The organism is Rubripirellula tenax, from assembly GCF_007860125.1.
Taxonomy (GTDB): Bacteria; Planctomycetota; Planctomycetia; order Pirellulales; family Pirellulaceae; genus Rubripirellula; species Rubripirellula tenax.
In genome coordinates this window covers 288,356-346,026 of the sequence record NZ_SJPW01000003.1, presented here as the reverse complement: position 1 = coordinate 346,026, position 57,671 = coordinate 288,356, and the positions used below count along the sequence as shown (strand labels likewise).

Sequence of the window (57,671 nt, the reverse complement as noted above, 5' to 3'; positions counted from 1 at the left end):
GTTCCGAAGGTCCCGATTTGGCAAACCATTTCGCTGCCGTATCGCTCCTTGACGTAATCGATCACCTCGATTCGACGTTCTTTTTCGAAGTCGATGTCGATATCTGGCGGTTCGGTACGACTTTCGTCTAAGAACCGTTCGAACAGCAAGTCGTATCGCAACGGGCAAACGTGCGACATGTAAAGCGCGTAACAAACGATTGCACCGACACCGCTGCCCCGGGCCGTCGCCGAGATTCCGACGGATCGAGCGTGGTTGACGAAGTCCCAAACGATCAAGAAGTAAGTCGGATAGCCCAGCTTTTTGATCACATCGAGTTCGCGATCCAGCCTCGCCATCACCTCGTCGGATAGCTTTCCGTCGATGATCCGGTCGTTGTCATCTTCGTAACGTTCGAGCAAGCCTTTGATGCACAGTTCACGCAAGTAATCGAGCGGTGTTGCCTCGTTAGGGCATTCGAAGTTGGGGAAGAAGTATTTGTTGAACTCGATATTGATGTCGACCGAATCGGCGATTTCTTGGCTTCGCGCGCAGGCGTCTTCTAAGCCCGGAAAACTCTGGTACATCTGGTCGGGGCTGCGTAAGAAGAACTGGTCGTTCTCCATCTTCATCCGTGACGTATCCGTTCGGAAGCGTCCCGTGTTGATGCACAGCATGATGTCTTGGGCTTCGCTGTCCTCTTGATTGACGTAGTGACAATCGCTGGTCGCGACCAAGGGGATGCCCATGCGCTTGGACATCTCGACGGCGCCTTCCAATTGCAACCGCTGGATGTCGATGCCGTTGTTCATGATTTCGATGAAGTAACGATCGCCGAAGACGCCTTGGAACCAACCGGCGACGTCACGTGCTTCGCGTTCGACATCGGCGGTGTCGATGCCCTTCATCACGGCGCGGCTGAATTCGCTGCTGACGCATCCCGATAAACAAACGATCCCTTCGTTGTATCGCTCGAGAATTTCTTTGTCGATTCGCGGCTTGAAGTAAAACCCTTCCAACGATGCGGCGCTGGCCAATTTGATCAGGTTCTTGTAGCCGGTGTGATTCTTGGCCAACAGCGTCAAGTGGTAGCTGGCATCCTTGCTGCTGCTGGCGCCACCTTTTTCGAATCGCGATCCGGGCGCGATGTAGGCTTCGTATCCGATGATCGGATTGATCTGGGCGGCTTTGGCCTTGCGGTAAAATTCGAGCGCACCGTGCAGGTTGCCATGGTCGGTCAACGCCAGTGCATTCATCCCATGATCGACCGCCCGGTTGACCAAGCGGCCGATGTCACCGGCACCATCCAACAGCGAATAGTGGCTGTGGCAATGGAGGTGGACGAACGGCTTGATCGGCTGCTTTTCAGCCGATTCGGTGACCAAATCACTCATGGGAACATCCTTGCGCGAGCACGGAAAACACGGGGGCGAAGCGATTGGTTTAGCTTACCCCAGTGCCACCGGAAGGTCATCCCGCATTGACGCATCGCCGAAAGCGACTACTTCACGCTGCCAGCCGTCATGCCCGGCCAGTCGTCGGTGCGAAACGGTGTCATCGGCAGACCGGAGCTGCTTTGCATGTTGGCGACCGGGTTGTCGGCCCACGCGAATCGGACCGCCACAGGTGCTTCGACCGAATCGGCAGTGACTTCGATGGTATCCTTGCCGACAATCTTGGCGTTGGCAGGCACGAATTTTTTGTCCTCACCGGCAATCGTGAAACCAATCGGTTTGTTGACGTCGAAGGTATCCAGTCCGCCACCGACGTGATCGAATTTCACGACCGCTTTGTTGCCTTCGATTGTCACCGATCGGAAGGTCGGACTTTGGTAAGGAATGTTGTAGCCGTAAAGGTTCGCCAGTGGCCAACGCGCCAATCGCTTGGCAACGTCTTGTTTGTTTTTGGGGTGAATGTCCGATGCTTCGCCCAAGTCGGTGATGACGGCTTGGCCGGTGGCAGGCAGTCGCGACATTGTCATGGTTTGCGCTTCGCGAAGTTCTGCCCAATCGCTATCGCCGGGTTCGGCGGACTCTTGGCGGTAGTCCGCAAGTTGGACCCAGTAGAACGGAAAGTCGCCTTGGCCCCAATCGTCGCGCCACGTTTGAATCATCAATGGAAACAAATCACGATACTGATAGGCGCGAGAAGCATTGGTTTCCCCTTGGTACCAGATCGCACCACGGATCGTGTAGCCGATGATCGGGTTCAGAACACCGTTGTAAAGATTGGCCGGTCGATGTTGTCCGGTCAACGCGTCCTTGGGTGCAGCAGGCTGGCGACCCTTCTTGCCGTTCTCTTTCCATTTTGCAACGCGGTCTTTCCACTTGGCGACTTCCGCTTCATGGTCGTAAGTCTTGGCAAGCGTGTCCCATCGCTCGAGCAGTTCGCCATACTTGCCATCCGATTCCAGCACATCGCGCGGCACCCAAGCTTCGGCCGCCGAGCCGCCCCAAGCGTTGTCGATCAAGCCGACGGGAACGTCGAGCGTTTGATGCAGTTGGCGGCCAAAGAAATAGCCGACGGCGGAGAACTCTTTGACGCTCTCAGGCGTGCAATCTTCCCATTTTCCGTTGAAGTCATTTTGCGGTTCCTGTGTGCCGACCTGAGGCACCGAAATCAGTCGCAGGTTCGGGTACTTTGCCGTCAGCGATTCCAGATCGGGGTCGTTGGACCGACTAACGGTGAATCCCATGTTGGATTGGCCCGAGCAAACCCAGACCTCGCCGACCAAAACGTTTTTGAAAACGCGTCGCTCGTCGGCTTCGATCACCATCTCGTGGGGGCCGCCGGCGGGTAGCGCGTCGAGTTTCAAATCGAAGCGTCCCATTGCGTCGGCGGTGGCTTCGGCCGAATGGCCAGCGATCGTCGCAGCAACCGCCGTGCCCGGTGACGTCCATCCCCAGACGTGGATCGGCATGTCGCGTTGGATCACCATCGAGTCGCCAAAAATTGGCGAAAATTTCAATTCGGCATGGGCAACCATCGGCAGCAAAAACGTCATGACGGCCAGCGTCATCAAGCGGTGTATCATCGGATCGTTCGTCAGGTGGGGGATGGGCAGGGGGACTTAGCAGCGGGTTTCACTCCGGTGGCTGGACATCATAATGGGGCGGCGTCGGCGGATGTTGTTCGGCGGTTCGCCCTTTCGAGGTCACACCAGCTAGAATACTGTGACGCCGTCAGCCACGCGATGACGAGACGCTTTTCTTCACGCTTCGCAGAGTTCGAGTTCAATGTCTCTCCACAGCCAACGAACATCTCGACTTACTTTCGCAATCCTGATCCTTATCGCCGCTGCAACGCAAACGGCATCGGCCGATTGGCGTGACGATATCGGGTATACACAGTTGACGAATGAACTTGGCGTCGCAACGCCGACCGGCGCGGGTGTTGCCGTTTCGATGGCCGAAGCACCGGACGCTTCGGCAAGATATCTGCCCAACACGTCTGGAACGAATTTCACCGGCAAGACAGTGACGAATGAAACAGCCTCATCAACGGGCTTCAACTCGCACGCGTCGGGCGTGGCCGGCCTGTTTTTTGGAAACACGACCAGTGTTGCCCCTGGGGTAACCAGTGTCGCCGCTTTTGAAGCCAACAGTTGGATAAACGATGCACTCGGTTTAACAACCACAACGGCGCCCGTGGCTCACCCGTATTCGGTTCAAAACCACAGTTGGATTGCAAACGGAACGACGGCCGAGATTCCCGAAGTGATTGATGCAGCCAAGCGAGTGGACTATCTAGCCAATCGCGACAACGTACTGATCATCGGCGGCGCGAATAACGGTTCGACATCCAGTGTGCCACATCTATTGGCGCACTCTTACAACGCGATCAATGTCGGTATTACTAACGTCGAGCGTACCGTGGGCAATCATTCGCAGGGAAACACAACATTGGCCGGCTATGGGCCCGGTCGTCCTCGCCCCGACATCGTCGCACAGGCTGGCGTTACTAGCAGTTCAACCCCGATGGTGTCCTCTGCCGCGGCACTGCTGTACGAGGTTGCCGGTTCGTCGAATGCGAACAACGTCGAAGCGATGCGCGCGGTGTTGATGGCCGGAGCAACGAAAGATCAGTTCGCTGATTGGGACCGCACAGCAACGCGGCCGATCGACGAAACGTTTGGTGCCGGTGAACTGAACGTCTACAACAGTTACAAAATCTTGGAAGGTGGCGAGTACAACGGTACCGTGATCGCGCCCACCAGTTCAGTTGGCCTGTTCGGATACGACTTCAATGAACCGGTGTCGATGTCGTCCAGTTTTTTGTATCAGTTCGACGTGCCTAGCGGCCAAGTCATGGATGAACTGTCCATCTTCTTGCAGTGGAGCATGGACGTCGTCAATGCCAGCACTATACCAATGGAATTCATCCCCAGCACGGACCCGTTGCTTGGTGGTGGATTGGCGAATTTGGATTTGCACTTTTACGACTCGAACAATTCGTTGGTGGATCAATCGATCAGCAGCGTTGATAACTTTGAACACATCTACCTGACCGGTTTGAGCGCGGGCACCTACACGTTGGAAGTCAGCGGTGATCGGGCGACCGAGTACGGTTTGGCTTGGCGAAGCAGTGTTTCGGCGGTGGCGGTTCCCGAACCATCGACGTTCGTCACCTTGGCCATTTTCGGTGGCGGTTTGGCATTGCGGTTTCGCCGCCGCTACCATGGTCGCCGGGCATAGTCGATTGTCGCTGGTGCGACGATCTTTCGATTGATTCGCGTACCGGTGGATAGATTTGATGCGATTGATTTATGGCGTTTTCTGCGGACTGGTTCTGACAATCGCCTTCGCCAATCGCACGGATGCCGCCCGTCCGAACATCTTGATCGCGATTGCCGACGATCAGTCATTTCCGCACGCGTCGGCTTACGGCGATGCCGCGGTTCAAACTCCGGCATTCGATCGGATCGCCAAGGCCGGCGTTCTATTCAGCCAAGCATTCACGCCCGCGCCAGGATGCAGTCCCATGCGGGCTGCGTTTTTGACCGGGCGTGAAATTTGGCAGATTCGAGAAGCTGGCACCCACGCCAGTTCGTTTCCAACCGATCTGCCCGTTTTTACCAATCAGCTTGCCACCGCCGGGTACCACGTTGGCATGACCGGTAAAGGTTGGGGACCAGGGAAAGCGATCGGATGGCCGCAAAACCCGGCGGGAAAGGCGTACACGGCTAAAAAGTCGAAGTCGCCCAAGGGCGTCTCGGAAGTCGACTACGCGGCGAACTTCGACGACTTCTTGGATGGCCGATCCGACGACCAACCGTTCTGCTTTTGGTTCGGCAGCCACGAACCCCATCGCGGCTACGATCCCGGCATTGGTGCGAGAAACGGAATCGATCCCGCCAAGATTACTGTGCCCGGTTTCTTGCCCGATGACGAGATCGTTCGCAACGACATCGCCGACTACCTTTACGAAATCCAGTGGTTTGATCAGCACCTTGGTCGCATGGTCGATCGGTTATCGGCCACGGGAGAACTCGAGAACACCTTGGTGATCGTGACAAGCGATAACGGCATGCCGTTTCCTCGCGCGAAGGCGAACCTGTATGAATACGGCATCCACATGCCGCTGGCGATCAGTTGGCCGGCGGTTGTTCCGCCGGGCCAAGTCAATGACGACTTGGTCAGCTTGATCGATGTCACTCGCACGATTTTTACCGCCACCGAAGTCGAACCGATCGACGGTGCTTCGATGCCCGGTCACAGTCTGGTGGAGCGAATGCGAGACAAATTGGGTTCGGTCGAGTGGCCGCGGTCGGCGGCCTACAGCGGGCGAGAACGTCATTCGTCGTCACGCTACAACACGCTCGGGTACCCATGCCGGAGTATCCGCACACAATCGCACTTGTACATCCGCAACTATGCGCCAAAGCGTTGGCCGGCCGGCCCCGGCCAAGTTTACGCAAGGGCGGCCTACGACGACGCGGGTCGATTGGTGTCGTCAATGCTGGGGCCTCGGCACGGCGGATATCACGATATCGATTCGGGACCGACGCTAACGGCAATGATTGAGCAGGTCGATGCACCGGAGTACGCAGGATTTCTGGAATTGGCAACGGCAAAACGCCCGGACGAAGAACTGTTCGACATTCGTATTGATCCAAGCTGTTTGAACAATCTGGCTGGCAGGGCCGAAGCGGATGCGGTGCGAAAGGACTTGGCGGCGCGGTTGGCTAACTACTTGACCAAGACCGGTGACCTGCGACAAACCGATCCGTCGCTGGCCGAAGTTTGGGAAACCTATCCGCGGCACAGTGCGCTACGATGGTTTCCCGTTCCCGATTGGGCTGTCGAATCACCACCCCCGGTGCTGCCGTGGCTGGACGCTCGTCGCCCCGGTGTACGGTCGGCCAAATGATCGACGAATCACACCATTTGTCCGAACATGATCGCCGTTGCGGTCATCAATCGGTGCCAGTCGTGGACCAAATCGGCGACCTGAAAAGTGCCTGCGTCGGATCGGCCTTCCCCGCGGATGCTGACGTTGATTTCGGTATCCATCGTCAATAGCGATTCGATCGCAAGGTGGGCCCGGCGGTCGTCTTCGCTGAGCGTCGGTTCGCCGTAAATCCAAACGTGGACGTCCATGACGTGATCGACCAATTTGGTCGCGGCTTCGAATGCGTTTTCGGCGCTGATGATGATCGACCGCGAACCGGATTGAGCGTAAAACTTCGGCATCGTAAAACCTTCCGTGTTTGTGAGATGATGGAGTCGCCGGGGCGGTTGCAAATGCTTGCCCTCGACAGAAATCATCATCGGGGCGACGATTGACACGTCTGGTCCGGGCTCCCAAAACCCTCGCTACATCACCGATTTCGCTGGAGAATCGTCGCTTTGAAGATCTGGATCGATGCCGACGCGGCTCCCACGGAAGTGAAAGAGATCGTTTTTCGGGCTTCCAAGCGGTTGGGGATCGAAACGATTTTGGTCGCCAATCGGCCCGTGGTCGCGCCGCCGGGTTACGCAAACGTCCGTTCGATTACGGTTCGCGAAGGCGCCGATGAGGCGGATCGTTACATTGCAATGACCGCGAAGTCGGGCGACTTGGCAATCACGGCCGACGTGCCTTTGGCGGGCCAGTTGGTCGATGGAGGCCTTTTCGTGATCGATCCACGCGGCGATGAGTACTCGGCCGATTCGATCGCGTCGCGGTTGTCGATGCGAAACTTTATGGACGATTTGCGCGGCGAAGGAATGACGGTGGGTTACACCGCGCCCTACAGCGAAACGGACAAAAAGGCTTTTGCGTCGACCTTCGACCGTTTGTTGACCCGCGCGATTCGCAAATCTGAACAGGCGAAGCCGACCGAATGAACGACAAAGCGGAACCCGCCAAACCTGATAATGATGCGATCGACGACCGAATGGCGACTGCGTTTCACGAAGCCGGTCATGCCGTCATGGCGGTGCTGTTGGGACGGTCGATTCAAAAGGTGACGATCGAACCGGCCAAGATGATGGCGGGGGAGAAGCGCCTGGGGTCGTGCCAACTGCAAAAGAAACGCGCGAAGTCTTCCAATGATTGGCTGGAAGACGAAGTCTTGATTTTGTTCGCCGGGATGGTCGCCGAATCGCACTTCACCGGTAAATATTGCGTCGCCGGTGCTTCGGCCGACCTGCGCTCGATCGGCCGGTTGATCCGGTCGCGTCCCGGCAGCGCTCGGCAACTCGAACGAATCGAGCGACGATTTCTTGACAAGACTGAACACATTCTGCGAGATGATGGACACGCGGCGGCGATTCAGTTGGTCGCGACCGAATTGATCGCAAAGACCACCATCAGCGGCCGCGCCGTCCGTCACTTCATCGACCAAGCGATCCAGCAAAACTCCCGATAGACCCGAATAGTTTCATGGCAACCAAGACATCCAACGACCTTTCCCTTGCTCAAGTCACTCGTGAGATTGCAACCGAAATCAATGCTGGGGAGCACCAAGTCGCCGCTGCGATCGAGTTGTTGCAAGACGGCAATACGATTCCGTTCATCGCCCGATATCGCAAGGAAGCCACCGGCGGGTTGGATGAGGTAGCGCTGCGTGCGATCGAGGACGGACTCGAAAAGGCGATCGCGTTGGCCGCGCGTAAGGCGACTGTGTTGAAAACGATCGAAAGCCAGGGACAGTTGACGGATGCACTTCGTAAAAAGATCGAAGCCTGCAATGACCTGGCCACGTTGGAAGCGATCTATCTGCCGTTCAAACCAAAACGAAGAACCCGTGCGACGATCGCTCGCGAACGCGGACTTGAACCGTTGGCGTATCTGATGCTGGCGCAGAAACGAATCGGAAAAAGCAAGAAAGACATTGTGGCTCCGTTCATCGACGCATCCAAAGAAGTTCCCGACGCCGACGCGGCCATCCAGGGTGCGATGGATATTGTTGCCGAACTGTGGTCGGAAGACGCCGAAATTCTTACTTGGATGAACGACCAAGCGACGAAATTCGGCCGGATCACGTCCACCACCAAACGTGGGAAAAAAGAAGCTGCCGCTGAGAAGTATGACTCGTACACGGACCACAACGAGTCGGCTTCGCGGATCCCGTCGCACCGATTGTTGGCGATGCTTCGCGGCGAGGCCGAAGGCTTGCTGAAGGTCGGCGTTGCACTGGATGACGAAGAAACCGTCCGACGAATCAAACCGAAGTTGATCCACAACCGCGATTTCGAGTTTTACGACGCCCTTTCAGCGGCAGCCGAAGACTGCTACCAGCGTTTGTTGATGCCCGCGACCGAATCAACGCTGATGCAATCGTTGAAAGAAAAAGCCGATGAAGAAGCGATCAACGTGTTCGGGAAGAACTTGCGAGAGTTGTTGATGGCGGCCCCGGCAGGGCCTCGCGTCACGATCGGGATCGACCCCGGTTTTCGAACCGGATGCAAGGTTGCGTTGATCGACGCGACTGGCAAGTACTTGACCAACGCGACGATCTACCCGACCGCGCCAAAGAACGATACGGTCGGCGCGGCGAAGGTATTGCTAGGCTTGATCCAGAAGTTCAACGTCGAATTGATCGCGATCGGCAACGGAACGGCATCACGAGAAACCGATGCGTTCGTTGGCGAACTGATCAAGAAGGAAAAATTGGACGTCACCAAAGTCATGGTCAGCGAAGCCGGTGCGTCGATCTATTCGGCCAGCGAACTAGCCGGGAAAGAGTTTCCCGATTTGGATATCACCGTCCGCGGCGCCATCAGCATTGCCCGGCGTTTGCAAGATCCGTTGGCCGAGTTGGTCAAGTCGGATCCCAAGTCGATCGGCGTCGGCCAATACCAGCACGATGTGAATCAAACCAAGCTGCGCAAGTGCTTGGATCGAACGGTCGAGTCGTGCGTCAACCAAGTCGGCGTGGACTTGAACATGGCCAGCGTCCCGTTGTTGTCGCACGTCGCTGGCATTGGTCCGAAGTTGGCCGAAAACATCGTCGAGTATCGTAACGCGAACGGACGCTTTGGAAGTCGATCGGAGTTGACCAAGGTTGCAAAGCTTGGAAAAAAGGCGTTCGAACAGGCGGCCGGTTTCCTGCGGATTCGCGGTGGCGATCAACCACTGGACGAATCGGCCGTTCACCCGGAATGTTATTCGGTCGTTTCGGCGATGGCCAAGCGACTAGGGACGGATCCGAAGTCGTTGGTCGGGAATGCAACGCTAAGCCAAAAACTTCGGCCCGAAGAATTCGCCGGCGACCGATTCGGAGTACCGACCATCACCGACATCATCGGCGAACTGGCCAAGCCCGGTCGTGACCCGCGAAGTGAATTTCGCGCGGTTAAGTTCGACGACAAGGTCAACGACATGAAGGACTTGAAAGAGGGCATGGTGTTGGAAGGTGTCATCACCAACGTGACCCACTTCGGCGCCTTCATTAACTTGGGAGTCCACCAGGACGGCTTGATTCACATTTCGCAGCTTGCCGACAAATACGTTGCCGACCCCAGCGAAGTGGTCGCAGTCGGCGACGTCGTGAAAGTGAAGGTGATGGAAGTCGACATGAATCGCAAGCGGATCGCTGTAACGCGTAAGTTCTGATTCCCAGAACGGAGCACCAAGAAAAAGGGAAAGCCACTTGCGAGTATTTCGATTCGACGGCTGCTCTTAATCCGCTTGGCATTCGTTTGTCCCCATTCGCTTGACATCCAAGACCTCCGCAATTCACACACGCGGGCCAATGCTCCTGCGGAGTCCAGGTAGGGTGCGTGCTCGTCACGCACCAGCAAGGCGTGACGGTGCTTGGCAAGCACACACCCACCTTGGCACGTAAGTTTGTAAAACCCCTTCCTTTACACGCTCTCATATCATCAAAGAGGCCTGACCCGAATGCCGCGTAGTTGAAGACTAGCGACCACTTGGGCCAACGATTGGTTAGAACTTGACGGCACGGCTGGGCTCTCGTTTTGGTGAACTGGGTTTAGAAGTTCAGTCCATCAGAGCGGAGCTTGGTCGTGTTTGAAAGCTTGGCTGGCACGAATAGTGCTTGGCCAGTTTTGCTGTTACTACCCCTCCCGATAGCAAAGCTGGCCGGGAACCGCATGTAGTGATTTACGGCTTAACCACGCGGCATTCGGGACGGGGGTAATAAAGACACCGAACACTACCCCCGTCCCATTATTCTCCTCGTCCCATTATTCTTCTCCGGTGATCGTGTTCTACAGCGACAACGGCGGCCTAGCCCAACGGTACGGTAAGGCAACTGGCTTCACCAAAAACCCCCCTTTGCGACGCGGCAAGGGATCCGCTTACGAGGGCGGCCTGCGGGAACCAGCGATCGTCCATTGGCCAGGCGTCACCACTCCCGGCACCGTCTGTGATACTCCGATCATCACGATGGATTTGTTTTCCACGTTTCAAGAAATGGCCGGTGTCCAGTCGGACTCTAACGCGGCGTCGGATGGCACAAGTCTGGTCACGTTGCTGCGGACACAGACGGCCAAGATCGATCGAGACCTGTTTTGGCACTACCCACATTATCATGCGGGCGGTGACGGCCCCTACAGCGTGATCCGCTCGGGCGAGTTTCGGCTGATTGAATTCCACGAAGACAAACGCGTCGAACTGTACAACCTCGCCAAAGACATTAGCGAGCAACATGACCTGGCGGCATCGCAGCCCGAAAAAGCCGGGCAACTGCAAACCAAGTTGCACCAATGGCAAAAAACGGTGGGAGCGCAATTCCCCACCGCCAATCCGAAATATTCCGACGCTCGAGAAACCGACGTCGGAGGGCGAAATTGATTGAAACCGTGCCGAATCGTTGCGTTTGCCGACCGGCGATCAATTTCGATACCCGTTAAGACTAGGTTTCGCTGATCTTCGTCGCCACGGCCATTTCAGTGAGCCACTGGTCGATTCGCTCGGCCGAACTTTCAGGCGATTCGGACTGCGCGGGAACAGTTTCTGATTCCCCTATGGCCAATGTGGAAGTTGACTGCGAAGAAGAAACTTGAGATTGCCATGGCAGCAAACTGAGTGAATAGGACTCGAGAGGTTCTCTCCGCAAGACGAAGTCTGACCCTAGCGGCGGCTCCACGACAATTTGATTGAACGTGTCCGTCGACTGCTGAACTTCGCCCGGTACATCATCGCGGGAGTTCATCCTGGATAGTTGGTTGATTACGCGTAGTGCATCAACCGAGGTAACGCTACCGTCACTGTTTTGGTCGTAGAAGTTGCCTGGGAATGGGGCGTCAGTAACGGGGCTGTTTAACACGCCTGATGTTGCGATCGAATAGGCTCTGCGGCCGAGTTCGTTGATGATCAGCAAAGCATCGCTTGCCGTCACATCACCGCTGTTATTGATGTCGGAAGGCACCAATAAGTTGTGCCAGCCCGATGACGTGTTGCTCCGCACCCTCTCGCCCGTGATCTGGTTGACGGTCACTTGCATATCCTGTCCATCGAAATTCTCCGGTGCATCCATTCGCCAGTTTGCAACATCCGAGAACACGAACTGATCGATTCCCAAATCGCCTAGGATGGTGATCGCCTTATCGACGGGCGACATAGTAGAGACTGCTCGGGCATCGAGTGTCAGCACGTTTGGTCGGTCGTCTCGCAAATCGATTCGCGAGAAGTTCTCGACCGATAGAGATTCTTGTTTCGTCAGGTCAAGCGACGCGACGTCGACCAAAAGTGTGTTCTCGCCAGGCCCGCCGCTGACCTCCAGAACGGCTGTATCGGAAAGATGCGCCGTCTTCAGTTCGATCGTGTCGTCCCCAGGGGTGCCGACGGTTCGCAGTCGTGTTAGCGTCTCGATTGCCGACTGAAAGACAACCTGATCGGCAGATCGGACCACGATGTCGCCCGATTCGATGGCGATCGAGGACGTGGCATTCGGCAGGGTGACAATCGACGGGTCCACATATTCGACAGCACCGATGTCGGCTCTAACATTGAACGTCCGAGTGAACGCAGCACCACGTTGGTCATGCATTTGCCCGGCTAGCAACCCGTTGTCTCCTGCATCGATCGCCGGACTGTTCGGCAGCAGGTCGTGCGTCAACGTCAGACCGCCGTTGTCTTGCAAAGGACCAAGCAGTGGATCGATCAGTGCCGCGGGCGTTCCGATCAGATTACCGTTGGCGTCGGCGGTTTCCGAGGCCGTGAGACTCGTGCCTTCATTGTCACCGATGATGCTTGACTTCAAATCAAACGGGGACTCTGGCGTGATCGGCAATTCCAAGTCGGAGTTGATCCGCGCGGTGTTGCCCGCGATGATCGAATTATGGATTTTCAGATTCCGGTCATACACATCCTCGGGTGTCGCTAGACCTCCGCCAGTCCCGGAAGCAGTATTTCCGGTGACGGTGCTGCCCATGATCGATACTGACGTTGGACCGAACCACAGCCCGCCACCGTCCGAGTCTGTTCCATCCGCTCGATTGTTTGACAAGGTGCTGCCGAATAGCGTCACTTTGCCATACGAAGCGATCCCGCCGCCACTTGAACCGTTGCCCGTCGTTCGATTCCCCGACAATGTGCTGCCCGTCAGCGTCACACTGCTGCCGAACGAATAGATTCCGCCGCCCCACGAATCAGCGCCGCTTGTACTGTTGCCCGACAACGTGCTGTTTAGAAGCGTCGCGCTGCCAGAGCCCATCCCTAAGTAGATCCCGCCGCCTTGACCCGCCGCAGGTCCGGCCGTGCGGTTGCCTGACAGTATACTGTCCGTCAGCGTCACTTTACCGGAATGTGCAAAGATGCCGCCGCCTTTCCCCAAAAAGCCCTCGGTGACGTTATTTGATATCGTGCTTTCCGTCACTGTCACATCGCCTTGATAGGCTTGGATCCCAGCACCTTTCGCATTCTCACCTGCGGTGCTGTTGCTTGACACCGTGCTGCCTGTCAATGTCACATTCCCTCCCCCCGCCGAGATCCCACCACCATCTGATGCAATGCCCGTCGTGTGGTTATCAGACACAGTGCTATCTATCAGCGTGACGACGCCAAATTCCGAACGCACGCCGCCGCCATACGCGAAACCTCCAGTTGTGCGGTTGTTCGACAATGTGCTGCGAATCAACGTGACGTTACCAGTCGACGTAAAGATCCCGCCGCCTGCCGCGAGTTCGCCCGAAGTGCTGTTCGCTGACAAGACGCTATCAGTAGCGGTGAGTGTGCCACTGGATAAAAAACGAATCCCACCGCCACCGTGATCGTCTATCGGTTGCACATTCCACTCATTGCTTCCCGTCGTTTTGCCGCCAGTGACCGCTAACCCCGACAAGTTCACGTCGATCGCATCCCCTTCGATGCTCAAGACCCGTGACTGTTGGTTCGCGTCGACGATCGTCTGGGTTGATCCATTGCCTGAAATGCCTACCGAGTCAGTGATCGAAAGCTGCCCGAGCTCTGCGGACAATTGGATAGGTTGGCCGTCGATCGTTGGCGCAAACGTGATCGTGTCGGTGCCAGCTAAGCCATTTGCGGATTCGATTGCTTCACGAAGGCTAACGACGCCATCATCGGCAACGACATCCAGGAGGAAACGCTTCGCGTGGGGTCTGACTCGGGTTTCGGGAGGAAACGCTTCGCGTGGGGTCTGACTCGGGTTTCGGGTTTCAAGTGAGTTCGGGTAGGGTGCGTTCGTGCCACGCACCGCTACGGCTCGCTTAGGGGTGGCGTCTTGTGCGTGCGGAGGGATCAAATGGGACGGAGGTAATTTAGATGGCGACGATCAAAGATGACGGATGCCGAAAAGGTGTCCGGGCGAAGATAATGGGATGGAGGTAGTTTTAAGCAAGTTTGTCACATATTACCCCCGTCCCATTATCTTCGCCCGATAGCAAAGCTGGCGCGGAACCTTATGTAGTGATTTACGGCTTAACCACGCGGCATTTGGGACGGGCCCCTTTGCTTGCAGGGCGACCGGGACAATCGCTGCGATCGTGCGATGCCTCAGAACCGTGGGGTTCGACGCAAACTCACTCCGCATCGCCGCGTTTTCGCATTCCGTTTCGTGATCCGAGAGAACATTGCCGATCGTTTGGGATGTGCGCGACCCGTTTTTGGGCGGAATCAACCGGTCGTGAATGCCCCAATGCCCCAACCATCCAGCGATTGATGCGATTCGCGAGCGCGGACGCGTCAATACGCGCATGGAGACCCTCTAGAATGTCCGCGACTCAATTGAGCAGCCCCGCCCCGCGTCCTTCACTCAAAACCAACAACAACATCAAACAAACCCATGACCGTCCGTTTGCCGAAAGCGATGAAATGTCCGTCGGCGATGGAGGTAGTGACGACGTATTGGGATTGGTTCGGCAACTGAATCTGACGATGGATTCTGCAATCGATGAAATCAACGAGATCAACTCTCGAACCAAACTTTTGGCGCTCAACGCGAGGATCGAAGCGGCGCGAGCGGGAAGTTATGGAGCCGCTTTCGGCGTCGTTGCCGCTGAGATGCAAAAACTGGCGAGCAATACCACCGACGCTGCCAACCAGATGGCCAGTCGGACGCAGCGAACGATCCAGTTGCTATTGGATTTGATTGGCACCAGCGTCCGCGGCAACCGGCTCAGCGATATGGCGCTTGTGAACATCGATCTGATTGACCGTAATCTGTATGAGCGCAGTTGCGATGTGCGTTGGTGGGCGACCGATTCGAGTGTCGTCGACGCACTTTCGGAAAAGACCGCTGCAGCGACCGAACACGCCTGCGGACGGCTAGGAACGATCTTGAACTCCTACACCGTCTATTGGGACTTGGTTTTGGCAGACACCAAAGGGAAAGTAATCGCGAACGGTCGTCCCGATCGGTATCGATCGATTGACCGAGATGTATCGCGAGCGGTCTGGTTCGACAGAGCCATGACGACGCGCAGTGGCGAGGATTTTGCATTCGAAACGGCACATAAAAGCTCGCTGGTCAATGACGAAGCGTCACTGATTTATTCCGCAGCGGTTCGTCAGGGTGGTCGCGTCGACGGCAGCATCCTGGGTGTGCTGGGAATCATTTTTAACTGGGACGCGTTGGCCCAATCGGTGATCGAGAACACGCCGCTTCGCGAGGGCGAGAAAGAGACCACTCGCGTGATGATCGTCGATGAAGCCGGTCGTGTCCTCGCCGATTCAGGCGGTCAAGCAATGAATGAATCGGTGCCGTCCTCGTGGATGGAATTGGTGAAGAAACACAAACGCTTCTCCACGATTTCGATCGACGGAATACCCTTCTGCCTCGGATTCGCGCACGCTCCGGGTTACGAAACCTACACCACCGGTTGGAACTCCTTGATCATGCAGAGTATCGGCAAAGCGTAGCCGCCGCAGCGAACCATGAAAGGGAACCATCAAAGGGGCCTAGTGGTCCGTCTGCATTGAGTTTACTCGTTATGGATGGCGGTTGGTTTGGGCTCGGGTAGGGACTGGTCGCGTCGCAGGGGAAACGCTTCGCGTGGGGTCTGACTCGGGTTTCGGGTTTCAAGTGAGTTCGGGTAGGGTGCGTTCGTGCCACGCACCGCTACGGCTCGCTTAGGGGTGGCGTCTTGTGCGTGACGAGCACGCACCCTACCTGGACTCATCCACATCGCTCAACTGCTACCAGCCTGACTGCACCCGACTCGATTGACATTCTGGGTCGAGTTTAAACGGCAAGTGATGGAACGTGGCGAAGGTCAAAGCGGACCCTGCACCGGTCAGCGAGGTTCAGCCCGCGACCTCGCGCTAAACGACGACGCTCAGATCGCCTTACAATACCGTCCCACAGCAATACTACCGAACTCGATCGATCGGTTAATCGTTAAAACAGACACGACCATCCTTCGACCTTTCCGCCAACGGCGGCTCATCAATCGAGTCGCCGTTTTTTCTTTGCTTAGCCCAAATCGCTTTGCCCCTACGATCGTCACACGTGATGAACCAAACGGTACGTTTTGTCCAGTGATCGATTGTTTTACGGGGGGGCGGGTTTAGGTTTGAGACACGTAGGGAAGGTGTGTTGGTTGGGCAGTGTTTTATGCCTCGTCGCCATGCCCGTGTGCCTCAAAGTTTCAAGCCTGTCAGAAGGAAATCGATTGTGAATTGGGTCTTTAAGTTTGTATGGATGTCAGCGCTCGCGCTCACGACGTCTGGCGTCGCTCTGGGCGACGATTGTGGATGTTCGGCATGCCTTGGTGGCGGCGGAGCTTGTTTGGGTGGATCAGACGGTGCCGGTATGGTCGTTGACGGATCCGGCATGGGCGGATCGGTTATCAGTTCGGTCGGAGGTTTCGGTGCGGGCGACGCATGTGGACCATCGGTCACTTACGAAACTCGCACCGTGATGCGATCCCAGTACGTGACGGAGACTCGCGAAATCCCGTACACGACACATCAGCGCGAAACACGCACGCGTATGCGAAGCGTGACGAAGCGAGTTGCCCGTGTTGAAACGCGCCAACAAACCTACACCGTCAATGTCCCGACGACGCAAACCCGCACCGAGAACTACAACGTTCAGGTTGCGATTCCTTACACCGAAGAAGTCCCTTACACCGTTCAGGTTCCGGTGACGACTCAGGTGGAACAGTCCTTCCAAGTTTCGGTTCCTTACACCGAACAAGTGACTCAAAACTACACCGTTCAAGTTCCGCGAACCGATCAGGTCGCGCAAACTTACACGGTTAGCGTCCCTTACACCGAAACACAGTCACAAGACTACACGGTCAGCGTTCCATACACGGAACAAATCGAACAGGCTTACACCGTTCAAGTTCCCGTGCAACGTACTCGTGAAGAAACGTACACGGTAAACGTTCCCTATACAGAGCATGTGGAACAGACCTACACCGTTCAAGTCCCCGTAACATCGTCACGTACGGAGTCTTATCAAGTTTGCGTTCCTTACACGGAAACGCTGACTCAAACGTACAGCGTTCAAGTTCCTTATACGGAAACTGCGACGCAAGTCTACAACGTTCAAGTTCCCTACTCGGAAACGATCGAACAACCGTACACCGTTACGGTTCCTTACACCGAAGCGATCCAACAGAACTACACGGTCAACGTTCCTTACACCGAACACGTTGCCCAAAACTATCAAATTCAAGTTCCCGTCACGCAAACGCACACGGCATACCGAACGGTATCTCGTAGCGTTCCCGTGACGACGATGAAGACGGTGACTCGTGACATGGGAAGCTATAAGTGCGTGGCAACGGAAGTTGCTTCGTCACCTGTGGCGTCCTTCGGTTCGGGTGCATCGTCGTGCCTGTCACGCGGTCGTGGTCTGCTGGGCGGATTGCTGAGCGGTTTGACCGGTGGTTGTGGTTGTGGTCATTGCAACGATGCCTGTGTTGATCCTTGTGCGGATCCCTGTGCCGATCCTTGTGGCGGTGGCGTCGTTGGTGATGCATGCTGCCCAACCATCGTTTATCGCAAGGTTTACGTTCCCAACCTGGTTTGCGAGCAAGTTCCTTGCACCACGTATCAAACCCAGTGCTCGCAAGAGCCCTATACGTACACGACGACCAGCTACACATGCGAAACACGCACTCGCATGGTGCCCGTCACACGTTGCCGCACCGAGACTCGTACTCGTACCGTTAACGTGACCAAGTACACGACTGAAACTCGTAGCCGATCGGTTCCCGTGACTCGCTGCCGTACCGAACAACGTTCGCGTCAATACAATGTGACGAAGTACCGTACCGAAACTCGTGACCGCCAAGTGCCTGTCACTCGCACTCGCATGGAAACTCGTACTCGCGAAGTTCCTGTGGTAACGATGACGACTCAAACGCGAAGCCGCATGGTTCCCGTTTCTCGCTGTCGCACGGAAACACGTACTCGTACGGTTCCTTACACCGAGTTCAACACCGAAACCCGCACTCGCATGGTTCCGGTACAACGGGTTCGTCAAGAAACTCGCACGCGTCAATTCCAAGTGACCAAGAGCCGTACCGAAACACGTACTCGCATGGTTCCCGTCACAACGATGACCACCGAAACCCGTACTCGCATGGTTCCGGTCCAACGCACGCGATTGGAAACCCGCACTCGCATGGTTCCGCAAACGACGATGACGACCGAGACTCGTACTCGCACCGTCAATCGCACTCGCATGGAAACACAATCGCGTAGCCGCGAAGTCAGCTTCACCGTTTGTGTTCCCGAGCAACGCGTCCGCAACTACAACGTCACCGTTTACGACAACGTGACCGAGCAGACTCCGGAAACGTACAGCGTTTGTGTTCCCGTTCAAGCGACTCGTTCGGTCAACGTTCGCGTTTGCCGTCCGGTTGCCGAAACGATTCAAGTTCCTGTCTACAACTACGGTGCACCGGCGATGTCGGCTGCTCCGATGGTTAACGGCGGAAGCATTGATGACTTCGGCGGTTCGGTGATGGGCGAAACCATCATCGACGGTGGACACAGCGACGGCATCATCAGCGAAGGTGCTGTGATGGAAACGGGCGCTGGTTGCACGAACTGCAACTAGTTCCCACGAGAGTTCAATTCTCCGGCGTCTTGTGGACGCAGGAACCACAAAAAGCCTCGGCACTCGAAAGGGTGCCGAGGTTTTTCTTTGCTGTTCCGTTAACGCGTCTCTCGATACACGGCGCGGTCCTTTGCGTAAGTCTCCGCGTCGGGAAGTGGCACGGATTCCGGATCGGTCTGCTGCATCAAGCGTTCCAAGAACGGACGACACCAGCCGCATCCGGTGCCGGCGCCGTAACACTCCGACAGTTGGCTAGTGACGGTGGGACGGTTGACGCGAATGTACTGGATGACTTTTCGTCGGGTGACGTGAAAGCACAAGCACAGTTCTTGATCGTCGTGGGTCATCCCGCTGCTCCGTCGGTGATCAACCATGTCGCGATGCGACAAGCGTCAAGATAGTCCGTGATGACTAGCGTTTCGTCGGCTGTGTGAATGTTGCGTTGGCCGCATCCCAAAGTGACCGCTTCGATACCGTGTCGGAACAACCAGTTCGCATCCAAGCCGCCGTTGGAAACTTCGGCGAACGGTTCGCGTCCGAACACACGGATTGCATGGCTTGCTGCTTTGATCGACGGATGATCGTCGGCAAGTTTGAACGAGTCGTAGTCGACATTGGAATCAAAATCGACGCGGCCCGATCGGCCGTCGTCGGTTTTTACCTCGGCGGCGGCTCGCTCGAAGGCTTGTCGGATTTCAGCCACGATACGCGTCCGCATTTCGGCGTCGTGGCTGCGAGCTTCGGCGCGCAGCGTTACTTCTGGCGTGATCACGTTGGTGGCTTCACCGCCGTTGATGACGCCGACGTTGGATGTCCCGACGCCGCAGTCTTGGACGACTTTGCCCAGCCAGCCGCGAGCGTCCAGGTCGGCGATTGCGCGGGCGGCCATAACGATCGCGCTGGCACCTTTTTCGGGTGCGACACCGGCGTGCGAGGGAATGCCCGTCAACTTGATCGACATTCGCTCGCCGCCGATCGCGCCGATGGTCAGTTTCTCGACCGTGCCGCCGTCGAAGTTGAACGCGCGGTCGACGTTGCCGACCCTGTCGCGGTCGATGTTCTTTGCGCCGTGCAGCCCGATTTCTTCCTGGATCAAAAACGTGACCACCGCCGGTGGGAATTGCGAGTCGCCGCGGCGGAGTCGTTCGACGATCGCGGTCAGGATGGCGCCGCATCCGCCGCGGTCGTCCGCTCCCAATCCCGTGGCGACGCTGCTGCGGACTTCGTCGCCATCGATGACCGGTTGGCTGCCGACACAGATCGGGACCGTATCCATGTGGGCCGACAACATGGTTCGTGGACCCGAGCCGTTGCCGGGTAGGGTGACGATCAAGTTGCCGCAGTCGCCGGGCAATTTCGTCCGCTTGTTGGCTTCGTCGAATCGGATTTGCGACTCGTCCAGCCCTGCATCCACCAAAAATTGCACGATGGCGGTGGCCACAGCGGCCTCCTCCCCGCTCTTTCCGGGGATTTGGGTGATCGCCAAGAATCGGTCGAGAGCAGCTTGGGCGTCGACTTCGTGCGGCTGGGCAGCTTCGTTATCTTTCACGGGCACGTTACACTCGGGGTGTTCGGGGATGATGATTTTCGGTTCGCTGGGCTTCTCGTTTCCATCATCCTCGTTTCTCGGCGCCATCTCAACACGTCCACGGACTCTCGTGAATCTTCCTGTCATCGATCCATCGTCGTCTGAGCAAACCTCGAAGGCACCACCGGCCGATCCGAGACGCCACTTGCTGGACGTTTCGATCGACGATTTGAAACAGTGGTTGGTCGAACAGGGCCAGCCCGGGTTCCGCGCCAAGCAGATCGTTCATTGGGTTTTCCAGCGTCGGGCTCGCGATTTTGCCCAGATGAGCGATTTGCCAAAAGGACTTCGCGAAACGCTTGATCAGTCGTTTCGGATCTGGGTCACCGACGAGGCGCATCATGTTCAGTCGTCCGACGGTACGGACAAGTTGCTGGTGCGATTGCCCGACGGTGGCGAAGTCGAATGCGTGCTGTTGCGAGACGCGGCGAGACGCAGCATTTGTGTCAGCAGCCAAGTCGGTTGTGCGATGGGATGCGTGTTTTGCGCCAGCGGATTAGACGGCGTCGATCGCAATTTGACGACCGGCGAGATTCTGGAACAGATGCTTCGTTTGCAGGCCCGGCTCAAAGAGGACGAACGGCTCAGTCACATCGTCATGATGGGGATGGGGGAACCGTTGGCGAACTTGGACCGAGTCCTCGGGGCATTGGACGTCGCGCGCAGCAAAGACGGTTTGGCGATCAGCCCCCGTCGCATCACGATCAGCACCGTCGGCTTGCCGCCCGCGATCGATCGACTCGCCCGTGCCGCAGTACCGTACAATTTGGCGGTTTCGTTGCACGCGCCCAACGACGAACTGCGGAACCAACTGGTGCCCGTCAATCGCAAGATCGGCGTCGACGCTGTGTTGGAAGCCGCCGATCGCTACTTTGATTCGTGCGGACGCCGGTTAACGTTCGAATACGTGTTGTTGGGCGGTGTCAACGATTCCGATGACGAGGCACGCCAACTTGCATCGCTGCTGCGACGTCGCACGGCGATGCTGAACGTGATTCCCTACAACCCGGTCGCCGGTTTGCCGTATAAAACGCCGACGAAGAAAGCGATCGAGAACTTTCGCACGATTTTAGAAAACGGCGGCGTCAATGTTCAGTTTCGCCAACGCAAAGGTGGCGAGATCGATGCGGCGTGCGGCCAACTGCGTCGCAACCGAGGCTCCATCGCACTCCCATCCACTCAAGGCTAAGCACAAATGGCAGTGTCCATCGACATTCGGTACTCCGGCGGCCTTCGCTGTGATGCCGTCCACGGCCCCAGTGGCATGAAACTGCACACCGACGCGCCGACTGACAATGGCGGCCAGGGTGCGTCGTTTTCGCCGACGGATTTGGTTGCGACGGCATTGGGATCATGCGTGATGACGATTTTGGGTTTGGTCGCCCAGCGACATGACCTGGATCTGACGGGGACCCACGTCCATGTCGAGAAAGAGATGGTGGCCGATCCCATTCGCCGGATCGGATCGCTGCGGACGGTCGTGACGGTTCCCGGCGAAGTCTCGATCGATGTCGAAATGCGGAAACGTTTGGAAACCGCGGCACGCCAATGCCCCGTTCATCGCAGTATTCACCCCGATATCGACGCCCCGATCGATTTCGTTTACGGCTGATTGTCGACCTATTTGTCGACCCAATTTGGCGGAAACCCCGCCTTGGGCGACAATTGTGCGTGTGGGAAGTTGGTAAAGTGGGCGAAGAAACGGAGTTGCCCGATTTTTGCCGCTTTCCTACGATTCAAACTCGGTAGGAACGTGGGCAACCACGGCGCACTTTGCCCTGCCTGCCGACCAGCTCGCTTGAAATCAACCCTTCTAGGAATCCGCTATGGACAGTCGTCTGCGTCCGAACCATTTCGCCCGCCGTGTCACGGTGTTGCCTCTTTTGGCGGTCGCCACGCTCGTCGGCATGATGCAATCGCCGGTTGCGGCCCAGCCCGCCATTGCCGAAGCACCCGTCGCCGCGCCGCTTGCGGTTCCTTCGGCTCGCGACAGCGTCGTTGCCCGCACGATTGCCAAGCTGATGCCGGAAAACCACATTTCGGGACAAGGACTCAACGACACGATCAGTAAGCGAGCCCTGCAACTGTTTGTCGATTCGCTTGACCCATTGAAGCTGTACTTTTATCGCAGCGACATCGACGAATTCGCGGCTCAAGAAAATTTCATCGACGACATGGTTCGCCAAGGCGACTTGAAGTTGGCTTACGACATTTTCGGTCGCTTCGTCCAGCGAGTCGACGAACAGGTCGCTGTTGCTCAGGAATTGCTCAAGAGCGATTTCGAATTTGATTCCGACGAATCCATCGTCATTGATCCCGATTCCATCCAATATGCAACCAACCCCGACGAAGCACGTGATCGATGGCGCCGCCAAATCAAGTACTCGTTGTTGGATTTGAAGGACGAAGAAAAAACTGACGAAGAAGCCGTAGAGCAATTGCAACGTCGCTATGCACGTTACGCTCGGCGTTGGAAGCAAACCGACAGCGACGATTTGCTGGAAATGTTTCTGACCGCCGTGACGATGGGCTACGACCCGCACTCGACGTATATGTCGCCCCAGACGCTGGAGGACTTCAACATCCAAATGCGTTTGAACTTGGATGGCATCGGTGCCCAGTTGAGCGAAAAAGACGGCAAAACGACCGTGACTCGTGTGATTCCCGGCGGTGCAGCGGCCAAGCACGGCAAGTTGCAAACCGACGATGTGATCGTTTCGGTCGGCCAAGACGATAGCGGCGAAATGGTAGATGTGGTGGAAATGCCACTTACCGACGTGGTGACTTTGATCCGCGGTCGGGCCGGTACAACGGTCCGTTTGGGTGTCAAACCCGGCGGTGTCGGTGTGGTCGAGGAATATAAAGTCGTTCGCGCTCGCATCGAATTAGAAGAGTCCGCCGCTCGTGGCGAGATCATCGAACACGACATGGGTAGCAAGCTGAAAATCGGCTACATCAATTTGCCGAGCTTCTACCTGGACATGGAATCGGCGCGTCAGGACAAGCAGAACTTTCGCAGCAGCACACGTGACGTTCGCCGCATCTTGGATGACTTCAATGCCAAGGGCGTCGACGGAATCGTGTTGGACCTCAGCAAGAACGGCGGCGGAAGCCTGACCGAAGCGATCAACTTGACCGGATTGTTCATCGATCGTGGTCCGGTCGTACAGGTGAAAAATTCGGACGGCAGCGTCCAACAGTACGCCGACGAAGAAGCCGGCACCGCGTGGGACGGCCCGTTGGTCGTTTTGACCAGCAAGTTCAGCGCAAGTGCCAGCGAGATTTTTGCCGGTGCGATCCAAGATTATCGTCGCGGCATCGTGGTCGGTGATCCGGCGACTCACGGCAAGGGAACGGTCCAAACGTTGATGGATCTTGGACAACAGTTGTTCCGAAACAACCGAGCCAACTTCGGTGCGTTGAAGGTCACGTTGCAACAGTTCTATCTACCCGATGGCGAAAGCACCCAGCGGAAGGGCGTTTTGGCCGACGTGATTTTGCCCAGCATCACATCGAAGATGGATGTCAGCGAAGGTGACTTGAAGTTCGCGCTCGAGCACGACCGAGTCAAGCAGGCACGTCACGAGGTCTATAATATGAAGCCGGCGGACCTGATCGGGATGCTTCGCCAGCGTTCGATGACGCGTGTTGGGGAAGACAAAGAGTTTGGCGATTTGCTGCGTCGCATCGAACTTTATGTCGCGCAAAAAGAGCAGAACACGGTATCGCTTGAAGAGGATCAATTCATGGCTCGCCGCAAGGAACTTGATGCTCAAAAGGAAGAGGAAGACGAGACTCTCGAGACTCAACTGAATCCAGAGGAGATCTATCGTGATAACTTCTATAACAAAGAAGTGTTGAACGTGACGCACGACTACATTGACGGACTGCGAAAGCAAAACTTGGCGAAGGCCAACTGAGCGATTTTTGGTCTCCGTTGAAACAACGAAGGCGGGTGAGTTCTTAAGAGCTCACCCGCCTTTTTTCGTTTTAAGAATTCGATCGATGGGCCGGCACGACCCTTAGCCAATCGATTTCGCGATTGCGTAGATCTCGGCTGCGTCGAGGACCTTGTCGTTGCTGTCGAACAACGATGCAATGGCTTGGCGGTGAGTTTTCATCTTCAAGCCGCCCACGCCTATGGCTCCGTAGCCGACGCCGCTGCCATAGGACTTTGCCTTGTCCGATACGCCGATGCCTTCGATGCCGGCGGGCGGGACTGCATTCAAGTCGATCGCCACCTTCAGCGTCGACAATGACTTCATCGTGTTCTCGGAAACCAGTTCAACCCCGGCGGCACCGCAGGCAATGACGATCTGGGCGCTGGCCAGCACTTCGGCGGTTTGCGAGGGTGTGCCGGCTTGTCCGGCGGAAAGTGTGCCCGAGGATACTTTGCCGCGAATTTCGTCGGCTGCCGATTGGGCCCGCGACAGCGTTCGGCTGGTCACGACGACATCGGCGCCGTCGCTGGCCAGCAATTGGGCAACACGACGTCCGACCGGTCCGGTACCGCCCAGCACGACAGCTTTAGCGCCGGCTAGGTCAATGTGACGGCTGGCCGCGACGACCGCTGCCGAAGCGGTGGTGTTGCATCCGTTGGCATCCAGCATCAACGAAACGCGCACCGGTCCAAAGAAAACTTTCTGGCAAGCGACGAGCAGTTTTTCGGCGGCCGACACGTCACTGCCTCCGATGAAAATCGCCGTGTTCTTAAGATCTTCACCACCTCGAGTGAACATCGCGCCGTGGATCAATCCGGTGGCGTTGGTGACCTGCACGCCTTCGTAGCGAAGCAAGTGATCGACGCCGGCGTCGATTGCGACGACCGAGTCAAACGAGCTGGGTTGGGTGTCGATGTCGAATTGGATCAAGATCTTTTTGGTCATGATGGGTCTGTCGCTCTAATCACGAATCGGGTGCATGAAAGGACATGGGAGTGCCAGACGTCGCTTCGGTGGGCTTTGCCGATTGGCGTCAACGTTGCGACGTTTGCACAAAAAAAGCCTTCCGGCACATGGACCGGAAAGCTCTTCGTATTGTTTTGGCGCTCGCCAAACTCGAAAGACTAGAAGCCCTTGAAAGGGTGCGCCGCAGTGTCTTTCTGGGCGATCATTTCGTCAACACTTGGCTTGCAACCCATTGCGTTAGCAAGTGATTGCTTGACGGCTTCGTAGTTGTACTTGTAGATCTTTTCATCGTCGTCGGCCGCTGGGTGAATGAACACGCCGCAAACGCAAACCAAGTCTTCGGCTTGATCCTTAGGGATGATGCCTTCGGCGACCGAGTCGGCGACTGCTTTGGCGACGGCTGCTTGTGCAGGGCCGAACATTTGTACGACTTGCTTCATGCCCTTCATCGTGACCTTGGTCACCATGACGGTCGAAGGCTTGACGGCAACGTTGGGAGCCAAAACGGCCATCAAGTTCGTGTGGCCTTCGCTTTGGGTGGCCAATGCGTTTGCGAACGCGGTTCCGACGGGACCGTTCTTGCTGCCGATCATCAAGTCAATGTGAGCGACTTCATTGCCATCGCCAACAAGTGCTTCACCAACATTCAAATGCATCGTAGGGGTACCTTTATTTCGAGTGGTTCAGGGAGGAGGTTTTGGAACTGGGAAGGAGGGCCGATCGACGTCCTTGGGTGACCGACGCTAGCCAAAAACTTTGACTTTGTAGAATGCCGCACGTGTAAACACCGCTAGCCCCCGCCGTCATGCCGCCAGGCCCGGTCCAGAAAGTAGCAGACATTACCGCTGATGCAAGCACCTGAACCCCCAAACCTTGGTAGCCGAACGTTGGAATCGGACATCGGGATCCAGCCTCGGACGATTATCATGGTGGGCGCTTCGGTGCGTGCGGCTGCCCAATCGGCTCGGCGGGCAGGATTTACGGTGATTGGCATCGACCAATTTGGCGACTGGGACGCCAGAAACGCTTGCGACGAGTTTGTGGATCTGGAGGATCGTGAAGGCGTCGATGCCGCACTTTCGCGGCATCCGGACGCGTTGGTCGTCCCGGTGGGTGGCATTTCCGATCTCGAGCGGTGGTTGGATCGTCACCCGCAAGCCGCCCGGCGTTGGGTAATTTCGGCCGAAACCAGGCAATCGATCGACGATCCCCTGATGCTGTCGTCCTTGGCTGGACGGGCCGGGATGTCCTTTCCCGAGACTCTAGATGCGTCAGGTCGCATAATCCGCACCGTTTCACCGCAGCGATGGCTCAGCAAACCCAAGCATGGGTCCGGTGGAATCGGGATTCGTTGGCACACCGGGGGCACACTACCCGATCGGACCGATCCACAATCTCGTTGGTTACAGCATTGGATCCCCGGGCGGTCGTTCGGCGCAACGCTATGGATCGGTCCCCGACGGACGGTCTTGCTAGGCGTTTGTCGGTCGATGTTTCATCGCATGACGACCCAATCGTCCGCGAAGAATCTGTTTGCGAACAACCCATTCGTATACAGCGGTTCATTCGGGCCGATCGATTGCCAGCCAAGCGTGGTCGACCCGTTATTGGCATTGAGCCGCCATCTGTCCAGTGAATGTGGGTACCAAGGTCCGTGCAACGTCGATTTTTTGATCGATCCGATGGGGACACTGTGGCTTCTGGAAATCAATCCGCGATGGAGCGGATCGACCGAGTTAGTCGAACGCCGAATGATTGATGACGGTGTGCTCGGGGCGGACGATTCGTTGATCCAGTGGTGGCTCGACGATACGACTGCCCATGTCGCGGTTTCGCCACGCAGGCGTAAGCAAGGAGAGTCCGACGCCTACTACAAAAAGGTTTGCTTCGCCCGGCGGCGTTTGCTTTTTCAGCGGGAACGGATTGCTTCCGTGGTCGATTGCAATCTGCAAATCGCTGATATCCCGGTTGACGGTTCAGTCGTACCGCGCGGAACACCGATATGTTCGGTGATCGCAAAGGGCAGACCGTCAGACCCCGATTTCTATCGAAGGGTCCGACGGGCCCATCATCAATTATGTTGCGAGACGCGATTTCCAAAATGACGATCGGCGCCGAACCGGCACCTCGGCCGGGCGGGCCAATCCCCGTCGTCGGCCGAGCCGGCATGACGTTTCCCGTTACTCGCCCTTTTCCTTTGCATACGTTTCGATGCGATAGAGTTCTTGGTCCACAATTTCGTTGGACAATCGCAGTTGCCCGGATTGATCGAACATCAAGATCATTCCCGGTTCGGTTAACTCCGGTGCGATCTGCAAGCTCTTGCCGCCATCGATATCGACCACCGTTGTTGTGCTAACAAAATCCGGTTCCGGCAACTTCTTGACTTCCAAAGTGATCGGATCCACCACATCGGTCGATTCGGCTTTGTGGCTTAGCACGCTGCCTTCGGTGATCTCGAATTGAAGCGGTACTTTCACGCCATACTTTGGCATGAACTGGGAAACCGAAATCTTGGCGCTGGGTGTGTCACGTTGATATTCGACGGGTTTGCCAGCGACGTTCCACGTCGACGAAGAACCGCCCTGAACCGGGCCGACACGGTAGGTTTCAAATGTCGGTAACGTTGCCGGTTCCGACGCCGCACTCCATTCGCTCCATCGTTGGAAGTCGCGTTTGTTTTCCTTGATCGCGCTAGCCATTTTGTCGGTAACTCGGCGAGCAACTTCGGGCGCCAGCGAACTGCTCTTGGGCTGCATCATTTGGCTGGCCGGGAAGTTCGGATCGATCACTGCGTATCGAAGTCGATACACATACGTTCGGCCGAAGACGGGCGCCGTCCTGAATAGGTCGGATCCGGCGAAGTCATAGAAGCGAAGCAGTTTGTATTTGACGGGGTCTTTTTCGACTTTGCCGCGGCCCATCATCATCATGCCGCCGCCCGACATCATGTCCATCGGATCCATCCCCATGCCCGATCCCATCATATCCATCATCTCCATTCCGCCGCCCGCCATTCCTGGTGCGCCGCCAGGAACGGCAAGTTCGAACTCTTCGTCTTCGTCGAACTTGAAGATCCCTGGATTCTCGGCCTCCTCCCGTTTTTTCTTTTCGATTTCGAGCAATTCCAGTTCCGATCGCGTTTGCATCGGGATTTTGGGGTGAAGCGAGTACGGTCGATAATCATCTAGCAAGACCGGCGGAATCCAGACCGTCAATTGATCATCGCGGTAATCGTCTGGCACGATTTCCGGCGCGTAGCCGGCCCAATACTTGTCGGCCAGCAGCGCGTACCGTTTCAAGTGCCACACGTCGATCCAATCGGCGTCGGCCAACTGTTCGATGGGCTTGTCGGTAACGTCAGCACGTTGAACTTCGAAGTTGAAATACAGCGGCGTGTCGCGTCGCGGATCATAAGCGTCTGCATCTTTGAGTGCCAACTCATAGGCTTCGTAAATCGCCCGGTGTGGCAGCAATGCGGTTCCGGCAATGAACCAACCCACCGTCGGTTTCGGGTTCCGCTTGTCTTCGCCAACGACTGGGCGATGGCCAAAGTCAAACTCACTGGCAAATTTTCGCGTCGGACCGGCCATGCCTGCCATGCCGGAGTCTGGGCCACCCATCATGCCGCTCATCTCCTCCATCATCATCATCTCTTCCATCATCATATCGCCGCCCATGCCGTCCATTCCGTCCATGCCCATGTTGCGACTTCGCGAGCGGCGCGTGCGAGGCTTCGGTGCTTCGACCTTCTCGACGGCATCGGCCGGTTCAAGAGCCGCCAGGGGGTAGTCCAGTGGATCGACGACGCTTCCTTTGATTGCGATCGAAGTCAGGACACCGTGGGTACGCAAATCGACGGGCGGTAAAAGTTGCGGGTCTTGGCGGCGAACGACAGACTGTTCGTTTTGCGCTTCCCAGGGTTTGGAAAGTTTGTAAATCGAAGGATCGATGCCCGTGTAGATCTTTTTCGTCTCCTTCATGATGTCGAATGCTTCGATCTCTTGCAGGCGCTCTTCCAAGATCGCTTCGTTGTGATCGTTATCGATCGCCAACTTCACTTGAGTCGCTTTGGCGGCCAACTTATCGGGTTGATGTTCGTCCAAAAAATTCGGCAATTTCGACCCGCTGAAAATCAGAAAGCCGGAAAGAGCCACGATCACACCGAGAATCATTTTCTCGATGTGAGTGATGAAGAACTGTTTGATTCTGTCGGCGTCCATGGTCGGCTACCTAGGTGATAAGGGGCGTTCAACAATCGGTTCATCACAAAGCGATTCGGCACTTTGCGATCATTTTAACGCAGGTCGGCAAGCGTCTCGCACTGCGGTTTGCCTGAAGTCAGGCGGTGGTCACGGTCTCAATTGGCGACCGGTTCGGTGGCCGCGGGTGCGGTCGTGGTCGGGTCGGCGACTGGCGGCGTTGCCGGCGCGGTTGCATCAGGCGCCGGTTCCGCGGGATCGGTATCTTGCGGCGTCGGCAATTCGTCGGTGGATTCTTCCGGCTTGCCGGCAACTGGGACATCTTCGATCAGTTCGTCGACGTTCTCCTTGTTGACTTTCTCGATCGCCAGCTTGGCAGGGTCCGGCGGATTGTAAATGAAAATGAGGCCATAAATTTCGACGTTCATATCGAGAGGAAATTCCGCGACGGGGCCTTGCGACGCGGCACCGCCCATTCCCATTCCCATTCCCATTCCCTCATCCATCCCCATTCCCATTCCCATGTCCATTCCCATTCCCATGTCCATACCACCGGCGGCCGCTCCGCTTGGCGGCAAGATGCGAACTTGAGTGACTTGAACCATCAAGGGTGCACTGCCGCATGCGGCCAACAGATCAGGCACGGCGCGTTGGTCCATCTTTAGCGACATCATCACGGGAACGCGTTTCGCGACCGCCAGCGCAACATCACTGGGGCTGTCACTGTTGAGTGCTGCTCGCAGTGCTGAGCCCTCGATCGGTTCCATCGCTACATTGACGTATCGATTGTCGGCCGGGTCAGCGCCTTCCATCATTTCGCCTTCCATTCCCATGCCGGACATCATCCCCATTTCTTCCATGCCGCCCATGTCGTAGTCTTCCATTTCCATTCCCATGCCCATTCCCATGCCGCCACCTTCGCCGGGCTTGGAAATCTTGCCGGCACCGCTTTTCACGGAGCTGCCGATGCCGATTTTGACGATTTCATGAATTTTGGCTTGGTAGGCCTGGCGAGCTTCGCCATTGACCTCCGCGACGATCTGAAGCATTTGCTTCAGCATCCACAAGTTTTCTTGCGAGTAATAGACTTCCAATGTTGTTGGCAGCGATCCTCGCCATGGGAACAGGTCCGTCAACAAGCTGGATTGGCTGCCGGCTGACCATCGGACCAATGGGCCGCTGTTGTCGCCAGAGATATCAACCATGCCAGGCATCATTGGGTTGCCCATTCCCATTCCCATTCCCATGCCCATATCCATTCCCATCCCCATGTCCATTCCCATGTTCGCGGTGGCCTCGAACTCGGCGGTCCACTTGGCTTTGGCAATTTCAGCGATCGCGGGGAGGGCGTTCTTGATGTATCGCTGGTACGTCGCACGAAGCGTGATTTCTTTTTCGTCTTCCTCCAATGTCGGGTGTTCCACGAACACTTCGATGGGGATCAGATCGCGAAACTCATCCACAAAGTCTTTGGTCAGGTCTTGTTCGGGCCACGTCAGGATGTCTCGCTGTCGATCGTAAAGCAGCTTCCATGACTCGAGCACTTCGCCTTGGCGTTTGGCGATCAACTTATTCATCTCGATGTGCGATGTTTCGTTGGGGTGGCTGGGGAGTTCCCCTTCAACCGTGGCGACGGTTTGGATGTCTTGCTTGATCTTCGCCGTTTGGCTCGCGCTCTCCGTCGCCAACTTGGACGTCGTCCACCACCAGATGCCGAGCGAGCCAAGGAAGACGACCGCGGACCCAATCCAAAATCCGTATTTCATCGCGATGGCGAGTTGAGCTTTGACTTTATCCATGGCAGTTTGCGATCAATTTGACGGATAGTTGAAAAGGTGATTGAAGATTTGGCAGACGTAACGAACGCGTCTGTTCGATCAAAGTTCGATCAAGGGACAACAGCGACTGACTCTTCGACCGCCGTCGCAGCGGCTTCTTCTTCGGCCGCCTTGCGGGCTTCTTCTTTGGCTTCGAGTCGCTCGGAAAGCACTTTTTCTTGCCAAACGATTTGGTAGACGAATTCCAACTTGCGAACTTGCAACACCGGCGGTTCTTTGAGCACCGCTTCCATCTCGGGAGTCACTTCTTCGCCCTCGGTAAGCCTCATCTGCACCGCCATGATGGCTTCGGGGTCATAGTCTGGGTTGGGAATTTGGATCGGTTGGTCTTTCTTGTCATCGAGCAGCAGCGGATAGGTCAGGCCCATTTCCGGTAGCGTGAATTTTTCCAAGACCGCATTGCCGGCTGCGTCGACCCCAATCGGCAACGTTGCCGAGCTCTTTAGGAACGACGTCGTCAGTATATTTCGGACGTGGTTGCTGCCTTCCAGGCCGATCCGGTCGGGGCTGTTGTAGTAGTGATAACAGTTCATCTGGATTACCCATCCTGATTCGGTCGGACCTACGTCTTCGGCCAAGTTCAGCACGATTGGGTCTTCTTGATTGTTGGTGATCCGAGCCCAACTGCGGATTTCGTCGCGATAGCGCCGCGCAACGCGTTCGGTGTACCACAGCGAAAGGTCTTCGTAGTACTTGGTTTCGAATTGCTGGACGTGAATATCTTTCCGATCCAAATACGGCAGTTCTTTCGGGCTAAGAATCTTGCCATCAGGAAAGTCGACACGCGGGATCGCATCGTTGACAACCTTGATGATCTCAAGCCATTTCAAGCGAGCTTCGCTGTCGCCGGAAACTTCTTTGCCGATTTCGTTCAGATAAGTCAGCTTGCTGTTCAGGTCGCCGTCTTCGCCGGTTTGCAAGTCCGCATAGCTCTTCATCGTTTGAACTTCGTTCTGCGGCGCCTTCCAAAGGTCGTCGTGCGTGGTTGCCCACGAGCGTTCGGTGAACGCGTAGTGCGCGGTCATGCCGATCATCAGCGTCGCAAGTGCGGCCACGGTCCACGGCTTTTTCGCGCGGATCATTCGTTGGGTCAAGATTTCTTGTGGCACCAAGGAAGCGTGGATCTGCGAAACGCCCAATCCTTGCAGGCACAAGCCGTAACAAACCGCGAACGTCGGGATGTTGTCACGGAACGTGGGGATCGCGAGCACGTCTTCGCCACCGAGCCGATTGAATCGGTCAAGAACGTGGACATCAAAGCCAAGGTTCTTGCCTAAGTAAGCGGCCAACCCGGGCATCTTGACCGTGTTACCGGTGATGATCAGTTCGCCGATTTCGGCTTTCTTGTCGATGCTACGGAAGAATCCGATCGAACGTTGAACCTCGGTCACCAAATCGTTGAAGACCGGTCGCATCGTTTGGAAGACCAACTTGGGATCAACGGCTTCCCGAGCGTTGCGTTTAAGATGCTCCGCCTTGGCGAACGTCATCTTCAAGTCTTTGGTCAATTGACGCGTGAAGTGGTTACCACCGATCGGCATGCTGCGCTGCCAAATCCGAAAACCGTTGGTCACGATCAAATCGCTCGAATCCGTGCCGATCGACAACAGCACGGTTGATGGCGGCGGATCATCGGGGTCGAACATGCCAGCGTCGACGCGTTCGTGCATGCGGTCGAATGCCAACATGTTGTAAAGCGCAAGCGGCGCCAACTGAACTTGGTCGACTTCGATTTTGACATCGTCGAAGGGCGCCATTTGACGATATGCCTGTTCTCGCTTCATGGCAAATAGGCCGACTTCGCTTTCCAGCGCGTAGCCTTCTTCGACCATACTGCCGGGCATCATTTGGAAGTCCCAAACGACGTCGGCCAAGTCGAACGGAATTTGTTGGCGAGCTTCGTAGCGAACGATGTCGGCAATCTTCTTGACTTCGACCGGCGGCGGCTTGAAGAACTTTGCCAGACCGCTTTGACCGGGAACGCTGATGACGACCTTCTCGTTGATCGCGTCGTTGCGCTCGAGCAATTGGTTCAGCGCGTCGGCGATCAATTCTTCGGCGACGGCTTCGGGCTGACTCAGGATCTTCGGGTATTCGATGAAATCGAACGCATCGGCAACCGGCTCGCCATCGACCAACGAACAGCGAAGCGCCTTGAGCGCCGTTTGTCCGATCTCAATTCCCCAAACGCTGGAACTGCTTCTTGCCATGAGTGATGCTTATCGAGGGAAATGGGTAAACGTGAGGATGAGTCAACTAAAAACTTGTTCGCGAAACCGACTACGCTGATGACGTGCCCGGGACTGATGGCCCGCTCGCCGCTACAATCGCCGGACACATGATTTTCCAGGTCCGAATCGGCCGAACCGCTAGTTTACTGGGAATCAACGTAAATAGTGCGCAAAGAATGAGATGCTCGACGATTCTCGTCAGCTTCCAGGCCGACTATGACGGATCGCCTGAATGATTTTGAAAAAGTTCGAAAAGAAGCCTTTGGCGAATAAAACTGTCATTCCAACGACCGAACCTCATTCTACTGATTCCTAGAACCCTAAGTCAAACTTTTTACCCTGACTATGCCTGTCTTTGACGAGTGTTGTGTATTGATTCCGGCGTCGACGCTGGAGGACTTTCCGACCAAGTTGTCCGACGACGATGCCCGCAGCCTGCTGGCGGGCTGGACCGTGCTTTGGCACCCGCGTTTATTGGCTCAAACCGAGCAAACGCCCGCATGGTACCGCGCCGATGCCCCGCCCGAACCTCCCGCTAAACGGATGATCGTCGCGCCGGCGCCCAGTCTGGCGAAACTGCCCCAGGCATACGCCCAGCGCGCCATCGCCGACGCCGATTGCCGCTGGATCACAGGGGCAAATCGGGCCGAGATGGAGGCTGCGCTGGGGCTGGATCCGTGCGACCCTTGCGATGCTGATCCCTCGGTGGTGGATGGTTCAGGCCGGAAAATCGGTGTCGAGGACTTCTATGCGGCAGGGTTCGTCGCCCTACAGATCCAGATCATGACCCGCCGGCTTCGCTACACAAGCAATCTGGACGAAATTTTCCTGCAAACTCGCTTAGTAACCGCGGCGAAGGCGTTTTTGCAGGGTGACGGACCAGCCGCGACGGCTGCCCTGCATGAGGTTTTCGACGCGCTGGCCGAAGAAAGAGACCACTATTTCACGTCGGATCCCCATCTGATCGATCTGACGTTGGTCACCGATTCGACGGTCGACGCCCTGATCGATGCGTGGGCCGCGCGTCCTATGTCGCTGCAGTCGGTTCCGAATTCCGATTCGCCGCAACTGGCGACCCCCGGCAATCTGCTGTTTGATGGGCGGGCAGCCATCGCCCTATCGACGCGAACGGACGCGCCGTCGGTGGATCTGCTGGGCCGGCTTCGCGGCGGCGAGATCGGATGGGCCGGGGGGGGACCCGATTCGGATCGCCATTTGGATGCGATGACACTTGTGCAGTCACAAGACGCATTCGTTGCCGCGCATCAACAGGCGACCGAAGCGATCGGCATTGCGCCACTGGTGTACGGGCGTTTGACGGGCGCGACGCCCTCGGACATGACCGCGACGATTACAAAACTGGGATATCAAGGAATGATCCCGATCGATTTCGCCGGCGGAAGCGGATTCGGCGACGAGGCCAAGGTCATTTTGCAGGCCGGTGGCGCCGAAATCGAAGCGTTGACGGCGAAACCCATCGATGCGGCAAGCGATGCGTCGTTTCTAGCCATCGGCGCAAAACTGGGCGAAGCGATCGACAGCGGCGAGATTGCGACGGCCCTGTTGGTGCACTGGCCCGGCCAAGGTTGTGAAAGTTTTCATGACCTACGACGGTCGGCGTCGTGGGGCGTTTCGCTCGGCCGTTTCTGGCGTATCGATCGCTACTTTACCGAAGGCGAACACCCCTATCATCACGCCAATACGTCGGCAACGACCAACGATTCCGCGGTCCTTTTGAACGATCTGGTCGAGGCCGAAACGGCTGATCCGGTGTCCAGCATCGCCGCCCATTATCGCGCCGGGATCGTCGCCGAACGTGACGCGATGATTCGTGGCATGGCCGCCTTGGTTCGGGGAACGGCGTCTGACGATAACGCGATCGATGCGGCGGAATCGTTCGCCACCGCCGTCGGAGCCAAACCGTCCGACGCGACTGGCCAATCCAAATTGATCATCAATCCCTATTCCAACGGCGTCCGCCATCAAACGCTGATGCAGAAGGACGTTGGCGCGGCGGATCACGTTTTCGCGGCATCGTCGGTGTCCGGTGGCGTCGCCGCCACGGCCGATGTGCCGGCGTGCGGTTTTGTCTCGCTGAAGCCGGGGAAAAGTAACAAGCAGTCGTCGATGAAGGGCTGGCTGCGCAACAAGTGGCTGGGGAACCCCACGTCGATCGCTGAAGGCGGCAGGTTGCAGAACGAATTTCTAGAGGCTTCGATTCATCCCGAATCGGGTGGCATTTCGGGGGTTTATAGTGGGACTTCGCGTGGAAATCGATTCTCAATGCGGCTGGTCGCGGTGGGCTTAAACGGCCACAGCGAGAAAGCCGAAACGACGATGAAGTGCGACAAGATACGTGTCGTCGAGAGCACCACGGCCAAAGGCGTCATCGAAGTGACTGGCAAGATCATTGACGACCAAAACGTCAGCTTGGCAATGTTCAAGGTGCAATACACTCTCGCCCGCGGCAGTCGCGTGATCGACGTTGACGGCGAAGTCTCGCCAGCAACCACGACCACCTCGGCAACCGCGACCGCATGGGGTGACGATCCGTGGCGAAGTTATATTGCCGCCCGTGTTGCGGTGGCCTCCGATGCATCGATCTGTCGCGTGCTTTTGCGAGACAAGGTGCATCGTGGTGGCGCACGCCGTTTGGTGTCACCCTTGGGTTTGTTGATCGACGAAGCCGACCGGCAAACGATGGTCGGAACTTCCGGTCTGGCATTCCATCGCCGTGTCGATCAACGTTTCTTTGACACGATCTTAAGCGTTCGCGGTGAGGCTCAAGCGAAATTTTCGCTTCACTATGGCTTTGATGTTTCCAACCCGATCACGTCGGCCAAGTCAGCCATTGCACCGCCGATCGAGGTCGACATTGCCGCCGACGGTCGCGCTAGTGATATCGGGTGGATCGTCCACAGCAGCCCCAAGGATTTGGTCGTCAGCGCGATGGAAGTCTTTCGACGCGACGATGGTGCTCTGGCGGCGACGGTTCGCATCATTCAAACTCGTCCCAAGTCATGCAACGCGACGCTTCGATTTTTTCGCGACGTCGAGTTTGCTTGCTTGGCCGGTGACGACGAGTCCGAACGACTGGCGGCCCGTGATGATCAGGTCTCTGTTGCGATGGCGGCTCACGCCGTCACTGATTTATTGGTTGTGTTCAAACCGTCCGGTGATTCAACGTGACCGCTTCTTCTGCTTCCACACCGCCGCCGACGTTCGAAGAAGCCGCCAAACGCAGCGGGCTGGTGGACGAGGCTCGCTATGCCCGAGCCGTGGAATTGGCGGGATCCGGTGATCCCGAAGCCGTCGCAAAGGTCTTGGTTCGAAGCGGCATCCTTACCCAGTACCAGGCCAACCAACTTCGCGATGGACGTACCAAGCTGACGCTCGGGCCCTACTTGATCACCGATTTCATCGGCCAAGGCGGCATGGGCCGTGTCTTCAAAGCGGTTCACAAAGTGATGGGGCGCGAGTGCGCGGTGAAGGTGTTGCCTCGCGAAAAATCGACGCACGAATCACGCGACAGCTTCCGTCGTGAAATTCGTTTGCAAGCCGGACTCGATAGCCCCTACGTTGTTCGCGCGTTCGATGCCGGGCAAGACGGAAAGGTGCATTACCTGGTGACCGAGTACGTGCCGGGGACCGATCTGCGAAGGCTAGTCCGAAGCAAGGGTCCGCTGTCGATGGGCGATGCCGCGTTGATCATCTCGCAAGTCGCGATGGGCCTTCAATACGCTCACGATGTGGGGCTGATTCACCGCGATATCAAACCGGGCAACATTCTGGTCACGCCCGATGGACATGCCAAACTATCGGACATCGGGTTGGCGGCCTGGAGCATGGGTCTAGAGGACGATCCGCGGGCCGGCAAGATTGTCGGTACGGCCGACTATATCTCGCCCGAACAGATTCGCGATCCGCTTACCGTCGGTCCGCTATCGGACATCTACGCGCTCGGTTGCACGTTGTACTACACCGTCACGGGCAAAGTTCCCTTTCCCGGTGGCGATTCGCGATCGAAGTGTCGGCGTCACTGCGAAGAAACCCCATGGCATCCGCGCAACTTGACGGCCGATCTTTCCGAAGACTTCGTCGATACCATTGCCGATATGATGGAGAAGGATCCGACGCGACGTGTCCAATCGGCCACCGAAGTAGCGCAACGATTAGAGCCTTGGGCCAGTTCCGCATCTGCCATCTCGCACCACGGTATCGATGAAGCATCCGATCGGCGCCAATGGACCCCGCCACCGCCACCGCACGAACCGTCGCAGATTCGTGAACTTCCCGAGACGCCACAATTGTCAGGCAGCGGTGTCTCGGGCATCGAGCTCGATTCGATGACGTCTCACGAAACGTCGATGTCATCGGTACCCGTCGGCTTTGATCTGGAGTCACCACTTCCGCGACGCCACAGTCACGCGATGCCGATCGCCATCGCGCTTGCCATCGCGGTTCCGATCAGCTTGTTGATCGGGGCGATCATCGGGTTCGTGCTTCACGAGCAAATTTGATCGCTCGTGAAGCGTGACGTGAAGCCTTAGGACGCATCGACGACTTCCAGTTTCAGATCGTCGCCCCAAATCGTTCCGTCGCCAATCAGCAAGAAGCCGATCGCGATGTTGGTCGCTTCGGCGGGAACGTCCAATTCGATCTCGTATGTGGTCCAATCCGTCGTGCCTTTGACGCCGCGATCTTGCATGTTATCGAACCCCAATGGTTGATCCCCAGGTCCGTCGATCCGCATCCAAAGACCCGACGATTTGGCGTCTTTGGTTTTCAAAAAACCAGACAATCGAATTCGTTTGCCTCGGTAATCGTCAGATTGGAACATTTGGGTAAACGTTCCAAAATTGCCGGATGGTTTCACGCGTGCGATTCGGCCGCTCGCTTCGCCGGAGTGCTTGTCGTCTTTGTCCCGGACCAGCTCGTATCCCATTCCCCCGCCGCCCCATTGATCCGCAAAGTCGGGGTTGTTGCGAGAGATTTTTTCAAAATCAAGATTCGAAGGTTGGGTGGGCAAGCCGGCGTTGGTAAGTGGCCCGCCGGTCAGTTTCGGACCCTTACCCGCTTCACCGACCACGCGAATCAAAAAGTCGTCGCCCCACAGATCACCTTTACCGGTCATCAAGAATCCGAAGCAGATTCCAGTCGCCGTGTTGGGCACATCAAGCACCACCGAGTGAGGCGTCCAGTCTGTTTTGCCTTGGATACGTCGGTCGCCCATGTTATCAAACGCCAGCACTTTGTCTTTGCCGCCATCGACGCGCATCCACAATCCGCCGGTGCCCTGAACATCGCTCTTGATGTGTCCGCTCAGCTCGATTCGTTTTCCCACCAATCCATCGACACTCATGCACTGAGTGAAGGTTCCAAAAACGCCGCCGTCCTTGCTGGCCAAGTGCGCGCTCGCGCCGCCGCCGCGCCCGTTCTGCTTATCGGCACTCAAGTCATATCCTTTTCCACCGCCGCCCCATCCTGTGGGCAGGCCACGGTCGCTGACGTCTTCGAAATTCATATTCGCGCCGAACTCAGAAACCTCGCCGGGTTTCTGTTCCGCGTCGGCCAACGGTTTCGGATCCTTTGGTGCGGGTTGTGCGTTGGCCGTTCGCTGTGTCAGCGCGACGGGGCAGAAAAATCCTACGGCCGCTACTGTGGTCAATAGCAGGCCAAGTGTTACTTGTCGTTTAGAACCAAACGGATTCGTTTTCATCGCCATCAGCCTTCGTTTAAGGGATTCGGAAGATCGGAACGCCGCCACTTGACCGACTTGATGCGGCATCGGGCGCATGGATGCCACCAACACCGCTACGCTTAGCAGCCCGCGAGCGTATTCGGGAACCGGTCGACCCATTCGACGAACGGCAAGTTCGTCGCATGCCATCTCGCCGGTGATACGCCATTGGCGATGCAGCCACCAAGCCATCGGATGAAACCAAAAGATTGCTTGGGCAATCGCCGGCACGATGTTCCAAACCAGATCGCCCCGAGATGCGTGGGCCAATTCGTGTGCCAAAACGCAACGAACTTCGTCGTCACTAGCGTGAGCAACCAAGTGTCGTGACAACACAATCCTCGGATTGACGAAGCCGACCAAAACGGGGCCAGAAACTTCATCGGAAACCATCAATTCGGGAGCCCTTGGCAATTTGAATTGCTGGACGAGTCCGCGGTAGTTGTCCGTGATCGAACCGGAATCAAGAGGCTGCATGGCGATGCGACGAGACTGTCGCCACTGGATGACCAGCCACACCAAACTGGTCAGCAATCCGATGCACCAAATCGCCATCAGCCAACTGGCTTGAGCGTTCCGTCCGTCAACAGGTTCTGTATCGATGCTCTCAGTCGTCGCCGCATCCAAAGTCGGGATCCGTGTCGGGGTCGTCGCCGGGACTGCTGACGGGATCGTATTCGATTCGGTTAGAACCGATGTCTGCTGAGCCATCGGATTGGCGCTCGGCGTGACTTCCAAAATCGGCGGCAGAACCGGTATCGCGATCGTTGGTATGACGACCAACGCGATCAGAAACTTAAGACTGACCAGTCGCCACCACCAATGTTGGATGCGCGCGGGTACGGTCGTGATTCGCGATAGCAAGATCGCGACCAGGCCGACAATCGCAAATGCGATCCCACCCTGCCACGACGCTCGATAGAGACTCGATAGAAACGCTTCCGTCATCATTGTTTTCCCTCGCTGTGCCGTTTCTCGATCGTTTCGACAATCTTTTTCAATTCTTCCAGTTCTGTTTCACTGATCTGGTCCGAATCGCTCATGTAGGCCATGAACGGTGTCACGGACCCGCCCAGAACGCGGCGGACAAAGTCGCCAACGAGCGACTGCATCACTTCGCCTCGCGGGACACACGATTGGTATCGAAACGTGCTGCCCACCTTTTCTCGCGAAAGCAATCCCTTGCACCGGAGACGTTCCATGACTGTCAACACGGTGGTTCGGGCTTTCCCTAGCGCCGCGAAATGCTCGGCCGCTTGGCGGACGGTAACCGGCCCGCTGTCTTGGACAAACTGAAAGATCGCCAATTCTTCGGGGCCAACCGAAGGCATGGGTTTGGGCGGGATGTGGCTGCGCGTTGAATCGGTCATGGCATTCCCAGCACGTGAATTGAGCGGCTGGCAGCGGTGGAGATCACAGCCTGCCTACTCCTGTAGTCTGGGTTGACTATAGGTGTAGGCATTTGGCGGGTCAACGCTTTTTCTGGACAATTTTTCGCCATCACGGGTGGATCGACGCTGGTTCTTGTCGATCGGCCGATGCGTCGTCATAGTGCGGGTCCATTCGGCGAAGGAGCGAAAACGATGTCGGCAAGTCCCGTTCACACCACCGACGTTCACCGAATCCTGAAAGAAGTCTGGGGATACGACGCGTTTCGGCCTCTCCAGCATGAATCGATTGAATGCGTGATCCAGCGCCGCGATTCATTGACGGTGCTACCCACTGGCGGCGGGAAGTCTCTTTGTTTTCAGGTTCCCGCACTGGCGATCGACGCCTTGGCGGTTGTGATTTCGCCGCTGATTTCGTTGATGAAGGACCAAGTCGACGCGCTGCGGGCTTGTGGTGTCGCGGCCGCCTTCGTCAATAGCACGCAAAGCGACGACGAGAAACGCGAGGTTGCCGAACTGATTCGCAGTCGCGAATTGAAACTGCTGTATCTAGCTCCCGAACGGTTGCTCAACCCCAAGACCTTTGAGTTTCTGCGCCGCCAAACGATCTCGTTCTTTGCCATCGACGAGGCGCACTGCATCAGCAATTGGGGGCATGACTTTCGCCCCGAGTATCGAGGCTTGCGTCAGTTGGTGGATCAGTTCCCGGGCGTTTCGGTTCACGCCTATACGGCGACCGCGTCGGGGCCGGTGCGCGATGACATCGTCACACAGCTTGGGCTGCGAGAACCCGAAGTGATCATCGGCGATTTCGATCGACCCAATTTGACGTACCGCATGATTCGCACCGACGGCCGACTCGGTCAAGTCATGGAAGTCGTCGGTCGTCACTCCGGCGAATCGGGTGTCGTGTACTGCATCAGCCGCAAGGAAGTTGAAAAGACGGCCGCTGCGATGGTGCAAGCCGGCATCGTAGCGCTGCCGTACCACGCCGGACTGAGTGACGAGACTCGAAAACAGAATCAAGACGCGTTCATCAATGATCGCTGCGACGTGATCGTCGCCACCGTCGCGTTCGGAATGGGAATCGACAAATCCAACGTGCGTTTCGTCGTTCATGCCGGTATGCCCAAATCGATCGAACACTATCAGCAAGAAAGTGGTCGCGCCGGACGTGATGGGCTGGAATCCGAATGTGTGCTGTTCTATTCGGGCGGCGACGTGGTGACGTGGAAAAAGATCATGTCGGGCGAACCGTCTTCGTACGATTCATCGGTCGCGTCGCTCGAATCAATGTTCGGCGTTTGTGCCTCGGCAGTCTGCCGACACCGATCGCTGGTGGAGCACTTTGGCCAAAGCTATGCGACGAACAACTGCGGCGCTTGCGACGTGTGTTTGGACGAAATCGACTTGGTCGATGATCCGATCACGCTGAGCCAGAAGATTTTGTCTTGCGTCGTGCGGCTCAGAGAACGTTTCGGCGTATCGCATACGGCCAAGGTGCTGTGCGGTTCCGGCGAACAGCGGATCCGCCAACTCGGGCACGACCAATTGAGCACGTACGGATTGCTGGCGGACGATGGTTTGCCGTCCGTCCGCATGTGGATCGACCAATTGATTCAACAAGGTTATCTGTGTCGATTGGGCGAGTACCAAACGTTGGGGCTGACCGAATCAGGCCGTCGGTTGTTGCACCGTGACGGCGAACCGAAATTGACGATCGCGACGAAATCAAAGAAAGCAGTGCGAAGCACCGGAGTCGCCACGCCCGCCGATGCATGGCAGGGCGTTGATCGCGGACTGTTCGATGTACTGCGTCAATTGCGGCGTGATATCGCAACGGAGCGAAGCGTTCCCGCCTACGTCATTTTCGGCGACGCGACTCTGCGCGAGTTCGCCAGAGAACGACCCACGACGCTGGCCGCCTTCGCGAAAATCAAAGGTGTGGGCGAACGCAAACTCGCCGACCTGGGCGAACCCTTCGTCGAATCGATCGAAGGTTATTGCCGTGACTTGAATATCACCTAGTCACACGGTGACTGCCAATGGGTAACTCGATTTTTAAGTCGCCATCCAGGCGGCTTTGTAGCTGAGTCCTAGATTGATGATTCGTTGCATCAGCGATTCGTAGTCGATTCCTGCCACTTCCGCCGACTCGGAAAAGTCTTCCCCGTATTCGATGTTCGGGTTCGCGTTGGCTTCGATCACGAAGATTCCGCCTTCGCTGGTCATTCGCAAATCCATGCGGGCGTAGCCACTCATGCTGAGTGCACGGTACACCCGTTTGCAAATTTTGGAGATGCGGTCCGCCGTGGCGGCATCCAAGTCATCGGCTGCGCGAGTCGTGATGTCGTGCTTCTCTTGATACTTGCGATTGAACTTGACCGTCCGCGTTGCGATGCGGGCGACGTCATCGGGCATTTTGCCAAAGTCCATTTCCCAAGCCGGAAATGTCGTCAACCGGGTGTTTCCCACGACGCCAACGTACAACTCGCGGCCCTCGATGAACTGTTCGGCGATGACGTCGTCCTTGGTCTTGTCGTGCAAGAACGCGACCCGTTCGGCTAGCGCTTCATCGGTGTGAACGATCGATGCTTGGGCGATTCCAAACGACGCGTCTTCGATCACCGACTTGACGAACAACGGAAACGACAGTTTCTTGGGCCGATGGGTTTTGCGACCATACGGAAACACTGCAAATCGTGGCGTCGGAATGCGGTGATAGGATAACACCTTTTTCGATAACGCTTTGTCTTTGCTCAACAGCAGCCCGCGCGGATTGCATCCCGTATAGGGTTGCTGCATCAGTTCCAAATAGCTGATGACGGCGAAGTCGTAGGTAACCACGCCGTGGAATTCTTCCAGCAGCATGAACGTGATATCAGGCTGGAAGTCACGCAGCGCTTCGCGAATCGGCGCAAGATCATCGTAGACGCCGACCGGCAGCACATCGTGACCCAAGCGGCGGAGCGTTTCGCATACATCAAATTCCGCTTTCCACGGAGTCAACTCGTCCTCGGTGACGCCGTCAAGCGTCAACGGCGGCACGTGTCCGTCGCGAACCAAGACCAAGATTCGTCGATTCGTCATGCGGCACATCGATTTCTAAGGAAGGGGCGGACGCATTCTTGGGTGCTGATTCTAAATGGCGACACGGTGGCCTTCCTCGTGCAAAAAGTTGGTGGTTCGAACCGCGACAAGGATCATGGCATCGCGTTTGACTTCGTCGGGTGAACCGCCCATTCGCAGTTTCAATTCTCGGCAGCGTTCGATCATTTCTTGGATCACTTGATCGATCGTGTAGGTGTATTCGCCGGTCCATCTCGCAACGGACAGTCTGAGTTCGGGGCGAATTCGCGTCAAGAAAGCCGCTGCTGTGGGATTGCGTTTGTCTTCGGTGTCCATGTGAAAAAGCTTGCGAAGGTCGTTGTCGTACACGCTGGGGTAGTCGACGCCGTAGTGTTCGCGTTTCTGCGCGTAGTGGCTGCGAAGGGTTTTGCGGATTCGCGAGATCGGTTCGATCGTCGCCCTCGATTGGACACGCGGCTTCTGCCCTTGAATCGATTTCATGAAATCGTTCACCGCATGCAGTTTGTTGATCGCGGGCCAGTCGTCATAACGGGTTCGCCAACGAGATCCGGGCCTTAACCACACGGCAAACGTTTCCGCGAAATCTTCTAACGGATGTGACTGAGCGTACCACATTTCCAGGTGTAAAACGAAGTCTTTGCTGGACGGCGTCGGGTTGTAATATTCGGGGTACGGCAGGGACGGTTTGCCGAAAATCTCGCGGTAAGCGGCCCTTCGACGCAGTCGGTACGCACTGTCAATCGCGTGCCCCGCCTCGTGCCGCAAAATCTTCATGCACCACGATTGGGTGCCGCCTTCGACATCCAGCAGTTGTTTTCGCTCCAATCGCATCAACCGCGGATGAGCGAGGTAGAACGGAATCGCGATCCCCGGAATGTCGTCGGGCGAGAACCAATCGACGCTCAGCCAGCAGTGAGGCTTGAAAAGCAGTCCGCGTCGGGCTAACTCTTCACCCAGTTGGGCGATTCGCTTTTCCAACGGCGTGCCTGCGATCGTCAAATTCAGGTCACAGAACCGTAGATCCAACAATTGCTCGTCGGACATCGAATCGAGATCGGCAGGATTCGATTTCGATGAGCCAGTAGTTTTTCGAAGGTGCTTGCCAGACTTCATGGTTCCCATTGGGTATGGCGGTCGAAACTTCTAACCCGTTGTCAAACACGAAACGATCGATCCGTCGGGGGCCGCCAGTCTATTCGAGATCGCCTGTTTGTCGTTACCCTAATTCCCATTCTTTGTCGCCAAACTTACTGGACCGATTCAACCGTGATTGATCGAGATCATGCAACACCTCGCGCATCGCAAACGGTCGCCTGTGTCCTGACCGGCGGTGGTCGAAGTGCCGTCGCCGTGGTGGCCATCGCGGGGGAAAAAGCCAAAGCGATCGTGGATCGGTACTTTGACCCTGCGTTTCGCCGGACCTTTCGACCCGGACAAGTTCGATACGGCCAATGGGTTGGACAGGATGATTCGGCGGTGGCGACGGAGTCAGTTGTAATAACCCCATTGGACGACAGCTCATTCGAAGTCCACTGTCACGGCGGCGTCGCGGCGACGCGCCGAATCATGGACGACTTGGCTGTGGCGGGTGCGTTGGCGATCGAACCGAATCAATGGGTCTGCGGCCGCATGCCGCCATTGATCGCCGAGGCGACCGCGGTCTTGGCCGGTTGTGTCACGGCAAGAACAGCAGCGATCGCCATGGATCAGGTCCGCGGTGCACTGCAGGGTTGGGCAACCACGTCGTTCGATGGCCTGCAACAGTCGCCCGTGTCAGCACACGATGTAAGGCTGCAAGCCGCAGACATTTTGCGGTCAGCCGTGGTCACTGCTCGCTTGACGGTGCCGTTTCGAGTGGTGTTGGTAGGCCCGCCCAATGTGGGGAAAAGCAGTTTGGTCAACGCGATCGTTGGCTACGACCGCAGCATCACGATGGATGTGGCCGGTACAACGCGCGACGTCCTGCATGCCGATACGGTGATCGACGGGTTGCCGATCCGGATCAGCGATACCGCGGGCATCCGCGTCAGCGACGAACCGATCGAACGCGAAGGCATCAAGCGAGCTCGCGGCGCCGCGGTCGACGCCGACTTGGTCGTCCGCGTGGTCCAGCCGGGAATCCCCCCCCTCGATGACGTCGTCCATGCCGCCACGATCGACGTGATGAACAAGATGGATACCTTGGCGTCAGACAGTTGTGTCGACCAAAGTGTTGTCGGAACCATCGCAACAACGGGCCAAGGAATCGAATTGCTGATGGATCGAATCGTCTCGGTGCTGACTCAAGCGATGCCCTCGCCCGGTGCCGCCGCAGCAATCAATCGGCGTCAAGCGTGGTTGATCCGTGCGATCGCAGAGAGCGACGATGCTGTCGCACAAACAATGCTGTTGCAGGAACTTTTGACACCCACGTCGGACCATGAAAGCCAATTTGATGAATGAAACGAAACGGAAATGGTCGATCGCGATTCACGGCGGGGCCGGTGGTGGTCCGGCGACATGGAGCGAAGCGAAACGAGCGGCAAGATCGGACGGGCTCGAGCGGGCCTTGCAAAAGGGGGCCGATCTGCTGAAGCAGGGCGCTGCTGCGATTGATGTGGTGGAAGCCGTGATAGTCGTTTTCGAAGACGACGCGAACTTCAATGCTGGTCGAGGCGCGGTGTTGACCGAAGACGGCGTTGCGGAACTGGATGCGTCGATCATGGACGGACGAACCGCGGCATGTGGCGCGGTGGCGAGCGTGACCAAGGTGAAGAATCCGATCTCGCTGGCTCGCTTGGTCATGACACAAACGCCGCACGTGTTGTTGGTGGGCAAGGGCGCCGACGAGTTTGCCGAGGATCAATCGTCCGCGTTGGTGACACCCGACTACTTCATGTCGCGACAGCCCGAAGTGACCGACGATAACACTCCGCCGCACTTCGGAACGGTCGGATGTGTGGCGTACGATTCACTCGGAAATGTTGCCGCGGGTACCAGTACCGGTGGAACGACGAAAAAGTTGCCGGGTCGCGTGGGGGATTCACCGATCATCGGCGCAGGAACGTATGCGACCAACGATGCATGTGCGGTTTCATGCACGGGGCTTGGCGAAGAGTTCATTCGCGCGTGCGTCGCTTATGATCTGGTTGCCCAGATGCGCTACGCCGGTCGATCGCTTGAACAAGCAGTCGACGAAGTGATGGTCACCCGCTTAGCAAAGGATGTCGGCGGTTTAATCGCCGTGTCCAATCATGGTCGCATCGTGATGCAACACAACACACCCGGCATGAACTGTGGCATGGCGCATGGTGATGGTCAATGGATGACGTCGTTGGCACTTTCCGGCGGTCGGTTTGCGCCTTGACGGTCCGCGGTCGCCCAGGGTTTCCTGAGTGAGTACCCGGGAACGAAGGGGCGATCGATCGCTACTTCGACAACATGTTGCGATACATGTTGATACCCGCAGGTCCCACGAGTACGACGAAGATCCCCGGGAAAATGAATAGCACCAATGGGAAAATCATTTTCACCGCCGTCTTTGCCGCTTTCTCTTCGGCGATTTGCCGACGCTTGATTCGCATCGAATCGCTTTGAACACGAAGTGCGTTTGCGACGCTCGAACCGAACTTATCAGCTTGGATCAAGATCGATGCCAATTGTTTCAGGTCATCGACGCCGCTGCGGAAGCCGAGTGCTTGCAGCACTTCGCTACGAGTACGACCGAATTGAAGCTGTTGGTTTGCGATACCGAATTCTTCACCGATATCTTTGTGGCTCTTCATCATTTCTTCCGCGACTTTGCGAAGTGCTTGGTCCATGCCCAAGCCGGCTTCGACGCAGACGACCATCAAGTCCAATGCATCGGGAAGCCCCAGGAAAATCTTCTCCTTACGCTTTTTCGCCAAGTGGCCCAGGATCGCCGTCGGCAGTCCGAATCCGACGACAACACCACCGGCCAGCTTCATCAGCATGCCTTGGCTGAAACCGTCGGTAAACAATCCCACCGCACCGCCGAGGAACAAGCCCACACCGGCTAAGATCAGCTGCATCCCTTTGAAGACCACCGGCGCAGTTTCGCGTCGGAAGCCGGCATTGACCAGCTTTTCGCGAAGCTGGCTCATTTCTTTCTCGTTGCCCGACACTGTCTTTTCGAGCGGCGACGTTGCCTTTTCCAGCGCAGACGTGAAAGCTTCCGATTTCTTTCGACTCTTTTCCGAATCGCTGGTATCGTCAGTCGCGGCTCGGCCACGACGCAGTACGTCCAAACGCGCTTCTGCGGTCGGTTGGTCGTTGCCGCTTACGCGACCAATCACGAACCAGGCGGCAGCAGTAACGGCGACGAAGACCGAGATCGACGCAATCGTCGCGGTGCTCAATGCGGCAAAAAGGATGAACGATGTGATCATTTCAGAGAATCCTTGCAGATGTCATTCGTCGACAAACGCGTAAGTAGCGGGCACTAAAGTTTGGATGAGATCGTAAAAGCGGTTTCGCCGCGTCGGTTAGACTTTGATCGTGATGATCTTGCGAATCACAAGGGCACCGATCAACTGAGTGACCAAGGCGGCACACAGCATGTAGCGACCGATTTCGTCAGTGAACAGCATCATGATGTATTCGTAGTTGAGCTTCAGCATCACCACGAACAGCACCGGTGGTAACGCTAGCAGTACCGCACCACTCATTCGACCTTCGCCGGTCAATGCTTGGATCGTTCCCAGAATCATCAGACGTTCGCGGACGAGGTGTCCGATCTTGTCCAAAATTTCCGAGAGGTCGCCACCGGTCTGACGTTGAAGAACAATCGCGGTTGCGAAGAAGCGAAGGTCCATGTTGGGGATTCGCTTGGCCATGTCGTCGATCGCTTCTTCTAACGGAATGCCGAGATTCTGTTCCTCGAAGCAACGCCCAAACTCGGTCGAAAGTGGTGCTTCCATTTCGGATGCGACCAATCCAAATCCAGCATTGAGCGAGTGGCCGGCGCGGAGTGAACGGCTAAGCAGTTCCAAAGCTTCGGGCATTTGATTGCCGAACCGAGACAATCGCTTCTTTCGTTTCATCATCAACCATCCGATCGGCAATCCCATGAACAAGGCGCCAATGATCGGTGCCAGCAGAACAGGGACTGGTGACAGTGCACACAGCACGACACCACCCGCGAAACAGCCGACGCAGATGAACCCGAACTTGGCGGGCGTCAACGGAATATCTGCCTGTTCCAAGTAGTCCGAAATCGCTGGCATGCCAGCGGTCAGACGCGACATCAGGCTGGTGCCGTCATCCCCGTCCAATCGCATCAGTGATGCTTGCGCTGCTTCCGCCGTGCCGCCACGACGGCGTGACGCCATCGCCGCTAGACGATCTTCGGTAGCGGTCGAATCGTCCGAGGGGGCGAGGACGTTCACGGCAAATGCAACCAGTGAAGCGACAACAACGCCGATCACTAAAGCAATGACTAATCCGGACATGGCAGGTAGGTTTCAGGTTTCAGGTTACAGGTTTCTGGTAAGACGAAGCGGCAAGGTTGAAGGTGTCATGGTTCGGTTTCGGTAAAGACCTGAAACCTGTTCCCGGACACCTATGACCTACGCCACTACGCTTGCATCATGACGCGTTCGCGGAATGCGCTGGCGGGCAAACGCACACCGGCGGATTCGAGTTTTTCCATGAAGCTTGGGCGAACGCCCGTGCATTCGAAGTGGCCGAACGCCTTGCCTTGCTCGTTGACGCCCTTCTGGACGAAACGGTAAATGTCTTGCAGGATGACGGTGTCTTGTTCCATACCCACCACTTCGGTGATCGCGGTCACGCGGCGAGGTCCGCCTTGCAAACGGTTGGCTTGAATCAGCACGTCAACGGCACCAGAGACCTGTTGGCGAATTGCTTTGACGGGCAGGTCGAAGCCCGACATCATCACCAGTGTTTCCAAACGAGCGATCGCGTCACGCGGCGTATTGGCGTGAACTGTCGTCATCGAACCGTCGTGGCCGGTGTTCATGGCCTGCAACATGTCCAATGTTTCGCCACCACGGCATTCGCCGATGATGATTCGTTCCGGACGCATCCGCAGGGCGTTCTTGACCAAGTCCGTCGCGGTGACGGCGCCGGTGCCTTCGATGTTGGCGGGGCGAGTTTCCAAACGAACGACGTGGTCTTGTTGCAATTGCAATTCGGCCGCGTCTTCGATTGTGACGATCCGGTCATGGTGGTCGATGAACGACGACAACGTGTTCAGCAGCGTCGTTTTACCCGAACCGGTACCGCCGGCGATGATGCAGTTGAGTCGGGCTTTGATGCAGCCTTCCAGCAACATCACCATCTCTGGCGTGAACGCTTTGTAGTTGAGCAAGTCTTCCAACTTCAACGGGTTCGAACCGAATCGACGAATCGAAACGCACGCTCCGTCCAAAGCCAGTGGTGGGATGATCGCGTTGACCCGCGAACCGTCTTCCAGGCGAGCGTCAACCATCGGCGACGTTTCGTCGACGCGACGGCCGACCTTGCTGACGATGCGGTCGATGATCTGCAGCAAGTGTTTGTTATCTCGGAATTCGACTTCCGACTTCTGCATCTGGCCGCCTTTTTCGACGTAGATGTTTTTCGGTCCGTTGATCAAAATATCGCTGACCAACGGGTCTTTCAGAATCAGTTCGAGCGGGCCAAGCCCCAGCACTTCGTCGATGACTTCGTCGACGATACGCTCGCGTTCTTGACGGTTCAGCAGCGTCTCTTCGGCATCGCAAAGGTGTTCGACCACCATGCGGATTTCGCGTTTGAGCGTATCGCCCTTCAAGTCGCCGACGCGGGACAGGTCAAGCTTGTCGACCAACTTGCCGTGGATGCGTCGTTTGATGTCTTCGAATTGTTGTTGACGGCCGGCGTCAGGCTTTGCGGGTGGGGTGCCAGTTCGCATCGCTGTATTTCCTTGGTTGTGATAACCGTTAGATCCCGTACTTGGTTCGCCCGTGCCCCGGAGTGCGTTGACGGCAGGGCGAGCGGTAATGCGGGTCGTATCACTTAAGATGCCACTTTTCTCATCAAACGTGTCGAGAAAGCAACAACTAGGAAACGACCCAAGCAAAGATAGAGCGCAAAACGAGCGTAGGCCGGAATTGCGCAAGAGTTTTTGCAGACGGAACAGATTCACAAACGAAACAGACTGCACTTCGTCAGTCAGTTTTAGTACGAAACGAATACGTCGCATCGCATGGCTTACGACAGCACGCCGCATCGTTCGCTGCTGAACACCAGCGCGATCGAGAACTCATTCTTAAATGCACGTCGCAAGCTTGGTCGGGTGAAGTTGTTTCTGGCTGAGACCGGTCAAGCTAGTCGTTGGCTTTCGTATGTGTTACTAAAATTCGAGAAAGGCTTCCGCCAAATCTCCGTCCGGTCGTCCCAATCCGTACTAATGGCGGCCCTCGTAGGACCACAGGCCAATCCCGCGTGAACCGGCTTCGCCACGTCTTGCCTCGGCTACCGCAAGGTCAGAGAGGAGCGAGTTTGTTGCAAGCTCAAGCCCAACCACCTTCGCTTCCTCAGCTTGACGCTGATTCGCAGTGTGGACCGCAACTCATCCTCGCTTGCGAGGCCTTGAAAGTAGTAGCGGATCAGTTCAAACGTTTGTTTGTTCGGCTTCCCGCCGGACCAGAGGCTGATTGGCAAACAAGCGATCATCGATCAGTCGACCTGGATCTCAACCCCGTTGTCGTTGTGGCTGATCAAGTGCGCCCCGCCGCCGACACGCATGGCTACTCTTGGCTTGGACAATTGCATCAAATAGACCGAACGTTGCGTGCCCGCTGTCCCTTACGTGTAGACGATCACGCTCAACGACTCGCTGCATCACTGTTCAATCTTCGTTTTCTCCGCCGTCGGCGGCCACATCAATCCGCGACGGAACGAGCGGCAGATTCCGCGGCGGTGTTTCACGCGACGGATTCCGCGGGGATAGGTACCCACCCAAAACCTGGCTTGATTATTCGGAAAAGCGGCACTAACCGTTTCAATCCGCCGATAAGGAAACGGTGAGCTCACGGCGGTACCTATTTTTGGGGTCAAGCGATGCGGGATTTATCAACGGCTTATGGACTAGCGCTTTCGTTTGTTCTTTTTTCAAACGTTGTGCTTCATGCGCAGCAGGGCGACCGCGGAGCCGGTGAATTTTTCTTCCCGTCTGATTCTGTCGATTCGGCTTTTCGCAGCGAGGTCGCTGGCGACGAGAATCCGTTCGCGAGACCGAGCGACCCACGGCAACCCGGTTCGAGCAGGCCTTCCACGTTGCCACAGCCAGCGGCAAGCGACAATTCATCGCAATTTTTGATGTCGCGAGCCAACGGCGAGTTCAATGCGCCAAGCCGCGCGTCCAGCTTCTTCAGCTTGTCAGCAGTCCCGTACATGATCGGGGATACCACAGCGGGTGCGTGCAGCAGTTTTGAACTTGCCGGAACGAGTGCGGCAACCATTTCGCATCCGACGTACGGTTGTAGCAGGCTGAACATTTCAGAGAACAATAGTCCGGTGTTGGCCGATCGATTTTACGCCAGCTATCGACACTTTCATAACGCCAGCGAAATCGACCTCTTTAGCACTGCCCCGATCGGAGGACGCAATACGCTGGACATCAACCTGTTGACCCTCGGGCTCGAACGGAAATTGACCGAAAACAGTTCCGTTGAGATTCGGTTGCCCATCACCAGCCAGCTATCATCGGACCTTCAAATTTCTCAGACGACGGGTCCCGTCGTGTCTTTACCGCTGAACGATACCGAGGTGGCAATCGGCAATGTCGGCGTCATTCTGAAGTTCGCACTCTTTCACACCGATCGGGTGTATTGGTCGGCCGGTTTGGCAACGAACATTCCCACCGCGCCTGACGTGAACATCCAAGTAACCACCCAGGATGACCAATACGTCATTTTGGACCCCATCACGGGCACTCCGGTGACTCCTCCGTTTCGATTTGATGCACAGTTTCGAATTCAACGAGCGAACGACACGGTGAACTTGTCACCTTTCCTTGCATCAGTCTTTCATTTTTCGGATTCGTTTTATGGGCTCGGATTCGTACAGCTTGACGTGCCTGTGAACGATTCCGATGTGCGGACCAGCGGTTTCTATTCTGTTGAAGGGGCAACACCGACACGGTTCGATGAAACCGAAGGAATCTCGCAGCAGGTGCTCATGCGGTTGAACGTCGGACTTGGAAAGCAGATTTGGTCCAATCCGAATCCCTGTGGATTCGTAAACGCCGTCAATCTATTGGCCGAAGTTCACTACACAACCACGCTGAACGACGCCGATCTTGTGGGCCCAGTAACGATTGGGCCGCCGCTTGGAAACGGCGCCGCCACTGTAACCAACGGCAATCTTGCAAATCGTGTCGATACATTCAATGGATTGTTGGGCGCGCAGGTTCAAGTACAAAAGACGATCATCACGAATGGCTTCGCAGCGCCCTTCCGAGACGGCGCCGACCGTGGGTTTGATTTCGAATATAACTTCTCGATCAATCGACTGTTCTAAAAGACTTGCGACGATCGCAGTTTCTTCCATTGGTCAGATTCTTGCAACAAAATCGGATCGTCGGGTTGCGATTCCAACAGCGGCTTCAACAAGCTTTCGGCTTGTTTAGAGTCGCGGTCAAAAAGTTCAGGTCGCGACGATTGCACCAACTCGGCTCGGGTTCGCAGTGCGACGCATTGATCCAGTTGCTGGACGGGCGTCAGATTTTCCGGAGCCATTTTGTTCATGATGTTGATTGCTTCGGTCACCGATGCAATAGCCTTTTTCGGATCCGATGTCCGCTCTAACTCGGCAAGATTCATGTAAACAGCGGCCAAGCCGAACTGGTATCCGACGACCTCCGGATTGCGGCTGGCCAGTGAACCGAGTGACTTGATCGCCTTTAAGTAGAACCGGCTAGCCAGGGTTGCGTTTGCCTCACTTGCGAATGAGTCGCCGACCAACCGATAGCAAGTCGCCAGCATGGATTGATAATTCAAGTCTTGCGGTTCTTCGTTGACGACATGCTCGAACGCGACAACGGCAGATTCAAACGACTGTCTTGCCGCGGCGACATTGTTGCGAGTCGCTTCGAGAACCCCCAAATTATACAGGGCCTTGGCATAGTCGCGGCGCAGCGTATTGGCTTGTTCGCCCTGGAGCCACGGCAGTCGAATTTGTTGAGATAGGTGCAACTCACTTGCCGCTTCCTCAAATCGACGCTGGGCCAGCATTAACAAGCCTGTGTTCATGTGGCTGTTGGCCAGCTTGCGTTGGTATTCCGCGTTGTCGGGATCCGTCTTTACCAATTCAGCGCGCAGTTGAGTTGCTTCTGTGTTCAACTCGGCGCCACGTTCGGCTTTTTGTTGCTTTTGTGCCAAACGGCTGGTCGCCGTCAGCGTGTCGGCGAGCGAGTCGATTGCGATACGGTCATCCGGGGAATCCGCAATGATGTTACGCTGCAGTCCGATCGAAAACTCGTAACGTTTTGTTGCCCCGTCCAGATCCCCCAACTCTTCTTGGATGTTTCCAGAGTAGAAACTCGCACGTGCCAGGTCGGCTTCGACCGCTTCGTCATCGCGATGTTCTTCCAAGAAGTTTTGGTAGTATTCCAGCGCGTCCTTCAGCAGCGAAACTCGTAGGGTCTGCAAACCGGGCTGATTCAATAGCGACGCTTCACTGACGCGGACAAAGTACTTGTCGACGGCCGATCGCGCCGCCTCGAACGACTGACTCGCATTCTCACGAGCAACCGACTCGCGTTTCTTGGCCGCGTTGGTCACCCAAAGGCTGACGGCCAAGCCGGCAATGATTAGCATCGTCGATATCGACGAGACGGCCACGACGCCACGATTTCGCCGAGTCCATCGACCCAGCGAAGTCATCCACGTATCTGGAAAAGCCGAAACCGATTCGTCCGCCAACCAACGTTGAAGGTCATTGGAAAAGTCGGCGGCACGAGGGTATCGCTGCTTGATATCGACCGACATCGCCTTCATGCAAATCGCGTGCAGCGCCGGATCGACCAATGGATTGATTGTTTGCGGTAATTCGATTTTACCGTCTCTGACATTCTTCAACATGTCCAGCACGCGTTCGCCGGCGATCGGTGATTGGCCCATCAACACGTAGAACAACGTCGCACCGATGCTGTAGACGTCGCTGTGCGGACCTAGCAAATCCAGTCGGCCTTCGGCTTGTTCCGGACTCATGTACTGGGGCGTCCCGACCACCGCGCCCATGACCGTAGGCGAGGAATCCGAACCCGAACGAGGCTTCAACAGGCTTTCGAGATTCGTCGAGTTTTCTTCGACCGCATCCATCTTTCGGGCCAGGCCCCAATCGACGACCAGGGTTTCGCCGTGCCGGCCGATCATCACGTTGTCCGGCTTGATATCGCGATGCAAAATTCCGCGACAGTGCGCGTACTCGATCGCTTGGCAGATATCGATCACTCGTCCGATCAGGTCACGGAAGTCCAGCGAGGTGTTGCTGGATGTCGGCGTGTTTTGTGACTTGTGGAAGTCACTGGTCGCCTCTTTCAAGCTTTGTCCGCGAATAAATCGCATTGCATAATACGGGCGACCGTCGGAGTTGTGGCCGAGCGAGTAGACGGGGACGATGCCGGGGTGTTCCAGCGAACCGGTGATTTCGGCTTCGAACACGAACCGGTTTCGGCTGTCAACATTGTCCGCGTGCGAACCACGTATTCGTTTCAGCGCAACGTGTCGGTTCAATTCGCGATCGTGGGCAACGAAGACTTCGCCCAAGCCTCCGCGAGCATGTGGACGAAGTGTTTGAAAACGATTTGTCGATGGCGCCACCTGACTTTCCATCGTCGCGTCCAATGTCATGTCGGGTGGCGATTGTCCCGGTGAACTGTCGATCGTTGCCACAGACGCGCCGGTCTGGTTGCCAGGTTCGCTATTCTTAATCGACGCGATGGCTCGGGCGACGTTGTCGTTTGCTTCCCTCGAAAGTTTCGAGAAGCACGATAATTCGTCGCCACCATTCTTGTTGACGTAAAATGCGACAAGATCTTCGATCAACTTCTTTTCGGGGGCAGTGATCGCTTTTTTGTTGACCAACACATCCAGAATGCTGCCTCCCTTCTCGGAACGCCATTTCTCCACAGCCTCGGCCAACTGGGGCCCGTCGATGAAATGATTGCTCATTGCGATGACGCCGGGCAACTGCCACTGGTTGGATTCCGCAAGGTGTTTCATGGGTGACGCCTCATTCGTAGTTGAATCACTGGAAGACGGTCTTCCAGAGGCGCAAAAGGGACTTTCGCCGCTCTTCAATTTCGACCATATCGGCCGACTCGTAGACCATTCTGATGAGGTTAATCGTTCGCCAACTCGGGGGCAAGTTTCCCTCCAGGCACCGCCGGGTTAATCGCATCGCCCGCGGATCCGCGATGAAGCAGCGACGACGACCCAGCGGGAAGAGAAAAAGAGAATGCAAAGAAGAAAAGCGACAGGCAATAACTAGCACTTATGAAGTGTCCGGCTTTGCCGGACGCATGAGACGCTTCGTTTTTCATCACTGCGTCGATGGGCGGAAGCATCGTGAAGATGCACCAACCCAAGATCCCGTCGTGATCTGTATTCGAGTGATGAATGTTTTTACGCTGTCCCCTAAACAGTACTTGTCAACATTGACGTTGCTGCCGACTATCCGCGCTATCGCCTGTCAATCGAGTCCTTCGGACTTGAAGCCACACCCGCTCTGTTTCTACTAAGCCGTCGTGGTGCGGATGTCCCCGTCTCCTGATCTGAAATACTGTTGATCGACTTGACGAACCGACTTTGGACCGCCATCGTACGATTGATGATCCTTGGTCGGACCATTTTGCCACTCAATGTCTTCAAATTCGAACGTCCACGATGACTTCGCTAGTTCGACCCATTCTATCAGGCATGTTGTGCTGTGCTATTGTCTTCGGTCAGGCACCTGTGTGGATGCACGTGGCAACTTGCGATGAGCATTCACACGCGGATCATGCTTTAACCGAGTCTCCCGACTTCTCTTGTTGCCATCACGTCCACGGCGGTGAAGAGTCGGCGTCATTGGTTCAAAAAGGGTTTCCTTCGGGCGATTCGTCCGACGAACACGATTCGGATAACTGTCCGATATGTCAGTCGTTGGCAAGCCCATGTGGGCTTGCCTGGCCGATTCAGATTCCGCGTGTGGAAGGCAACTCGTCGAAGCCAGTACGCTTGCCCGCCCAATCGGTTCTGACGTCGGCTTTTCTTTTAACGGCGGATTCTCGCGGGCCGCCGGTCTTTGCCTAGCGGATTCTCGGGCGATTTGTGGTTGTTGCCTCAGTTCCTCATGGATCTTTCTGAAGCATCCCCTGACAACGTTGGATTGAGCGGGCGCCACGCGTACGTTCGCTTTCTTTCCATCTGGACGATGACCGATAACGTCCCGCGCGGGGTGCGACCGGTCAACGGTCCGACCAAACCTGATCAGTTGTGCTCCTTTGGAACTAGATATCGAAATCACCCGTTGGAGCGCCCGCCGATCGTGATTCCTTGCGGTCACCGTGACGATGCCGCCGTTCCCGCAAATCCCAGCGGTTGCATTGTCAACCTTGGGTTTGTCGCGCGAAAGCCGAGACTTGAAGACTGCGATACAGACGTTTGTTTTTTCCCTTAACTAGGATTGTTGAAATGTTGAAGTATGCCATTGCCATTGGATTTGTGTTCGTTTCATTCGCTGGATCTCAGTTCGCCATGGCGGATGATCATGCGGGTATGAAGACCGAACACGAAGCGGCGCACCGCCA

40 protein-coding genes and 2 pseudogenes (2 of these 42 running past the window's edge) are annotated in these 57,671 nt (G+C 56.4%); 21 read left to right on the top strand and 21 right to left on the bottom strand.

Translation table 11 applies throughout. The features are described 5' to 3' along the window. Both dnaE and Poly51_RS12200 read right to left on the bottom strand, forming a co-directional pair. On the bottom strand, positions 1–1,373 hold the start of the coding sequence (gene dnaE / locus Poly51_RS12205; protein WP_146457842.1) for a DNA polymerase III subunit alpha. Its footprint begins 2,194 nt before the window's first position; the window shows 1,373 of its 3,567 coding nt (coding positions 1–1,373); its start codon is at positions 1,371–1,373; the stop codon falls past the left edge of the window. 107 nt (positions 1,374–1,480) lie between these two features. Then, the gene (locus Poly51_RS12200; protein ID WP_146457840.1) at positions 1,481–3,013 is read right to left on the bottom strand and encodes a sialate O-acetylesterase; all 1,533 of its coding nucleotides are present in this window, start codon (positions 3,011–3,013) and stop codon (positions 1,481–1,483) included. Between the two features lie 202 nt (positions 3,014–3,215). Between Poly51_RS12200 and Poly51_RS12195 the strand changes: the two genes are divergently transcribed. Beyond that, on the top strand, positions 3,216–4,673 hold the full coding sequence (locus Poly51_RS12195; protein ID WP_146457838.1) for a S8 family serine peptidase: 1,458 nt from the start codon (positions 3,216–3,218) through the stop codon (positions 4,671–4,673). 58 nt (positions 4,674–4,731) lie between these two features. Further along, positions 4,732–6,348 carry a sulfatase family protein gene (locus Poly51_RS12190; RefSeq protein ID WP_146457836.1) on the top strand — a complete coding sequence of 539 codons (1,617 nt, stop codon included), beginning with the start codon at positions 4,732–4,734 and terminating at the stop codon, positions 6,346–6,348. 8 nt (positions 6,349–6,356) lie between these two features. Here the strand turns inward: Poly51_RS12190 and Poly51_RS12185 are convergent, their stop codons facing one another. Further along, on the bottom strand, positions 6,357–6,671 hold the full coding sequence (locus Poly51_RS12185; RefSeq protein WP_146457834.1) for a hypothetical protein: 315 nt from the start codon (positions 6,669–6,671) through the stop codon (positions 6,357–6,359). 156 nt (positions 6,672–6,827) lie between these two features. On the opposite strand from Poly51_RS12185, the gene Poly51_RS12180 reads away from it, so the two are divergent. From Poly51_RS12180 to Poly51_RS12165, 4 genes are all read left to right on the top strand, one after another. Next, positions 6,828–7,307, top strand: coding sequence for a YaiI/YqxD family protein (locus tag Poly51_RS12180; protein ID WP_146457832.1), 480 nt, complete (start codon positions 6,828–6,830; stop codon positions 7,305–7,307). Next, positions 7,304–7,831, top strand: coding sequence for a M50 family metallopeptidase (locus Poly51_RS12175; protein WP_146457830.1), 528 nt, complete (start codon positions 7,304–7,306; stop codon positions 7,829–7,831). Before Poly51_RS12180 ends, Poly51_RS12175 begins: the two co-directional genes overlap by 4 nt. A gap of 14 nt (positions 7,832–7,845) precedes the next feature. Further along, positions 7,846–10,020: a Tex family protein gene (locus tag Poly51_RS12170; RefSeq protein ID WP_146457828.1), complete on the top strand. Its 2,175-nt coding sequence runs from the start codon at positions 7,846–7,848 to the stop codon at positions 10,018–10,020. A 606-nt stretch (positions 10,021–10,626) separates the two neighbouring features. Further along, positions 10,627–11,223, top strand: a complete 597-nt coding sequence (locus Poly51_RS12165; protein WP_146457826.1) for a sulfatase/phosphatase domain-containing protein — start codon at positions 10,627–10,629, stop codon at positions 11,221–11,223. A gap of 61 nt (positions 11,224–11,284) precedes the next feature. Here the strand turns inward: Poly51_RS12165 and Poly51_RS12160 are convergent, their stop codons facing one another. Beyond that, complete coding sequence (locus Poly51_RS12160; protein WP_186775501.1) at positions 11,285–14,086, bottom strand: choice-of-anchor Q domain-containing protein; 2,802 nt, start codon at positions 14,084–14,086, stop codon at positions 11,285–11,287. A gap of 515 nt (positions 14,087–14,601) precedes the next feature. Between Poly51_RS12160 and Poly51_RS31585 the strand changes: the two genes are divergently transcribed. Beyond that, positions 14,602–15,750: a methyl-accepting chemotaxis protein gene (locus tag Poly51_RS31585; protein WP_315853667.1), complete on the top strand. Its 1,149-nt coding sequence runs from the start codon at positions 14,602–14,604 to the stop codon at positions 15,748–15,750. Between the two features lie 781 nt (positions 15,751–16,531). Next, positions 16,532–18,907: a hypothetical protein gene (locus Poly51_RS12150; protein WP_146458486.1), complete on the top strand. Its 2,376-nt coding sequence runs from the start codon at positions 16,532–16,534 to the stop codon at positions 18,905–18,907. Between the two features lie 98 nt (positions 18,908–19,005). On the opposite strand, the gene Poly51_RS12145 is transcribed toward Poly51_RS12150, so the two are convergent. After that, positions 19,006–19,254, bottom strand: coding sequence for a (2Fe-2S)-binding protein (locus tag Poly51_RS12145; RefSeq protein WP_146457820.1), 249 nt, complete (start codon positions 19,252–19,254; stop codon positions 19,006–19,008). After that, entirely contained in the window at positions 19,251–20,543 is a 1,293-nt protein-coding gene (locus Poly51_RS12140) for a M20/M25/M40 family metallo-hydrolase (protein WP_146457818.1), read from the bottom strand. The genes Poly51_RS12145 and Poly51_RS12140 overlap by 4 nt, the downstream gene beginning before the upstream one ends. Positions 20,544–20,565: 22 nt before the next feature. On the opposite strand from Poly51_RS12140, the gene rlmN reads away from it, so the two are divergent. From rlmN to Poly51_RS12125, 3 genes are all read left to right on the top strand, one after another. Continuing rightward, positions 20,566–21,684 (top strand): 23S rRNA (adenine(2503)-C(2))-methyltransferase RlmN, encoded by a 1,119-nt coding sequence (gene rlmN, locus Poly51_RS12135; protein ID WP_246114441.1) that lies wholly within the window; start codon positions 20,566–20,568, stop codon positions 21,682–21,684. A gap of 6 nt (positions 21,685–21,690) precedes the next feature. Next, positions 21,691–22,107 (top strand): OsmC family protein, encoded by a 417-nt coding sequence (locus tag Poly51_RS12130; RefSeq protein ID WP_146457816.1) that lies wholly within the window; start codon positions 21,691–21,693, stop codon positions 22,105–22,107. 214 nt (positions 22,108–22,321) lie between these two features. Then, on the top strand, positions 22,322–24,415 hold the full coding sequence (locus tag Poly51_RS12125) for a carboxy terminal-processing peptidase (RefSeq protein ID WP_246114440.1): 2,094 nt from the start codon (positions 22,322–22,324) through the stop codon (positions 24,413–24,415). 102 nt (positions 24,416–24,517) lie between these two features. On the opposite strand, the gene Poly51_RS12120 is transcribed toward Poly51_RS12125, so the two are convergent. Both Poly51_RS12120 and fae read right to left on the bottom strand, forming a co-directional pair. After that, the gene (locus Poly51_RS12120) at positions 24,518–25,381 is read right to left on the bottom strand and encodes an NADP-dependent methylenetetrahydromethanopterin/methylenetetrahydrofolate dehydrogenase (protein WP_146457814.1); all 864 of its coding nucleotides are present in this window, start codon (positions 25,379–25,381) and stop codon (positions 24,518–24,520) included. A gap of 179 nt (positions 25,382–25,560) precedes the next feature. Continuing rightward, the gene (gene fae, locus Poly51_RS12115; RefSeq protein WP_146457812.1) at positions 25,561–26,058 is read right to left on the bottom strand and encodes a formaldehyde-activating enzyme; all 498 of its coding nucleotides are present in this window, start codon (positions 26,056–26,058) and stop codon (positions 25,561–25,563) included. Between the two features lie 192 nt (positions 26,059–26,250). On the opposite strand from fae, the gene Poly51_RS12110 reads away from it, so the two are divergent. Then, positions 26,251–27,507, top strand: a complete 1,257-nt coding sequence (locus tag Poly51_RS12110; protein ID WP_146457810.1) for an ATP-grasp domain-containing protein — start codon at positions 26,251–26,253, stop codon at positions 27,505–27,507. A gap of 75 nt (positions 27,508–27,582) precedes the next feature. Here Poly51_RS12110 and Poly51_RS12105 read toward each other — a convergent pair whose 3' ends face one another. The 3 genes from Poly51_RS12105 to pilM form a co-directional block, all read right to left on the bottom strand. Further along, entirely contained in the window at positions 27,583–29,625 is a 2,043-nt protein-coding gene (locus Poly51_RS12105) for a hypothetical protein (protein WP_146457809.1), read from the bottom strand. Positions 29,626–29,762: 137 nt separating this feature from the next. Next, entirely contained in the window at positions 29,763–31,403 is a 1,641-nt protein-coding gene (locus tag Poly51_RS12100; RefSeq protein WP_146457806.1) for a hypothetical protein, read from the bottom strand. An 89-nt stretch (positions 31,404–31,492) separates the two neighbouring features. Next, the gene (gene pilM / locus Poly51_RS12095; protein WP_146457804.1) at positions 31,493–33,652 is read right to left on the bottom strand and encodes a type IV pilus assembly protein PilM; all 2,160 of its coding nucleotides are present in this window, start codon (positions 33,650–33,652) and stop codon (positions 31,493–31,495) included. A gap of 366 nt (positions 33,653–34,018) precedes the next feature. Here pilM and Poly51_RS12090 point away from each other — a divergent pair, with 366 nt between their 5' ends. Next, the gene (locus tag Poly51_RS12090) at positions 34,019–36,862 is read left to right on the top strand and encodes a hypothetical protein (RefSeq protein WP_146457802.1); all 2,844 of its coding nucleotides are present in this window, start codon (positions 34,019–34,021) and stop codon (positions 36,860–36,862) included. Continuing rightward, positions 36,859–38,193 carry a serine/threonine-protein kinase gene (locus tag Poly51_RS12085; RefSeq protein WP_146457800.1) on the top strand — a complete coding sequence of 445 codons (1,335 nt, stop codon included), beginning with the start codon at positions 36,859–36,861 and terminating at the stop codon, positions 38,191–38,193. Before Poly51_RS12090 ends, Poly51_RS12085 begins: the two co-directional genes overlap by 4 nt. Before the next feature lie 26 nt (positions 38,194–38,219). On the opposite strand, the gene Poly51_RS12080 is transcribed toward Poly51_RS12085, so the two are convergent. Both Poly51_RS12080 and Poly51_RS12075 read right to left on the bottom strand, forming a co-directional pair. Continuing rightward, positions 38,220–40,364 carry a M56 family metallopeptidase gene (locus Poly51_RS12080; RefSeq protein WP_146457798.1) on the bottom strand — a complete coding sequence of 715 codons (2,145 nt, stop codon included), beginning with the start codon at positions 40,362–40,364 and terminating at the stop codon, positions 38,220–38,222. Next, positions 40,361–40,783 carry a BlaI/MecI/CopY family transcriptional regulator gene (locus Poly51_RS12075; protein WP_222435839.1) on the bottom strand — a complete coding sequence of 141 codons (423 nt, stop codon included), beginning with the start codon at positions 40,781–40,783 and terminating at the stop codon, positions 40,361–40,363. Before Poly51_RS12075 ends, Poly51_RS12080 begins: the two co-directional genes overlap by 4 nt. A 213-nt stretch (positions 40,784–40,996) precedes the next feature. On the opposite strand from Poly51_RS12075, the gene recQ reads away from it, so the two are divergent. Beyond that, positions 40,997–42,829 carry a DNA helicase RecQ gene (recQ, locus tag Poly51_RS12070; RefSeq protein WP_146457796.1) on the top strand — a complete coding sequence of 611 codons (1,833 nt, stop codon included), beginning with the start codon at positions 40,997–40,999 and terminating at the stop codon, positions 42,827–42,829. 33 nt (positions 42,830–42,862) lie between these two features. Here recQ and Poly51_RS12065 read toward each other — a convergent pair whose 3' ends face one another. Together Poly51_RS12065 and Poly51_RS12060 are read right to left on the bottom strand one after the other, a co-directional pair. Then, positions 42,863–43,891: a D-alanine--D-alanine ligase family protein gene (locus Poly51_RS12065; RefSeq protein WP_146457794.1), complete on the bottom strand. Its 1,029-nt coding sequence runs from the start codon at positions 43,889–43,891 to the stop codon at positions 42,863–42,865. Positions 43,892–43,942: 51 nt separating this feature from the next. Beyond that, positions 43,943–44,935 (bottom strand): putative zinc-binding metallopeptidase, encoded by a 993-nt coding sequence (locus tag Poly51_RS12060; RefSeq protein ID WP_246114439.1) that lies wholly within the window; start codon positions 44,933–44,935, stop codon positions 43,943–43,945. Between the two features lie 222 nt (positions 44,936–45,157). On the opposite strand from Poly51_RS12060, the gene Poly51_RS12055 reads away from it, so the two are divergent. Next, on the top strand, positions 45,158–46,333 hold the full coding sequence (locus Poly51_RS12055; protein WP_186775500.1) for a GTPase: 1,176 nt from the start codon (positions 45,158–45,160) through the stop codon (positions 46,331–46,333). Then, positions 46,326–47,237: an isoaspartyl peptidase/L-asparaginase family protein gene (locus tag Poly51_RS12050; RefSeq protein WP_246114438.1), complete on the top strand. Its 912-nt coding sequence runs from the start codon at positions 46,326–46,328 to the stop codon at positions 47,235–47,237. Before Poly51_RS12055 ends, Poly51_RS12050 begins: the two co-directional genes overlap by 8 nt. A gap of 61 nt (positions 47,238–47,298) precedes the next feature. On the opposite strand, the gene Poly51_RS12045 is transcribed toward Poly51_RS12050, so the two are convergent. The 3 genes from Poly51_RS12045 to Poly51_RS12035 all read right to left on the bottom strand — a co-directional run bounded on the left by Poly51_RS12045 (position 47,299) and on the right by Poly51_RS12035 (position 50,786). After that, positions 47,299–48,279 (bottom strand): type II secretion system F family protein, encoded by a 981-nt coding sequence (locus Poly51_RS12045; RefSeq protein ID WP_146457788.1) that lies wholly within the window; start codon positions 48,277–48,279, stop codon positions 47,299–47,301. A 96-nt stretch (positions 48,280–48,375) separates the two neighbouring features. Beyond that, a complete protein-coding gene (locus Poly51_RS12040) occupies positions 48,376–49,341 on the bottom strand; it encodes a type II secretion system F family protein (protein WP_146457786.1) in 966 nt (321 codons plus the stop codon). A gap of 125 nt (positions 49,342–49,466) precedes the next feature. Then, complete coding sequence (locus Poly51_RS12035; protein ID WP_146457783.1) at positions 49,467–50,786, bottom strand: CpaF family protein; 1,320 nt, start codon at positions 50,784–50,786, stop codon at positions 49,467–49,469. Positions 50,787–51,074: 288 nt separating this feature from the next. Here Poly51_RS12035 and Poly51_RS31255 point away from each other — a divergent pair. Further along, positions 51,075–51,323 (top strand): annotated as a pseudogene (locus Poly51_RS31255) (IS256 family transposase); the annotation flags it as partial. 78 nt (positions 51,324–51,401) lie between these two features. On the opposite strand, the pseudogene Poly51_RS31775 reads toward Poly51_RS31255, so the two are convergent. Then, positions 51,402–51,610, bottom strand: a pseudogene (locus Poly51_RS31775) (IS4 family transposase); the annotation flags it as partial. Positions 51,611–52,195: 585 nt separating this feature from the next. Between Poly51_RS31775 and Poly51_RS12030 the strand changes: the two are divergent. Continuing rightward, the gene (locus tag Poly51_RS12030; RefSeq protein ID WP_146457781.1) at positions 52,196–53,398 is read left to right on the top strand and encodes a hypothetical protein; all 1,203 of its coding nucleotides are present in this window, start codon (positions 52,196–52,198) and stop codon (positions 53,396–53,398) included. On the opposite strand, the gene Poly51_RS12025 is transcribed toward Poly51_RS12030, so the two are convergent. Together Poly51_RS12025 and Poly51_RS31005 are read right to left on the bottom strand one after the other, a co-directional pair. After that, positions 53,395–56,103: a serine/threonine-protein kinase gene (locus Poly51_RS12025; RefSeq protein ID WP_146457779.1), complete on the bottom strand. Its 2,709-nt coding sequence runs from the start codon at positions 56,101–56,103 to the stop codon at positions 53,395–53,397. The two genes, Poly51_RS12030 and Poly51_RS12025, sit on opposite strands and share 4 nt — an antisense overlap. A 119-nt stretch (positions 56,104–56,222) precedes the next feature. Continuing rightward, on the bottom strand, positions 56,223–56,447 hold the full coding sequence (locus Poly51_RS31005; protein WP_146457776.1) for a hypothetical protein: 225 nt from the start codon (positions 56,445–56,447) through the stop codon (positions 56,223–56,225). 319 nt (positions 56,448–56,766) lie between these two features. On the opposite strand from Poly51_RS31005, the gene Poly51_RS31770 reads away from it, so the two are divergent. After that, complete coding sequence (locus tag Poly51_RS31770) at positions 56,767–57,174, top strand: DUF2946 family protein (protein WP_146457774.1); 408 nt, start codon at positions 56,767–56,769, stop codon at positions 57,172–57,174. Positions 57,175–57,555: 381 nt separating this feature from the next. After that, positions 57,556–57,671, top strand: partial view of a hypothetical protein gene (locus tag Poly51_RS12010; protein ID WP_146457772.1) — the beginning only. 349 nt of this gene lie beyond the right edge of the window; 116 of the gene's 465 nt are visible here — the first part of the coding sequence; it begins with the start codon at positions 57,556–57,558; its stop codon lies beyond the right edge, outside the window.

What these genes read in the sequence shown, in the direction of transcription:
- Poly51_RS12110 (WP_146457810.1), top strand. Translation starts at nt 26,251, where the DNA reads ATGCAAGCACCTGAACCCCCAAACCTTGGTAGCCGAACGTTGGAATCG.
- recQ (WP_146457796.1), top strand. Translation starts at nt 40,997, where the DNA reads ATGTCGGCAAGTCCCGTTCACACCACCGACGTTCACCGAATCCTGAAA.
- Poly51_RS12175 (WP_146457830.1), top strand. Translation starts at nt 7,304, where the DNA reads ATGAACGACAAAGCGGAACCCGCCAAACCTGATAATGATGCGATCGAC.
- Poly51_RS12040 (WP_146457786.1), bottom strand. Translation starts at nt 49,341, where the DNA reads ATGTCCGGATTAGTCATTGCTTTAGTGATCGGCGTTGTTGTCGCTTCA.
- Poly51_RS12170 (WP_146457828.1), top strand. Translation starts at nt 7,846, where the DNA reads ATGGCAACCAAGACATCCAACGACCTTTCCCTTGCTCAAGTCACTCGT.
- Poly51_RS12145 (WP_146457820.1), bottom strand. Translation starts at nt 19,254, where the DNA reads ATGACCCACGACGATCAAGAACTGTGCTTGTGCTTTCACGTCACCCGA.
- Poly51_RS12060 (WP_246114439.1), bottom strand. Translation starts at nt 44,935, where the DNA reads ATGTCCGACGAGCAATTGTTGGATCTACGGTTCTGTGACCTGAATTTG.
- Poly51_RS12035 (WP_146457783.1), bottom strand. Translation starts at nt 50,786, where the DNA reads ATGCGAACTGGCACCCCACCCGCAAAGCCTGACGCCGGCCGTCAACAA.
- Poly51_RS12090 (WP_146457802.1), top strand. Translation starts at nt 34,019, where the DNA reads ATGCCTGTCTTTGACGAGTGTTGTGTATTGATTCCGGCGTCGACGCTG.
- Poly51_RS12130 (WP_146457816.1), top strand. Translation starts at nt 21,691, where the DNA reads ATGGCAGTGTCCATCGACATTCGGTACTCCGGCGGCCTTCGCTGTGAT.
- Poly51_RS31770 (WP_146457774.1), top strand. Translation starts at nt 56,767, where the DNA reads ATGACTTCGCTAGTTCGACCCATTCTATCAGGCATGTTGTGCTGTGCT.
- Poly51_RS12150 (WP_146458486.1), top strand. Translation starts at nt 16,532, where the DNA reads ATGTCAGCGCTCGCGCTCACGACGTCTGGCGTCGCTCTGGGCGACGAT.
- Poly51_RS12080 (WP_146457798.1), bottom strand. Translation starts at nt 40,364, where the DNA reads ATGATGACGGAAGCGTTTCTATCGAGTCTCTATCGAGCGTCGTGGCAG.
- Poly51_RS12105 (WP_146457809.1), bottom strand. Translation starts at nt 29,625, where the DNA reads ATGGACGCCGACAGAATCAAACAGTTCTTCATCACTCACATCGAGAAA.
- Poly51_RS12120 (WP_146457814.1), bottom strand. Translation starts at nt 25,381, where the DNA reads ATGACCAAAAAGATCTTGATCCAATTCGACATCGACACCCAACCCAGC.
- Poly51_RS12065 (WP_146457794.1), bottom strand. Translation starts at nt 43,891, where the DNA reads ATGACGAATCGACGAATCTTGGTCTTGGTTCGCGACGGACACGTGCCG.
- Poly51_RS12190 (WP_146457836.1), top strand. Translation starts at nt 4,732, where the DNA reads ATGCGATTGATTTATGGCGTTTTCTGCGGACTGGTTCTGACAATCGCC.
- Poly51_RS12075 (WP_222435839.1), bottom strand. Translation starts at nt 40,783, where the DNA reads ATGACCGATTCAACGCGCAGCCACATCCCGCCCAAACCCATGCCTTCG.
- Poly51_RS12185 (WP_146457834.1), bottom strand. Translation starts at nt 6,671, where the DNA reads ATGCCGAAGTTTTACGCTCAATCCGGTTCGCGGTCGATCATCATCAGC.
- Poly51_RS12030 (WP_146457781.1), top strand. Translation starts at nt 52,196, where the DNA reads ATGTCGCGAGCCAACGGCGAGTTCAATGCGCCAAGCCGCGCGTCCAGC.
- Poly51_RS31585 (WP_315853667.1), top strand. Translation starts at nt 14,602, where the DNA reads ATGTCCGCGACTCAATTGAGCAGCCCCGCCCCGCGTCCTTCACTCAAA.
- Poly51_RS12050 (WP_246114438.1), top strand. Translation starts at nt 46,326, where the DNA reads ATGAATGAAACGAAACGGAAATGGTCGATCGCGATTCACGGCGGGGCC.
- Poly51_RS12125 (WP_246114440.1), top strand. Translation starts at nt 22,322, where the DNA reads ATGGACAGTCGTCTGCGTCCGAACCATTTCGCCCGCCGTGTCACGGTG.
- Poly51_RS12195 (WP_146457838.1), top strand. Translation starts at nt 3,216, where the DNA reads ATGTCTCTCCACAGCCAACGAACATCTCGACTTACTTTCGCAATCCTG.
- Poly51_RS12200 (WP_146457840.1), bottom strand. Translation starts at nt 3,013, where the DNA reads ATGATACACCGCTTGATGACGCTGGCCGTCATGACGTTTTTGCTGCCG.
- pilM (WP_146457804.1), bottom strand. Translation starts at nt 33,652, where the DNA reads ATGGCAAGAAGCAGTTCCAGCGTTTGGGGAATTGAGATCGGACAAACG.
- Poly51_RS31005 (WP_146457776.1), bottom strand. Translation starts at nt 56,447, where the DNA reads ATGCTTCCGCCCATCGACGCAGTGATGAAAAACGAAGCGTCTCATGCG.
- Poly51_RS12045 (WP_146457788.1), bottom strand. Translation starts at nt 48,279, where the DNA reads ATGATCACATCGTTCATCCTTTTTGCCGCATTGAGCACCGCGACGATT.
- Poly51_RS12140 (WP_146457818.1), bottom strand. Translation starts at nt 20,543, where the DNA reads ATGGCGCCGAGAAACGAGGATGATGGAAACGAGAAGCCCAGCGAACCG.
- Poly51_RS12100 (WP_146457806.1), bottom strand. Translation starts at nt 31,403, where the DNA reads ATGGATAAAGTCAAAGCTCAACTCGCCATCGCGATGAAATACGGATTT.
- fae (WP_146457812.1), bottom strand. Translation starts at nt 26,058, where the DNA reads ATGCATTTGAATGTTGGTGAAGCACTTGTTGGCGATGGCAATGAAGTC.
- Poly51_RS12025 (WP_146457779.1), bottom strand. Translation starts at nt 56,103, where the DNA reads ATGAAACACCTTGCGGAATCCAACCAGTGGCAGTTGCCCGGCGTCATC.